The sequence below is a fragment of the Aquibium microcysteis genome (assembly GCF_014495845.1).
Lineage (GTDB): Bacteria > Pseudomonadota > Alphaproteobacteria > Rhizobiales > Rhizobiaceae > Aquibium > Aquibium microcysteis.
The window spans coordinates 3766830-3821794 of record NZ_CP061080.1 but is presented as its reverse complement, the minus strand read 5'-3'; the positions used below and the strand labels follow the sequence as shown (position 1 = coordinate 3821794).

At 67.7% G+C, this 54965-nt stretch carries 55 protein-coding genes, 1 pseudogene and 1 CRISPR repeat array (2 of these 57 cut by a window edge); of the genes and pseudogenes, 29 read left to right on the top strand and 27 right to left on the bottom strand.

Going from position 1 to position 54965, the window contains the following annotated elements; genetic code table 11:
* The 14 genes from IAI54_RS17775 to IAI54_RS17710 form a co-directional block, all read left to right on the top strand.
* A protein-coding gene (locus IAI54_RS17775) for an aldehyde dehydrogenase family protein (protein WP_187968459.1) crosses the window boundary here: on the top strand, positions 1 to 1423 show its 3' portion. The gene continues 14 nt to the left of window position 1, outside the view; only the last 1423 of its 1437 coding nucleotides appear in the window; its start codon lies off the left edge, out of view; its stop codon occupies positions 1421 to 1423.
* Positions 1424 to 1472: 49 nt separating this feature from the next.
* On the top strand, positions 1473 to 2141 hold the full coding sequence (locus IAI54_RS17770) for a flavin reductase family protein (RefSeq protein WP_187968458.1): 669 nt from the start codon (positions 1473 to 1475) through the stop codon (positions 2139 to 2141).
* Positions 2142 to 2266: 125 nt separating this feature from the next.
* Positions 2267 to 3019: an SDR family NAD(P)-dependent oxidoreductase gene (locus tag IAI54_RS17765; RefSeq protein WP_187968457.1), complete on the top strand. Its 753-nt coding sequence runs from the start codon at positions 2267 to 2269 to the stop codon at positions 3017 to 3019.
* A gap of 57 nt (positions 3020 to 3076) precedes the next feature.
* Positions 3077 to 3883, top strand: coding sequence for an alpha/beta fold hydrolase (locus IAI54_RS17760; protein WP_187968456.1), 807 nt, complete (start codon positions 3077 to 3079; stop codon positions 3881 to 3883).
* Positions 3884 to 4017: 134 nt separating this feature from the next.
* Complete coding sequence (locus IAI54_RS17755) at positions 4018 to 4869, top strand: p-hydroxycinnamoyl CoA hydratase/lyase (RefSeq protein ID WP_187968455.1); 852 nt, start codon at positions 4018 to 4020, stop codon at positions 4867 to 4869.
* A 1-nt stretch (position 4870) separates the two neighbouring features.
* The gene (locus IAI54_RS17750) at positions 4871 to 6073 is read left to right on the top strand and encodes a CaiB/BaiF CoA transferase family protein (protein WP_235679087.1); all 1203 of its coding nucleotides are present in this window, start codon (positions 4871 to 4873) and stop codon (positions 6071 to 6073) included.
* 120 nt (positions 6074 to 6193) lie between these two features.
* Positions 6194 to 7201 carry a TRAP transporter substrate-binding protein gene (locus tag IAI54_RS17745; RefSeq protein WP_187968454.1) on the top strand — a complete coding sequence of 336 codons (1008 nt, stop codon included), beginning with the start codon at positions 6194 to 6196 and terminating at the stop codon, positions 7199 to 7201.
* A gap of 23 nt (positions 7202 to 7224) precedes the next feature.
* On the top strand, positions 7225 to 7758 hold the full coding sequence (locus IAI54_RS17740; protein ID WP_187968453.1) for a TRAP transporter small permease: 534 nt from the start codon (positions 7225 to 7227) through the stop codon (positions 7756 to 7758).
* A complete protein-coding gene (locus IAI54_RS17735; protein ID WP_187968452.1) occupies positions 7755 to 9026 on the top strand; it encodes a TRAP transporter large permease in 1272 nt (423 codons plus the stop codon). Before IAI54_RS17740 ends, IAI54_RS17735 begins: the two co-directional genes overlap by 4 nt.
* Before the next feature lie 233 nt (positions 9027 to 9259).
* Entirely contained in the window at positions 9260 to 10432 is a 1173-nt protein-coding gene (locus IAI54_RS17730; RefSeq protein WP_187968451.1) for an ABC transporter substrate-binding protein, read from the top strand.
* Between the two features lie 325 nt (positions 10433 to 10757).
* On the top strand, positions 10758 to 11651 hold the full coding sequence (locus IAI54_RS17725) for a branched-chain amino acid ABC transporter permease (protein WP_187968450.1): 894 nt from the start codon (positions 10758 to 10760) through the stop codon (positions 11649 to 11651).
* Between the two features lie 4 nt (positions 11652 to 11655).
* Entirely contained in the window at positions 11656 to 12657 is a 1002-nt protein-coding gene (locus IAI54_RS17720; RefSeq protein ID WP_187968449.1) for a branched-chain amino acid ABC transporter permease, read from the top strand.
* Positions 12657 to 13433: an ABC transporter ATP-binding protein gene (locus IAI54_RS17715; protein ID WP_187968448.1), complete on the top strand. Its 777-nt coding sequence runs from the start codon at positions 12657 to 12659 to the stop codon at positions 13431 to 13433. Before IAI54_RS17720 ends, IAI54_RS17715 begins: the two co-directional genes overlap by 1 nt.
* Entirely contained in the window at positions 13426 to 14127 is a 702-nt protein-coding gene (locus IAI54_RS17710; protein WP_187968447.1) for an ABC transporter ATP-binding protein, read from the top strand. Before IAI54_RS17715 ends, IAI54_RS17710 begins: the two co-directional genes overlap by 8 nt.
* A 58-nt stretch (positions 14128 to 14185) precedes the next feature.
* On the opposite strand, the gene IAI54_RS17705 is transcribed toward IAI54_RS17710, so the two are convergent.
* Positions 14186 to 14764, bottom strand: a complete 579-nt coding sequence (locus IAI54_RS17705) for a UbiX family flavin prenyltransferase (RefSeq protein ID WP_187968446.1) — start codon at positions 14762 to 14764, stop codon at positions 14186 to 14188.
* Positions 14765 to 14963: 199 nt separating this feature from the next.
* Between IAI54_RS17705 and IAI54_RS17700 the strand changes: the two genes are divergently transcribed.
* Both IAI54_RS17700 and IAI54_RS17695 read left to right on the top strand, forming a co-directional pair.
* The gene (locus IAI54_RS17700; protein ID WP_187968445.1) at positions 14964 to 16469 is read left to right on the top strand and encodes a 4-hydroxyphenylacetate 3-hydroxylase family protein; all 1506 of its coding nucleotides are present in this window, start codon (positions 14964 to 14966) and stop codon (positions 16467 to 16469) included.
* A 453-nt stretch (positions 16470 to 16922) separates the two neighbouring features.
* Positions 16923 to 18356 (top strand): UbiD family decarboxylase, encoded by a 1434-nt coding sequence (locus IAI54_RS17695; protein ID WP_187968444.1) that lies wholly within the window; start codon positions 16923 to 16925, stop codon positions 18354 to 18356.
* Positions 18357 to 18482: 126 nt separating this feature from the next.
* Here the strand turns inward: IAI54_RS17695 and IAI54_RS17690 are convergent, their stop codons facing one another.
* Both IAI54_RS17690 and csx16 read right to left on the bottom strand, forming a co-directional pair.
* Positions 18483 to 19511: a LacI family DNA-binding transcriptional regulator gene (locus IAI54_RS17690; protein WP_187968443.1), complete on the bottom strand. Its 1029-nt coding sequence runs from the start codon at positions 19509 to 19511 to the stop codon at positions 18483 to 18485.
* Positions 19512 to 19659: 148 nt separating this feature from the next.
* Positions 19660 to 20337: a CRISPR-associated protein Csx16 gene (csx16, locus tag IAI54_RS28840; protein WP_210321142.1), complete on the bottom strand. Its 678-nt coding sequence runs from the start codon at positions 20335 to 20337 to the stop codon at positions 19660 to 19662.
* A gap of 108 nt (positions 20338 to 20445) precedes the next feature.
* On the opposite strand from csx16, the gene IAI54_RS17680 reads away from it, so the two are divergent.
* From IAI54_RS17680 to csm6, 4 genes are all read left to right on the top strand, one after another.
* Positions 20446 to 21186, top strand: coding sequence for a hypothetical protein (locus tag IAI54_RS17680; RefSeq protein ID WP_187968442.1), 741 nt, complete (start codon positions 20446 to 20448; stop codon positions 21184 to 21186).
* 99 nt (positions 21187 to 21285) lie between these two features.
* A CRISPR array of direct repeats spans positions 21286 to 22152; the repeat unit is 36 nt; unit sequence GTCCGGGCTTTTCCCCGTTTGAGAGGGGATTGAAAC.
* 90 nt (positions 22153 to 22242) lie between these two features.
* A complete protein-coding gene (locus IAI54_RS29165; RefSeq protein ID WP_275403580.1) occupies positions 22243 to 22368 on the top strand; it encodes a hypothetical protein in 126 nt (41 codons plus the stop codon).
* Between the two features lie 138 nt (positions 22369 to 22506).
* Positions 22507 to 23502 (top strand): CRISPR system precrRNA processing endoribonuclease RAMP protein Cas6, encoded by a 996-nt coding sequence (gene cas6 / locus IAI54_RS17675; RefSeq protein ID WP_187968441.1) that lies wholly within the window; start codon positions 22507 to 22509, stop codon positions 23500 to 23502.
* A 3-nt stretch (positions 23503 to 23505) separates the two neighbouring features.
* The gene (csm6, locus tag IAI54_RS17670) at positions 23506 to 24735 is read left to right on the top strand and encodes a CRISPR-associated ring nuclease Csm6 (RefSeq protein ID WP_187968440.1); all 1230 of its coding nucleotides are present in this window, start codon (positions 23506 to 23508) and stop codon (positions 24733 to 24735) included.
* A 256-nt stretch (positions 24736 to 24991) separates the two neighbouring features.
* Here the strand turns inward: csm6 and IAI54_RS17665 are convergent, their stop codons facing one another.
* From IAI54_RS17665 to IAI54_RS17635, 7 genes are all read right to left on the bottom strand, one after another.
* On the bottom strand, positions 24992 to 26629 hold the full coding sequence (locus IAI54_RS17665; RefSeq protein ID WP_187968439.1) for a dihydroxyacetone kinase subunit DhaK: 1638 nt from the start codon (positions 26627 to 26629) through the stop codon (positions 24992 to 24994).
* A complete protein-coding gene (locus IAI54_RS17660; protein WP_187968438.1) occupies positions 26626 to 27642 on the bottom strand; it encodes an ABC transporter ATP-binding protein in 1017 nt (338 codons plus the stop codon). Before IAI54_RS17660 ends, IAI54_RS17665 begins: the two co-directional genes overlap by 4 nt.
* Positions 27635 to 28750 (bottom strand): ABC transporter ATP-binding protein, encoded by a 1116-nt coding sequence (locus tag IAI54_RS17655; protein WP_187968437.1) that lies wholly within the window; start codon positions 28748 to 28750, stop codon positions 27635 to 27637. Before IAI54_RS17655 ends, IAI54_RS17660 begins: the two co-directional genes overlap by 8 nt.
* A gap of 4 nt (positions 28751 to 28754) precedes the next feature.
* Positions 28755 to 28943, bottom strand: a complete 189-nt coding sequence (locus tag IAI54_RS17650) for a hypothetical protein (protein ID WP_187968436.1) — start codon at positions 28941 to 28943, stop codon at positions 28755 to 28757.
* Positions 28940 to 29875 (bottom strand): carbohydrate ABC transporter permease, encoded by a 936-nt coding sequence (locus IAI54_RS17645; RefSeq protein WP_187968435.1) that lies wholly within the window; start codon positions 29873 to 29875, stop codon positions 28940 to 28942. The genes IAI54_RS17650 and IAI54_RS17645 overlap by 4 nt, the downstream gene beginning before the upstream one ends.
* On the bottom strand, positions 29872 to 30819 hold the full coding sequence (locus tag IAI54_RS17640; protein WP_187968434.1) for a carbohydrate ABC transporter permease: 948 nt from the start codon (positions 30817 to 30819) through the stop codon (positions 29872 to 29874). Before IAI54_RS17640 ends, IAI54_RS17645 begins: the two co-directional genes overlap by 4 nt.
* Positions 30820 to 30906: 87 nt before the next feature.
* Positions 30907 to 32232: an ABC transporter substrate-binding protein gene (locus tag IAI54_RS17635; RefSeq protein ID WP_187968433.1), complete on the bottom strand. Its 1326-nt coding sequence runs from the start codon at positions 32230 to 32232 to the stop codon at positions 30907 to 30909.
* Positions 32233 to 32535: 303 nt separating this feature from the next.
* Here IAI54_RS17635 and IAI54_RS17630 point away from each other — a divergent pair, with 303 nt between their 5' ends.
* Together IAI54_RS17630 and IAI54_RS17625 are read left to right on the top strand one after the other, a co-directional pair.
* The gene (locus IAI54_RS17630) at positions 32536 to 33522 is read left to right on the top strand and encodes a type 2 periplasmic-binding domain-containing protein (protein ID WP_187968432.1); all 987 of its coding nucleotides are present in this window, start codon (positions 32536 to 32538) and stop codon (positions 33520 to 33522) included.
* Between the two features lie 18 nt (positions 33523 to 33540).
* Positions 33541 to 35484: a tripartite tricarboxylate transporter permease gene (locus IAI54_RS17625; RefSeq protein WP_235679086.1), complete on the top strand. Its 1944-nt coding sequence runs from the start codon at positions 33541 to 33543 to the stop codon at positions 35482 to 35484.
* Here the strand turns inward: IAI54_RS17625 and IAI54_RS29320 are convergent.
* Positions 35470 to 35769, bottom strand: a complete 300-nt coding sequence (locus tag IAI54_RS29320; protein ID WP_420838308.1) for an AMP-binding enzyme — start codon at positions 35767 to 35769, stop codon at positions 35470 to 35472. The genes IAI54_RS17625 and IAI54_RS29320 overlap by 15 nt on opposite strands.
* A 145-nt stretch (positions 35770 to 35914) precedes the next feature.
* Positions 35915 to 36943 (bottom strand): annotated as a pseudogene (locus IAI54_RS17620) (AMP-binding protein); the annotation flags it as partial.
* A 254-nt stretch (positions 36944 to 37197) separates the two neighbouring features.
* Here IAI54_RS17620 and IAI54_RS17615 point away from each other — a divergent pair.
* The 3 genes from IAI54_RS17615 (at position 37198) to IAI54_RS17605 (ending at position 39405) form a co-directional block, all read left to right on the top strand.
* Positions 37198 to 38145 (top strand): 3-hydroxyacyl-CoA dehydrogenase, encoded by a 948-nt coding sequence (locus IAI54_RS17615; protein ID WP_187968430.1) that lies wholly within the window; start codon positions 37198 to 37200, stop codon positions 38143 to 38145.
* A 176-nt stretch (positions 38146 to 38321) separates the two neighbouring features.
* Complete coding sequence (locus tag IAI54_RS17610; RefSeq protein WP_187968429.1) at positions 38322 to 38474, top strand: hypothetical protein; 153 nt, start codon at positions 38322 to 38324, stop codon at positions 38472 to 38474.
* Between the two features lie 94 nt (positions 38475 to 38568).
* Positions 38569 to 39405 carry an extensin-like domain-containing protein gene (locus IAI54_RS17605; protein WP_187968428.1) on the top strand — a complete coding sequence of 279 codons (837 nt, stop codon included), beginning with the start codon at positions 38569 to 38571 and terminating at the stop codon, positions 39403 to 39405.
* Positions 39406 to 39471: 66 nt separating this feature from the next.
* Here the strand turns inward: IAI54_RS17605 and IAI54_RS17600 are convergent, their stop codons facing one another.
* From IAI54_RS17600 to IAI54_RS17595, 3 genes are all read right to left on the bottom strand, one after another.
* Positions 39472 to 40506, bottom strand: coding sequence for an aspartate-semialdehyde dehydrogenase (locus IAI54_RS17600; RefSeq protein ID WP_187968427.1), 1035 nt, complete (start codon positions 40504 to 40506; stop codon positions 39472 to 39474).
* A gap of 107 nt (positions 40507 to 40613) precedes the next feature.
* Positions 40614 to 40739: a hypothetical protein gene (locus IAI54_RS29160; RefSeq protein WP_275403579.1), complete on the bottom strand. Its 126-nt coding sequence runs from the start codon at positions 40737 to 40739 to the stop codon at positions 40614 to 40616.
* Between the two features lie 53 nt (positions 40740 to 40792).
* Positions 40793 to 41710 carry a phosphatase PAP2 family protein gene (locus IAI54_RS17595; protein ID WP_187968426.1) on the bottom strand — a complete coding sequence of 306 codons (918 nt, stop codon included), beginning with the start codon at positions 41708 to 41710 and terminating at the stop codon, positions 40793 to 40795.
* A 234-nt stretch (positions 41711 to 41944) separates the two neighbouring features.
* Between IAI54_RS17595 and IAI54_RS17590 the strand changes: the two genes are divergently transcribed.
* The 3 genes from IAI54_RS17590 to IAI54_RS17580 all read left to right on the top strand — a co-directional run bounded on the left by IAI54_RS17590 (position 41945) and on the right by IAI54_RS17580 (position 43651).
* Positions 41945 to 42289: a DUF6152 family protein gene (locus IAI54_RS17590; protein WP_235679419.1), complete on the top strand. Its 345-nt coding sequence runs from the start codon at positions 41945 to 41947 to the stop codon at positions 42287 to 42289.
* 31 nt (positions 42290 to 42320) lie between these two features.
* Positions 42321 to 42809 (top strand): hypothetical protein, encoded by a 489-nt coding sequence (locus tag IAI54_RS17585; protein ID WP_235679085.1) that lies wholly within the window; start codon positions 42321 to 42323, stop codon positions 42807 to 42809.
* A gap of 74 nt (positions 42810 to 42883) precedes the next feature.
* Positions 42884 to 43651 (top strand): DUF805 domain-containing protein, encoded by a 768-nt coding sequence (locus IAI54_RS17580; RefSeq protein WP_187968425.1) that lies wholly within the window; start codon positions 42884 to 42886, stop codon positions 43649 to 43651.
* 93 nt (positions 43652 to 43744) lie between these two features.
* Here IAI54_RS17580 and leuB read toward each other — a convergent pair whose 3' ends face one another.
* The 6 genes from leuB to IAI54_RS17550 all read right to left on the bottom strand — a co-directional run bounded on the left by leuB (position 43745) and on the right by IAI54_RS17550 (position 48032).
* Entirely contained in the window at positions 43745 to 44857 is a 1113-nt protein-coding gene (gene leuB / locus IAI54_RS17575) for a 3-isopropylmalate dehydrogenase (RefSeq protein WP_187968424.1), read from the bottom strand.
* 108 nt (positions 44858 to 44965) lie between these two features.
* Positions 44966 to 45199, bottom strand: a complete 234-nt coding sequence (locus IAI54_RS17570; RefSeq protein ID WP_235679084.1) for a DUF2798 domain-containing protein — start codon at positions 45197 to 45199, stop codon at positions 44966 to 44968.
* A gap of 11 nt (positions 45200 to 45210) precedes the next feature.
* Positions 45211 to 45816 carry a 3-isopropylmalate dehydratase small subunit gene (leuD, locus tag IAI54_RS17565; protein WP_187968423.1) on the bottom strand — a complete coding sequence of 202 codons (606 nt, stop codon included), beginning with the start codon at positions 45814 to 45816 and terminating at the stop codon, positions 45211 to 45213.
* A 67-nt stretch (positions 45817 to 45883) separates the two neighbouring features.
* Positions 45884 to 46483 (bottom strand): GNAT family N-acetyltransferase, encoded by a 600-nt coding sequence (locus IAI54_RS17560; protein ID WP_187968422.1) that lies wholly within the window; start codon positions 46481 to 46483, stop codon positions 45884 to 45886.
* Positions 46480 to 46788 carry a type II toxin-antitoxin system TacA family antitoxin gene (locus tag IAI54_RS17555; protein WP_187968421.1) on the bottom strand — a complete coding sequence of 103 codons (309 nt, stop codon included), beginning with the start codon at positions 46786 to 46788 and terminating at the stop codon, positions 46480 to 46482. Before IAI54_RS17555 ends, IAI54_RS17560 begins: the two co-directional genes overlap by 4 nt.
* Positions 46789 to 46862: 74 nt before the next feature.
* A complete protein-coding gene (locus IAI54_RS17550; protein WP_187973213.1) occupies positions 46863 to 48032 on the bottom strand; it encodes an NAD(P)/FAD-dependent oxidoreductase in 1170 nt (389 codons plus the stop codon).
* Positions 48033 to 48127: 95 nt separating this feature from the next.
* On the opposite strand from IAI54_RS17550, the gene IAI54_RS17545 reads away from it, so the two are divergent.
* Positions 48128 to 48991, top strand: coding sequence for an HpcH/HpaI aldolase/citrate lyase family protein (locus tag IAI54_RS17545; protein WP_187968420.1), 864 nt, complete (start codon positions 48128 to 48130; stop codon positions 48989 to 48991).
* 15 nt (positions 48992 to 49006) lie between these two features.
* Here IAI54_RS17545 and IAI54_RS17540 read toward each other — a convergent pair whose 3' ends face one another.
* The 6 genes from IAI54_RS17540 to IAI54_RS17515 all read right to left on the bottom strand — a co-directional run.
* Positions 49007 to 49483 (bottom strand): type III secretion system chaperone, encoded by a 477-nt coding sequence (locus tag IAI54_RS17540; protein WP_187968419.1) that lies wholly within the window; start codon positions 49481 to 49483, stop codon positions 49007 to 49009.
* Between the two features lie 83 nt (positions 49484 to 49566).
* Positions 49567 to 50070, bottom strand: coding sequence for a type III secretion system chaperone (locus tag IAI54_RS17535; protein ID WP_187968418.1), 504 nt, complete (start codon positions 50068 to 50070; stop codon positions 49567 to 49569).
* A gap of 34 nt (positions 50071 to 50104) precedes the next feature.
* The gene (locus IAI54_RS17530; protein WP_187968417.1) at positions 50105 to 51544 is read right to left on the bottom strand and encodes a hypothetical protein; all 1440 of its coding nucleotides are present in this window, start codon (positions 51542 to 51544) and stop codon (positions 50105 to 50107) included.
* A gap of 163 nt (positions 51545 to 51707) precedes the next feature.
* Entirely contained in the window at positions 51708 to 52991 is a 1284-nt protein-coding gene (locus IAI54_RS17525) for a hypothetical protein (protein WP_187968416.1), read from the bottom strand.
* A 207-nt stretch (positions 52992 to 53198) separates the two neighbouring features.
* Complete coding sequence (locus IAI54_RS17520) at positions 53199 to 54659, bottom strand: hypothetical protein (RefSeq protein ID WP_187968415.1); 1461 nt, start codon at positions 54657 to 54659, stop codon at positions 53199 to 53201.
* Between the two features lie 130 nt (positions 54660 to 54789).
* Positions 54790 to 54965, bottom strand: partial view of a type III secretion system chaperone gene (locus tag IAI54_RS17515; protein ID WP_187968414.1) — the 3' portion only. It continues 298 nt past the right edge of the window; the window shows 176 of its 474 coding nt (coding positions 299–474); its start codon lies off the right edge, out of view; it ends in the stop codon at positions 54790 to 54792.

Genomic DNA, 54965 nt, shown 5'->3' with positions numbered 1-54965 from the left:
GAACTTCTACATCGACGGACGGTGGGTCGCGCCTTCGAACGCCGTCCCGTTCGACGTCGTCAATCCCGCCACCGAGGAAGTGGTCGCGCAGACGAGCATGGGCAGCGCCGAGGATGTCGACCGTGCGGTCAGGGCGGCGCGCACGGCGTTCGAGACCTTCTCCACCTGGAGCGTGGGGCAGCGTATCGAACTGCTGGAGCGGATCATCGTCGAGTACGAGCGTCGGTTCGACGACATCGCCTGGGCGATCACGACGGAGATGGGCTCGCCCATCGGTTTCTCCCGCGGCCTGCAGACCCCCGCGACGCTGGGGCACCTCCGGGAGGCAATCGCGGTCCTGAAGGATTTCAAGTTCGAGTACATGCTCGGAAAGACGCGCATCCTGCGCGAACCGATCGGGGTATGCGGGTTCATCACGCCATGGAACTGGCCGATCAACCAGATTACGGCCAAGCTCGGCAGCGCCATCGGGGCGGGCTGCACCATGGTCGTCAAGCCGAGCGAGTACGCGCCGCTCAGTCCCATCATCCTGGCCGAAGTGCTGCACGAGGCAGGAGTGCCGCGGGGCGTGTTCAACCTCGTCAACGGCGACGGTCCCACGGTGGGCAGTGCCATCTCCAAGCATCCCGGAATAGACATGGTGTCGTTCACCGGCTCGACCGCAGCCGGCATCGCGGTGGCCCGCGACGCTGCCGGGACGGTCAAGCGGGTCCATCAGGAACTCGGCGGGAAATCAGCCAACATCATGCTGCCCGGCAGCCACATCGACGGGTCGGTTCCATACGGCATGGTTCGCGCCTTCACCAACAGCGGGCAGTCCTGCATCGCTCCGTCGCGCATGCTGGTGCCCGAGAGCGACATGGAACGGGTCGTCGAACTCGTCAGGATGGCCGCGTCGGCGCTGGTCGTCGGCGATCCCCGGCGGGAGGAAACCACGCACGGTCCCGTGGTCAACGCCCGGCAGTTCGAGCGGGTCCAGGGCTTCATCCGGGCGGGCATCGACGAGGGTGCGCGGCTGGTCGTCGGCGGCGAGGGCCGGCCAGCCGGCATGAACAAGGGCTATTTCGTCCGGCCGACGATCTTCGCGGACGTGACGCCCGACATGCGGATCGCGCGGGAAGAGATCTTCGGACCGGTGCTGGCCATCATGCCGTACCGCGACGTGGAACACGCCATCGAAATCGCCAACGACACCGAGTACGGCCTGGCGGGCTTCGTATCCGCAGACAGCATGGAAGAAGCGGATGCTGTCGGCAGGCGCATCAGGGCTGGTCGAATCTATCTCAACGACCGGCCACAGGACGTGACGCCCAACTACGAATTCGAAGCCCCGTTCGGCGGCTACAAGCAGTCCGGCAACGGGCGCGAGGTCGGATTGTTCGGCTTCGAGGAGTTCCACGAGGTCAAGGCGGTCATCGCCTGATCCGTCCGATCGAGATGTTTCCGAGTTTTTCCAACCCGCGAGTCTGTTGATGTTCTACCAGCCGGAAAAAAACGACCATGGATTGCCGTTCAATCCATTCAAGTCCCTTGTCGTGCCGCGGCCGATCGCCTGGATATCCACCGTCAGCGCCGACGGCATCGTCAACCTCGCGCCGTTCAGCCAGAGCAACATCCTGGGCTGGGACCCTCCCTACGTCATGTTCTCGGCACAGAACCGCGCGAGCGGAACGCGCCCGGACAGCGTCACCAACGCGGAGACCACGGGCGAGTTCGTGTTCAACATGGCCACCTATGATCAGCGCGAGGCGATCGTCGAAACGAGCATGATCATGGATCCGGCGGTCGACGAGCTCGCTGCGACGGGGCTCACGCCGGTCGAATCGAGACTGGTCAGGCCGCCGAGGGTCAAGGAAAGTCCGGTCAGCCTCGAGTGCAGGCACTACCAGACGCTCGTCCTCGCGAACCGCATCCCGGGGCTGTTCAATTCCGTCGTCATCGGACAGGTCGTCGGCATCCACATCGACGACGACTACATCACGCCGGAAGGCCGGTTCGACGTGCTGAAGGCGCGTCCGCTCGCCCGTATGGGCTATCTCGACTACACCTCGGTCACCGACGTGTTCGAGATCCGGCCGCAGGGCATCTCCGAGGACACGATCATCGGCATGGCAGGCGGCGGAACGCAGCGCGCCGGCTAGGCACGCGCGGCGCATCTGCCGCGCACCCCATCAATCCTCGGGCGCCCGGACGATACCGCCGACGGGGCGCCCGGGCGAACGACACGTCACGCGCGGGGCAGCGGGCCACCGGTCGAAGGGATGTCATGACGAATTTTTCCGAAAAGGTCGTACTCGTAACGGGCGCTGCGCGGGGCATCGGGCTTTCCCTCGCGACGCATTTCTCGAAACTGGGTGCTGCCGTGGCCCTGGCCGACCTGTCGGCGGACGATCTCGCGACGGCGACCGCGGGCATACGCGCCGACGATCCGTCCGCGCGCTGCATGGCGGTGGAGGTCGACGTCGCCGACCGCGCCTCCGTCGAAGCCATGGTCGCCGCCGTGATCGACACGTATGGACGCATCGACGTTCTCGTCAGCAATGCCGGCGTCTGGAAGAACCTGACGCGCGGGCCCTTCTGGCAGCTCTCCAATGCCGAGTGGAGCAACACCTTCAAGGTCAACACCGAGGGGGCCTTCAACTGCGCTTCGGCTGTGGCGCCGCACATGATCGCCCGCAAGTCCGGCCACATCGTCTTCATCGGCTCCGCGGCCATCGGCGAGGCGCTGGCCCACATCCCGCACTATACCGCGTCCAAGTCGGCGCTGACCGGCCTGATGCGCTGTGCTGCCAAGGAACTCGGCAAGGACGGCATCAACGTCAACATGGTCAATCCCGGACAGGTCGACACCGGCGCCTTCAGCCGCGAGCAGATGGAGAGCCGTGCGCTGACCAAGTTCATCCACCGTGTCGGCCAGCCCCGCGATCTCGAAGGGATCGTCACGCTGCTGGCCAGCGACGAGGGCAGTTTCATCACGGCGCAGCAGATCTACGTGGACGGCGGCGGCGTCCTCAACTGAAGGGGCGGCTGACCGCCCGTCGGCCCGATCCGGTCTCAGTGATGCGAGGAGCAGCGAATGGTTGAGATGCGTGGCGCTCACTGCCTGTCGAACGGGATCCGACTACACTATCTCGACTTCAATCCGCGGGGGACGCTGCAGCCGATCCTGCTGCTCCCCGGGATCACCAGCCCCGCAGCAACCTGGGCCTTCGTCGCGGAGCGTCTCGCTGCCGATCGCCGCGTCATCGTCCCCGACATTCGCGGCCGAGGGCTTTCGGAAAACGGTCCCGGCCTCCGCTACGGTCTCGACGACTACGCCGCCGATGCGCGCGGCCTCATCGAGGCGACCGGCCTGGCGGCGCCCGTCGTGATCGGTCATTCGATGGGGGCGCGGATCGGCGCGCGCCTGGCCGTTACCGCGCCCGAAGTCGTGTCCCGGCTCGTGCTCGCCGATCCGCCGCTGTCCGGTCCTGGGCGCGAACCTTACCCCACGCCTCTTTCGTCCTACCTCGACGCCCGCGATGCGGCCTCGCGCGGGGCCACGGTCGAGGAGTTCCGTGCCTTCACCCCGACCTGGACCGACGAGCAGGTCGCGCTGCGGCTGCAATGGCTGCCGACCTGCAGCACGGAAGCCATCATCGCCAGTCACCGGAACTTCCACGAGGAGGACTTCCACGGCGACGTTCCGCGGATCGCCTGTCCCACGCTGCTCGTCTACGCCACCCGGGCGAAGGTCGTCAGAGCCGAGGACGCGGCCTGGATCGCACGGACGCTGCCGCTCGGCCTGGCCATCGGCGTCGACGCAGGACACATGATTCCCTGGGACAACCTCGACGCCTTCCTCGCGGCCATCGACGCGTTTTTACATACAGACTTTATATAAATTGAGGTTCCGAACCCTTGCGGTGCGAATGCCTCTTGACAGCCGAACCGGAACGCAGAAATATACATTATTAATGTAATTTCGTGGCGAGAGCGCTGGCAGAACCCGCTTTCGAATGCAGCAGAGAGGTATGAATGTCGTTCCAGCCAACCTACAAGAACGTGCTCGTCCGGAAGGAGGACGGCATCACGACCGTCACCCTCAATCGGCCCGAAAAGCGGAACGCGATGAGCCCTGAACTCGAGGAGGAGATGCTCGACTGCATTCTCAATCTCGAGGCCGACGACGAGACGCTCGTGCTGGTCCTGACGGGTGCCGGGAAAGCCTGGTGCGCCGGCATGGATCTCGATCTCTTCTTCCGGGAGCTCGAAGGCAATCCGGCCAACGCGGCAAAGCACGTCCGTGCGGAATGGGCCGGGCACCAGTGGAAATGGCACCGCCTCTACAATTTCCCCAAGCCGACCATCGCCATGGTGAACGGCTACTGCTTCGGCGGTGCCTTCACGCAGCTCGTCGCCTGCGACTTCGCCATCGCCGCCGACAGCGCCGTCTTCGGACTGTCCGAGGTGAACTGGGGCGTCATTCCCGGCGGTCTGGTCAGCAAGGCCATGAACATCGCCGTGAACTACCGCGACGCGCTCTACTATTCGATCACCGGCAAGCCCTTCAAGGGGCCGGAAGCGGCGCGGATGGGGCTGATCAACGAGTCGGTTCCGGACGAGCGGCTCCATGACGAGGTCATGAATCTGGCGCGGCATCTGGCGGCGATGAACCCGGAGACGCTGAGGGCCACCAAGCAGGCGGTCAAGGCGACCCGCGACATGACCGTCGACCAGGCCCACGAGTATCTGATCGCCAAGAACGGACAGCTCGCCTTCCGCGATCCGGAGGGTGGCTACAAGCAGGGCATCTCCAAGTTCATCGACGCGAAGGCCTATCGTCCCGGCTACGAGCCCTATCCGCGCGAGAAGGCCGAGGGCGCCTGACATGCAATCGATGCGTCCGCTCGCCGGCATAAAGGTCGTTGAGATCGGCACCATGGTGACGGCGCCGCTCGCCGCCATGCTGCTCGCCCAGATGGGGGCGGACGTCATCAAGGTCGAAAACCCTGCGGGAGGCGACCCCTTCCGCAGGGCCACGAGCGGCGGTTACAGCCCCAACTTCATCGCGTACAACCAGAACAAGCGGAGCATCCAGCTGGATCTGGCGTCGGGATCGGGACGGGCCGAACTGCTGGAACTGGTCGCCGATGCCGACATCCTGATCGAGAACTTCCGTCCGGGGGTGATGGACCGTCTCGGCCTGACCCGCGAGGTCCTGAACGCGGTCAATCCGGCGCTCGTCTACTGCTCCATCACCGGCTTCGGCGCGGACGGTCCCTATGCCGAGCGCCCGGCCTACGACACGGTCGGCATCGCGCTGTCCGGGATCCTGCATATGTATCTCGATCGCGACCAGCCCGATGTGCGGGGACCGACGCTCGCCGACAACGTCACCGGGCTCTATGCGGTCGGCGGCGTGCTCGCCGCGCTGCATGCCCGCCGCCGGACGGGCGAGGGCCAGCGGGTCGAGATCAACATGCTGGAAAGCGCGATCGCGTTCGCGCCGGACGCCTTCGCCTATCTGTCCCAGAGAGGCGAGGCCTACGGCCCGCACTCGCGCGTCGCCTCCTCGCAGAGTTTCGTCTGGAAATGCGCCGACGGCGGCATGATCGCCATCCATCTGTCCGTTCCCGAGAAATTCTGGCTCGGGCTGCTCGATGCCCTCGGCGCGCGCGACTCCCTCGGCCGCGATCCTCGGTTCCTCACGGCCGAGCTGCGGATCGCCAATTATCAGCTGCTCTCGGCCGAGCTCGCCGCGGTCGGGATCACGCGCAGCCGCGATGAATGGGCGGCGTTGCTGCGCGCCCATGACGTTCCGTTCGCGCCCGTCAACTCGATCGGCGAGGTGCTGGACGATCCGCAGGTGAGACATCTCGGCACCTTCGCGGAAGTCGATCACGTGCTGGCCGGCAAGGTCGTCGGGATCCGCAATCCGCTTCGCATCAACGGCGAACGGAGCAGCGTCCAGGCGCCGCCGACGCTGGGCGAGCATGCCGGCGCCCGCTTCGGTGCGGACCGCGATGCGGTGAAGCCCGCAACTCGAACCGTCAGGGAAGGATACTGCGGACAGCCCGACACGAAGGGCTGAGGCGGTCGCCACGGGCCGAGACGATTGCCACGGGCGCCGCACCATCAACACAGGGGAACGACAACGAGGGCATACCCTCGGGAAGAACTCACGCATTCAAACGGCTAAGGAGAGGCCAACATGAATCGCATCGGTTTCAGGAATTTCATCTCGGCGTTCGCACTGGGCGTGGCGCTGTATTCGGGTAGCGCTGCCGCCGAGGAGACCTGGCGGATCGGCACCGTCGTCGCGCCGCCTTCCACCCTCGGCGTCATCGTCGACGAGATGGCCCAGTCCATCACCACCGCCACGAACGGAGCCATCAAGGGCGAGCGCCTGCAGCAGCCGAACGAGCAGGAGATCGCCCAGAACGTGATCCGCGGCCGCTACGAGATGGCGTACATCTCCTCGATCGGCCTGGCCCCGGCGATACCCGAACTGGCCGTCCTCAACATCGCCTATCTCTGGTCGAGCGCCGAGGAGCGCGACTACGTCACCGACAAGTACATCGTCCCGATGGTGCAAGAGACCCTCGCCAAGAACGGCCTGACGCTGGTCCGCTACGGCGAGGGCGGCTGGATGAACCTGTTCTGCCGGATCGCCTGCGTCGATCCCGAACAGATCAAGGGCATGAAGGTCCGGATCTCGCCGACCGCCAGCGACCAGATGATGTTCACGCGGCTCGGGGCCAACCACGTCACCATGACGCTCGCCGATTTCTTCCCGTCCCTTCAGCAGGGCCTGGTCGATGCGGGATCGCTCACCTTCGGCTTCTACGCGGTCGGACCCGCCGCGTCGGCGGCGCCGCACTACGTCTTCACCCGGCACGGACATCAGTCGATGTTTCTCGTGGCGCACACCGCCTACTGGGACAAGCTGACCGAGGAACAGCGCAAGGCCATCGAGGCCGCCGTGCTTCCGACCACCGAGATCCGCCAGAGGGTCGCAAACGAGGACAAGCCGTCGGCCGAGCGTCATCTGAAGCAGGGCGGTTTCGTTCACGACCTGACGCCCGAGCAGCGCGCCAAGTGGGAAGCGGTGGTGACCCCCGGCCATCCCGAGCTGATCGCAGCCCTCGGCCCGCGCGCCAAGGAGATCTACGACGCGGTCGCCAAGGGCAAAGAGGAATTCAAGGCCATGGCCAAGTAGACGCGCGCAACCGGGACGAAGCCATGCAAGCCGACGCTGACACCGCCGCCCGACCGGTGGTCGAAACCTTGCTGCGCGGCCTCAGCCGCGCGGAAACCTGGGTCGCCATCGCCGCCATCTCGATCTCGGGCACGCTGCTCATGGCGGACGTGCTGGGACGCGAGGTCATGGGGCAGGGAATTCCCTGGGCCCAGCGTGTCGCGGTCTACTGTGCCACCATCGCCGGAATGCTCGGCTTCGTGATCGCCATCCAGAGCGGGGAGCATCTGCGGCCCCGTGTCCTGGACGGCGTCTTTCCTCCCGCGATGCGGCCTGCAGTGGGCCGCATCGGTTACTTCGTCTCGGCGGCCATCTTCGCCTTCCTGGCCTACCATTCCTACCTCTTCGTCCAGGCCTCGGCCATCGACGGCCACCGGGGCGTCGGCCTCGACCTTCCCGTCTGGCCGATGCAGGTCATCCTTCCCTACGCTTTCGTCTCGGCGGCGCTGCGATACCTGGCGTACGCTGCCTACCCGCAGATTGCCCCGTCCAAGGATGAAGCGGAGATCCCGCAATGACCGCTCTGGCACTCGTCGCGCTGGTCGTGCTGTTGCTCGTCCTGCGGCAGAACGTCATCGTGATCCTGATCGTGGTCGCGGCCGTCATCCACACCTTCTTCGTGAGCCGGTCGTCGATCGAGTTCCTGATCCAGGATATCTGGTTCGCGGTCGACCGTGAGACGCTCCTGGCGATCCCGATGTTCATCCTGGCCGGCGCGGTCATGACGCGGGGGACGATCGCCCAGCGAATCATCCGGATCGTCGTCGCCATCACGCGGCCGATCCGTGGCGGCCTCGCCCTCGCCTGCATCCTGTCCTGCGCGGTCTTCGCGGCGATTTCCGGCTCGTCCGTCGTCACGATGCTGGCGATCGGCGCGATCATGTATCCGGCGCTGCTGAAGGAAGGCTATGATCGCAAGCTTTCGCTTGGCGCGATCGCGTCAGCGGGCACCCTCGGCATCATCATTCCTCCGTCCATACCGCTGCTGCTCTACGGGATGAGCACGGAGACGTCGGTCGTCGATCTCTTTCTCGCCGGGATAGGCCCCGGCATTCTCCTGACCCTCGTCTTCGCGATCTATGTGGTCTTCATGAACCGACACCGGGCGCCGGACGCCTTCGACGCGGCCGAGGTCCTTTCGGCCCTGCGGCGTGGCGGATGGGCGCTCATGATGCCGGTCATCCTGCTCGGCGGCATCTACTCCGGCAAGTTCACCCCGACCGAGGCGGCAGCCGTGGCGCTGTTCTATTCGCTGATCGTCGAGCTCTTCATCCACCGCGAGATGAAGCCATCCGACTACGGGACTGTGGCGCTGTCGACGGTGTCGATGCTGGGCGTCATTCTGCCGATCTTCGCAGTGGCATCCAGTCTCAACAACGTCGTGGCCATCGAGGGCATGCCGCAGCAGTTCGTGAGCTTCATCACGCAGTACGTCCACAGCGGATGGGCGATGATGCTGGCCATCAACATCACCCTGCTGCTGGTGGGCTGCATCATGGAAGCCTTTTCGGCGATCGTGATCTTCGCGCCGCTGTTCCTTCCGCTGGTCAACGAGTACGGCTTCGATCCGGTCCACTTCGGGATCATCATGATCGTGAACCTGGAGATCGGCTACCTGACGCCGCCCTTCGGCCTGAACATCATCGTGGGTTCCGTGGCGTTCAAGGAGTCCTTCCCGTTCATGATACGGGCCGTCCTCCCGTACGTCATCCTGATGATCCTGTCGCTCGCAGCCATCGTCACCATCGCGCCCATTTCCCTCGGGCTCGTCGAACTGTTCCGGTAAATGCGTTCTTGACAGCTACATTAATAACATAAAGAATGTATCTATACCGTCGACGTCCCTGAAAAGAGCCGATCCGGATCGACCCGTGGGAATGCCCATGGGGACGGCCGACGTGTGCGTGCGGAAGGGCAGGCGCCGCCGCGGCTGCCGGGAGTGCCTGCGGGCATTTCGGGCGGCGATGAGGCAGGCCCGTCCGCTTTGAACCGACACAACGACATAAAAGGGGAATACAGATGAAATCGAAGTCAGTGTTTCGCGCTCTGGGAGTGGCCATTTTCGCCGCTGCCGTCCCGTCCGCCGCCATGGCGGAAGATCCGGGCATCACCGACACGTCGATCAAGATCGGCATGTTCGGCTCCCTGACCGGTCCGGCTGCTGCGTGGGGTTGGCCGACGATCAACGGCGCCAAGATGATCTATGACGCGGTCAACGCCGAGGGCGGCATCCATGGCCGCAAGATCGAGGTTGTCGTGGAGGACGACCAGTGCCAGGCGCCGCTGGCGCTGGCCGCAGCCAAGAAGCTCGTGCATCGCGACGGCGTCTTCATGCTTCACGGCGGCAGCTGCTCCGGCGCGACCCTGCCGGTTCGCGAGATGGTGCTTTCGGACGAGGTTCCGCTGATGGTGCTCGTCGCCACCGCCGACGAGATCGTGCAGCAGCCCAACGACCAGATCGGCCGGGCCTTCCTGCCCGGCAGCTACGACGGCGAGATCATCGCGAACTTCCTGGCCACGATGCCGAACATCAAGAAGGTCGCGGCCGTGGGCAACACCGACGCGATCGCCAATGTTCGCTATCCGAAGCTCGAGGAAAGCCTGAAGGCGCGCGGCATCGAGTATCTCGGGCTCGAGCCGATCGAGGTCGAGGCGACGGACGCGACGGCACAGGTTCTCAAGGTGAAGTCGATGAACCCCGACGCGGTCGTCCTTGTCGCCCGTCCGGCTCCTGCCTCCGTCTACCTGAAGGACGCGGCACGGCTCGGTCTCACGGTGCCCACCATGGGCGCCACCGTGGTGGACCTGCAGGACCTCGTGGACCGGGTCGGAGACACCAAGCCGCTCGAGAACACCTATGTGGTCTCGTTCTACAAGTCGCCGCTGACCGAAGCGCCGATGGCGCCGTGGATCGACATGCTGAAGACGTATTATCCCGACGACAAGGTCCAGGCCTCGGCCTTCTACGGCACGTCGGGTGCCATCGCGGTGGTGGAGGCGCTGAAGCGGGCCGGTCCGGACCTCACCCGCGACTCGTTCATGGCGGCGCTGGCGGAGATCCAGAATCTCGACGGCGGACCGATGGCCTGCACCCTGAACTTCGCCGCCACCGACCTCGAAGGCTGCAAGACGGGCTCCGTGTGGGGCATGCGCGACGGCAAGGTCACCGCGATCGGCGACACCTGGAAGTAGGGCGGCGTCCGGCGGTCCGGTCGCATCCGTGCGGCCGGATCGCGTCGCGCCGAAACGACACGCGGGTTTGCGCGGCTACCCGCTGACATGGCCGTTCGTGTGCGATGCGCCGCTGCGGCGGCGCCGCGAGTGCTTGCGGCGCAATACCGCGGTCCACGCTCCGGGAACGCGCAGCCCAGCCTCGGAAATCGTCCCGCTTCGGGACGCCCGGCGGCTGTCCCGCCGTGCGCTGCGGCCCGCGACGCCATCCGACCGGAGCGCCGGCCGGGTCTCTCAGAACCGCGACCCGGCATGCGGCCGCCTAGGGAATGACTGGAGACTGCACATGGAATTCGCTGCCCTGCTCTCGGTGGGGGTCTCGACCGGCTGTCTCTACGGTCTGGTCGGTCTCGGCCTCGTGCTCGTCTACAACGCGCAGGGGATTCCCAACTTCGCGCATGGCGAGTTCTTCATGGCCGGCGCCTTCGCCGTCTACGTGGCCAACGTCCTGCTTGGAATTCCCTTCGCCTGGTCGCTGCTGATCGCCGTGGCCTTCGGCGGGCTCCTGGGTGCGGCGGTGGAAGTGCTGGCCATCCGGCCGATCGCCATGAACCGCTCGCTCGGGAAGGCTTCCACCGAGGTCGCGATCGTCCTGGCGACCGTGGGGCTCATGATAGTCCTGAAGGGGCTGGCGCGCATCCCCTGGGGCGACAGCATGCGCAACCTGCCGCCGGTGTTCGCCACGGAAACGATCTCGGTCGGCGGGCTGGAGCTTTCCACCCAGCGCCTGCTGATCGTCATCGTCGCCGTCGCGCTGACGGCGGCGCTCTCCGTGTTCTTCGCATCCACCGCCCTCGGCAAGGAGATGCGCGCCACTTCGCAGAACACGGTGGGCGCCAAGCTGATCGGCATCAACACCAGCAGCATCTACTCGGCGACCTGGGGGCTCGCGGCGATCTGCGGTGCAGTGGCCGGCATCCTGGCGGCGCCGCTGATCTTCCTGCATCCCGACATGGGCACCCGCATGCTGCTCAAGGGGTTCGCCGCCGCGTGCCTGGGCGGGTTCGGCAGTGTGTCCGGGGTCCTTGCCGGCGGCGTCCTCATGGGCGTCGTGGAGATTTTCTTCGGGCGGTACTTCGCAACCTCGATGATGGATATCTTCGCGCCGATCATCATCATCGTCGTGCTGCTGTTCCGGCCGCAGGGCCTGTTCGGCTCGCGCCGCGCGGTCAGGGTCTGAACCGATGCGCGGCTTTCTGCAGAACAACGTCTATGCGATCTTCTTCGTCGCGCTCGCGGCGATGGCCTTCGTGACCGATGCGTATTCGCAGTACCTCATCAACCTGATGCTGGTCTACGTGATCATCGCCCAGGGCCTGAACCTGATCCTCGGCTTCGCGGGCATGTTCGCCTTCGCACACGGGGCCTTCATGGCCATCGGCGCCTACGTCTCGGCGCTGCTGGCCACCAAACTGGGCGTGCCGTACCTGCTGGCCCTGCCGGCCGCGGGCATCGCGGCCGCTGCCGTGGGATGTGTCATCGGCATCCCCGCCATCCGCGTCAGCGGTCTGTACCTCGCCATGGTCACGGTCGGCTTCTCGGAGATCATGCAGTGGATCCTTCGGCACTGGAAACCGGTGACCGGCGGTACCGACGGCATGAGCGTGGCCGCGCCGCGGATCTTCGGCGTGGCGTTCCGGAGCGACATCCACACGTTCAGCATCATCCTCGCGGTTGCCGTGCTGATGACGATCCTGGCGCAGTCCATCGTCCGGTCGCGCCTCGGCCGGGCCTTCGTCGCGATCCGCGACGGCGAGATCGCCGCGCAGTCGAGCGGCATCGACGTCGCGCGCACGAAGGTCCTCGCCTTCGCGATCAGCGCCTTCTACGCCGGCATCGGCGGTTCCCTGTTCTCGCTGACGCAGCACTACATCACGCCCGAGAACTTCAACCTCTACCAGACCATCATGCATTTCTGCATGGTCATCGTCGGTGGCGCGGCAAGTCTGATCGGGCCCTTCATCGGCGCGGCAGTGCTGACCTGGCTGCCGGAGATCCTGCGCAACGCCCAGGCCCTCCAGGAGATCGGCTTCGGCCTCCTGCTGATCGTCTTCGTCATCTTCCTCCCGCGCGGACTGGCGGGCTTTCTCTTCGACCGGGGGATACTCCCTCGGGAGCGATTCTCGCCGCTCCGCCGACCTCCCTCCGGAGCCGACGAGCGTCGCGATGCGGAGGCGCGCACCTGATGGAACCCCTGCTCGAGATCCGGAACCTCACCATCCGCTTCGATGGCCTGACCGCGGTCGATTCGGTCAATCTCAGGGTGCAGCCAGGCGAGATCCGCGGCCTCATCGGACCCAACGGCGCCGGCAAGACGACGCTGTTCAACGCCATTTCGGGGCTTGCCGCGGCGAGCGACGGCACGATCCTGCTCGGGGGTGAGGACGTCACGGCGCTAGCCGCACCGCAGCGTGCTGCCCGCGGCATCCGCCGCACCTTCCAGACGGTCCAGCTGGTCCAGAGCTTCACCGTCTACGAGAACCTGCTCGTCGGACTGCATGCCGCGGTCGGCAACCCGCTGACCGCCTTCATCGTCGGTCATCGCATGGCAGCCGCCGGCGGCGATCGGCAGGGCGATGCGGCGATCGACGCGGTTCTGTCCTACCTGGGCATGGACGACCTGCGGGACCGCGTCGTCGATACCCTCACCATCGCGCAGCAGCGCTACGTGGAGATCGGACGCGCCCTGGTCGCCCGGCCGCGGCTGCTGATGCTCGACGAACCGACGGCCGGCCTTTCGCCGGCCCAGGTAGAGAAGCTGGACGCCCTCATCGCCCGGCTTCCCGGCGACTGGGGGGTGTCGATCGTGCTGATCGAGCACGTCATCCCCCTCGTCATCCGGCTGTGCGACCGCATCACCGTCCTCGATCGCGGCAGGGTGATAGCGGAAGGGAAGGGAGAGGAGATATCGGGCAGCCGCGCCGTGCAGCAGGCCTACCTCGGGGGCACGATCGATGCTTGAAGTCTCTGAACTGGAAGCGGGTTACGGCGCGCACAAGGTGCTGAACGGCCTGTCGATGCGGATCGCGAAGGGCCAGGTCGTGGCCCTGCTCGGCGGCAACGGCGCCGGGAAGACGACCACGCTCAGCGCGATCATGGGGCTGATCCCGGCCTGGGCCGGCAGGGTCTCGGTCGACGGTCAGGCGGTCCAGTCGCTGCCCGCGCATCGTGTGTTCCGCGCTGGCGTGGCTCTCGTCCCGCAGTGGCGCGAGCTGTTCACCGAGATGTCGGTCAGCGAGCATCTCGAACTGGGTGCGATCAAGTGCGCGCCGCGCCGCGAGATTCGCGAGCGCATGGAGAGCGTGCTCGACTATCTGCCGGAACTGCGGTCGCATCTGCACCGGCGCGCCGGCACGCTGTCGGGGGGGCAGCAGCAGATGGTGGCGATCGCCCGCGCGCTGACCTCGCGCCCGAAGCTGCTGATGCTCGACGAACCGTCGATGGGCCTGGCGCCGATGGTGGTCGGCGAACTCGGGCGTACGATCCGGCGGCTGAACGAGGCCGGTGCCTCCATCCTGCTGGTCGAGCAGAACGTCCACCTCGCCCTCGAAGTCGCCAGCTACGTCTACGTCATCCGCGGCGGAGCGATCGTGGCGGAGGGCGACCGGGCCCGCTTCGACGACGAGGCCGAACTCTTCCAGTCCTATATCGGCTGATCGATCCGCCGGCTCCGGACCCGCGGCGGCTTCCCCCCGCGGGCGGAACATCCGCGCCCTATGCCGGTGAAGCGTCGCTCTTCCACCGGTTGATGCCGGGAAAGGAGAGGTCGAAGAGGTCGAGTGCCCGCGCACAGGTGTAGGTCACGATGTCCTCGACCGACCCCGGCCTGGCATAGAAGGCCGGGACCGGCGGCATGATGATGGCGCCCGCTTCGGTCGCCTGGGTCATCGCGCGGAGATGGCCGAGATGCAGCGGGGTCTCGCGGACCATCAGCACGAGCCGCCGGCGTTCCTTGAGCGCCACGTCGGCCGCGCGCGTCAGCAAGGTCGAGGTGTTGCCGTAGGCGATCTCGGAGAGGCTGCGGACCGAGCAGGGCGCGACGATCATGCCGAGGGTGCGGAACGAGCCGCTCGAAATGCTGGCCGCGATGTCGTCGGTCTGGTGGACGACGCTGGCGAGTGCCTCGATCTCCCTGACCTTGAGCGAACCCTCGTAGGCGGCCGCCACCTTGGCCGACCGGCTCATCACGAGGTGGCTTTCGAGGTCGAGTTCGCGTGTCATCTCGAGCAGGCGCACCCCGTAGGCGAGCCCCGATGCACCGCTGATTCCGATGATCAACCGCCGTCTGTCCATTGTCTCTCCTGCGCTCCCGTCCGCGTAGCCGAAAATCACGACGCCGCAAGCTCCATGTTCCCACGTCCCGCGCCCGTCGCCCAGCGCCGCGCCCGCGCGCGCCTGGAGTTGCGATCTTGACAGGTCCTGCGAAATATACAACATGAAGCTACTTGTTGTAGCTAAATGTCGGCCAGCCGACCAGGTCAGGGAGCAGATAATGAACGCGAACATCCGCGCCGTCAGGGTTGCCGCCGAGGCGCCCGCCGCCGCGCCGGCCTCCATGCGCACCGGCGAAGAATACCTCCGCTCCCTGCGCGACGGGCGCGCCGTCTTCGTCGACGGCGAGCGCGTCGCCGACGTCACCACCCATCCCGCCTTCGCGGCGGCCGCCCGCTCGGCGGCGAAGCTGTTCGACATCGCCGCCGATCCGGCCAATGCCGAGCGCATGACCTTCACCTCGCCCAGTTCCGGCAAGCCCGTCCTGCGCGCCTACCAGATCCCCCGCACCCATGCCGACCTGCGCGCCCGGCGCCTCGCCTCCGAGATGTGGTCGGAGGCCTCCTTCGGCATGATGGGCCGGACGCCGGACCACGTCTCGTCCTTCTTCTGCGGCTTCGCGGCCGTGCCCGAGGTCTTTTCCGCCGGCGGTGCCGAATATGGCGAGCGGGTCGTCTCCTTCCACGAGAAGCTGCGCGAGAACCATCTGTGGGCCACCTATGCCATCGTGCCGCCGCAGATCGACCGCTCGAAGCCGGCCCACCGGCAGTCCGATCCGGAGCTCTATGCCGGCGTGGTCAAGGAGACCGATGGCGGCATCATCGTGTCGGGCGCCCAGCAGCTGGCGACCGCGGGGCTCTATTCCGACTATCTCTACCTGTCCTGCATCCATCCGCTGCAGCCGGGCGACGAGAACTACGCCATCGGCGTCGCCATCCCCATGAACGCGCCCGGCCTCAAGCTCTATCCGCGCCGCCCCTTCGCGCTGCAGGCGTCGAACGTCTTCGACCACCCGCTGAGCAGCCGCTTCGACGAGTCCGACTGCTTCGTGGTGCTCGACAAGGTGTTCGTGCCCTGGGAGGAGGTGTTCATCTACCGCAACCTCGAGGTCTGCCGCGACCAGTGGTGGAAGACGCCGTCGCATCTCTACGGCAATCTCCAGGCCCAGGCGCGCTACGCCACCAAGCTGCGCTTCCTCATCGGGCTGGCGGCGAAGATGAACGAGACGACCGGCAACGCCGCGCTGCCGCCGGTGATGGGGCAGATGGGCGAGCTGGCCGCGCTGATCTCGATCGTGGAGACCATGCTGGAGGCGCAGGAGACCGTCGCCACCGTCGATGCCAACGGCGTGCTGTGGCCCAGCCGGCAGGCGCTCTACGCGGTCATGGCGCTGCAGTCCGAGATCAACCCGCGCATGATCGAGATCGTGCGCGAACTCACGGGCGCCGCCATGATCAGCCTGCCCTCCTCGCAGAAGGACCTCGACAGCCCGCTCACCGCGCCCGACATCGAACGCTACATGGCGTCCGGCACCGGCTCGGCCCGCGACCGCATCAAGCTCATGCGGCTGGCCTGGGACTTCATCGGCTCGGAGTTCGGAAACCGCCACCAGCAGTACGAGAAGTTCTACGGCGGCGCCTCCTTCATCGTGAAGCAGAACATGTTCCGCAACTACGACATGAAGCGCGCAAAGGCCCTCGTCGACGGCGCCCTCGACATCGCCTGAAACGCCATGACCTCATCAGCGAAACCGAAAAGCCAAACAGGCGGCGGCGTCGCGAACTGTTGGCGTGCGGCCGGACGGCCGTCCCGCCATCGGGGAGACGGCTGACCGTCGGCTGCGGCTCGCGCGAGCGGCGGCGGGGCCGTCCGGGCATCGCGGGACACGGGGCGCATGGGCCGGCGGGCGGGAGCGTCCTTCCGGCGCCGGCGGCAATGGCGCCGGAACGATCCTGCGCAGCTGCGGCGAGGCTCGGCGCGCGGGCGCCGGTTGCGGTCTCGGGCGACCTGCCATGGGCGCGCCGCTGCCGGAGGGGTTCGTCGCCCCGCGCTCGTCGCCTCCACCCCGGCCGGATCGGGCCGGAAGCCCGCGGGTGACGATCCGAGAATGCTGTTTCCCTCGCGGGGTTTCCCAGTTATATTCAGAATGTAGCAAAATCGCTCGATACGGAGGCTCCCATTGAACGTCGGCTATCGTGACCTGCGCGGGTTCATCGACCTGGTCGAGGGAATCGGCGACCTCCGCCGCGTCTCCGGCGCGTCCCTCGACCGGGAGATCGGAGCGATCACCGAGGTGGCCGCGGGCGACCCCCACTGTCCGGCCTTGCTGTTTTCCGACATTCCGGGCCAGCCGGCGGGCAACCGCGTGTTCACCAACGCGACGGTGAGCGCGCGGCGCGCCGCGCTCGCCCTGGGGCTCGACCACGATCTTCCCGCCCTGGAGGCGCTGAAGGCGTGGAAGCAGCGGCGCACCGCGCTGAAGCCGATGGCGCCGGAGACGACCACCGACGTCCCGGTCATGCAGAACACGATGTCGGCCAAGGATGTCGACCTGTCGCGCTTCCCGAGCCCCATCTGGCACCAGCACGACGGCGGTGCCTATATCGGCTCCGGCAGCATCGTGCTGACGCGCGATCCCGACTCGGGCTGGGTCAACTCGTCGATCTACCGCGTTCAGGTGCACGACCGGAACGTGGTGACCGTGCAGTTCGATCACAACGGACGCCACGGCGCCATGATCTCGAAGAAGTACTGGGACCGGGGCGAGGCCTGCCCGATCGCCATCGTCAACGGCCAGGATCCTTCCCTCTTCATCGCCGGCTTCGAATATCTGCCGGAGGGCGCGTCGGAGCTCGACTTCGCCGGCGCCATCCGCGGCGCTCCGGTGGAAGTCTTCGCCGGGCCGCTGACCGGGCTGCCCATCCCCGCACGCGCCGAGATCGTGCTGGAAGGCCGGCTCCTTCCGATGAGCGAGAGGAGCCTGCCCGAGGGTCCCTTCGGCGAGTTCACCGGCTACTACGCGGCCGACCGCAGGCCGGGTCCGGTCATGGAAATCGACGCCGCCTACTACCGCACCGACCCCATCCTGTTCGGGTCGCCGCCGCTGAAGCCGCCACGCTTCCATTTCGGGCTTTCCTTCAGGGCGGCGAGCATCTGGTCCAATCTCGAGGCCGCCGGCGTCGGCGACATCGTCGGCGCGTGGCAGCACGTGTCCCAGCTCATGACGGTGGTGTCGCTCAGGCAGCGCTATGCCGGCCATGCCAAGCGTGCCGGCCTGATCGCCGCGGCGAACAGCTACATGGGCAGGATCGTCGTGCTCGTCGACGAGGACGTCGACCCTTCCAATCTCGCCGACGTCATGTGGGCCGTGACGACGCGTGCGGAGCCCTCGGAAGACGTCGACATCGTCCGCAACGCGTGGAGTTCCTCGCTCGATCCGCGGATCCCGGCCGAACAGCGTGCGGCCGGCCTGACGTCGAACTCCAAGATGATCATCGACGCCTGCGTGCCCTACCACCTGCGCGACAGCTATCCCCGCACCACCGCGCTCGGGATTGCCGAGAGCAACGAGATCCGCCGGCGCTGGTCGGGGATCTTCGGGCCCCGGACCTGAGCCGCCGGCGGCGGGGCGGCCGGTCCGCAACCCGCCGGGCGGCGACGCTCGCGCCGCGAGGCCGGCGCCGGCTTCCGTTCCGGTTCGAACCCCAGCCCTGACCGCCCGCGCGACGCGGCCGGCCGGTCAGGGCAGGTTTTCCCGCACGACGATCTCGATGCGGATGCGCTCCTGCGAGGCCACGATGCCGAGGCCGTCGCTCTTGGCGCGCAGCACGCGGATGGCGCTGCGGACGATGTGGCCGACGTTCTGGCTGATCACGGCGTCGAACATTCCCGACGTCAGCGCCTGGCGCGTCACCTTCGTCAGTTCGTGCGCCACGACGGACAGCGTGCCGGGCGCGACGCGGGGGGCGAGCACGTCGAGCAGCGCACGGCTGCCGTGGCCGACCGAGTAGATGCCGGTGACGTCCGGGCGGCCGTCGAGCACCGCGCTCACCGCGCGCGCGGTGACGGCGTCGTCGTCATGGCCCTCCACCGAGGGCAGCACCTCGATCAGGGGAAACCGCTCGGCCATCACGTGGTCGAAGCCGAGGCGGCGCTCGACGTTGTCGCGGGCCTGCATGGAACTCACCAGCACCATCACGGAGCCGGGCCTGCCGCCGTGGAACTTGCCCATCAGCACGCCCGCGGTGCGGCCGGCGGCGACGTTGTCGATACCCACGAAATGGTCGCGGTCGGTGTTGGGCAGGTCCGAGACCAGCGCCACGATCGGCACGCCGTCTGCCTTCAGCCGGGCGATCGCGTCGCGCACGTGCGGCGTCTCGGGCGCGAAGATCGCCAGGCCGTCGGTGTCGGCGCGCGAGATGGTGCGCAGCGACCGCACCAGCGCGTGCGGATTGCCGGCCGGGAAGCTCACGATGCGCACGTCCGTCCGGTCGTCCGCCGAACCGCGCACCGCCTCCGCGATCGCCTCGCGCAGCGTGCCGACGAAGAGCACCGGCGTCTCGGGCAGCACGAAGGTCATCCGGTAGCGCCGCTGCCGCGCCAGGTTCGCCGCCGTCACGTCGCGGACGTAGCCGAGCGCGTCGATCGCCGCATTGACACGGCCGACGGTCTTGTCCGTCACCCCCGGCCGCTGGTTGAGCACGCGGTCGACCGTTGCGAGGCTGACGCCCGCCGCCCTCGCGATGTCGTTGACCGTCGGTCGAGCCATCCGCACCTCCCGCCGCACTCTATCGGCAAAACCCTGAGGTACGTCAATCAGCGGGGCGAAGGGCGCGACGCCGGCACGGGTGTCGGTGGTGGGGACAGGGACGGAAGCCATGTTCGGCGTCCGCGAACCTTGCCCCGTCGCCTCCGGCTCAGCCGATCCGCCGGACCGCATACTCCTCGAGGCGTGCACCGGCGGCATCCATGTCGTCTGCCGTGAGTTCCTTTCCGCGCAGCGCGGGAGGCAGGTCCAGCGTCAGGTGCAGGTAGCGGACGCCCCTGGCGTTGAGCCGGGCGACGACGTTCACCGCAAGCGTTCCGGCGACGACGTCTCCTGCGGAGAAGCTCTCGATCTCCGCGTCGCCGACATGGTCGAGGCGGCGCAGGCGCCAGAGCGTCGCCAGCCCCGCGGCGTGCTCCACCGACAGCCCCTTGCGGTAGGCGAAGGAGCCCGACGACATGCCAGCGTCGAACTGGCGGTCGAGCGCTTCGGCGAGCGCCGTCTGCACGATGCGGTCGCGCACGCAGGGCACGGCCAGTTCGCGCCGGCGTCCGTCCGGCTTGGCGATGTCGAAGCGCCGCAGGCCTCCCGGCCGGTAGGCGCCGGAGATCAGGCCGCCGCTCAGCCGGGCCAGCGCCGCCGGTCCGCCGCGCGCGAAGCCGCCGGCCGTCTGGCCGTCGCCGCCCGCCCCGCCGGCGGCGCGGACGACGCGCTTCAGCGCCGCCGCCAGTGCGTCCGGTGCCGCGACGTCGGCGAGCCGCGCCGCGCAGCCGCCGGGGCAGCCCGACTTGCGGCAGATCTCGCTCCTGTCGTCGCCGGCACGCGTCATCGCCGGCCAGTCTAGCCGGGCCGGCCGCCGTGCGCGCCAGGCACAAGCTTGTTGCGGTTGCAGCCGCCCCCCGGCCATCGGACTCTGGTGCGCAAGCGGAGCGGCACCATGGAAAAGGACAGGCTGGTCGAAGACATCGAGCGGAGCCTCACCGCGCCGCTGCCCGGCGATCGGCCGGCGCAGCCGGGCGACCCGCCCGATCCCTACGAGGCGGCTCTCGCCGATCTCGACGAGGCCGCCCGTGCCTTCGAGCGCGCCGGCCAGGCGGCTTCCGCGGCGGAGCGGCAGCGCGCGCAGTTTCCGGCTCCCGTGCTGCGGCCCGCGCTTCGCCTGGCGCAGTTCGCCTGCGTGACCGCCTGCGCCGCCGCGCACCCGCTGGCGCAGGCCGGCGACTGGCGCCTGGCGTCGCTGCCGTTCCTGGCAGCCTTCGCGGCGGCCGCGGCCGGCGATCTGGCGGGAACCGGCCTCGCCGGACCGTTCCGCGGGCGCGGTCCCGCCGGGGTGGCGGCCTCCCTCGCGGTCGCGCTCGTCGGCATCGCGGCCGCCGCTTCCGCGGTTGCGGCGGCGCTCTTCCTGCCGCCGCTCGCGCAGGCGCCCTGGTTCGCGCCGGCCGTGCTCGCGCTGGCACTGGCCTCCGCCGCCACCTTGCCCTTCGTGCCTGCAGGCGGTGCCGACCTAACGCGGCTCGAGGAGAAGGCCCGGCAGGCGCGCCTGCGCCAGGCCGCCGCCTTCCGCGCCGCGCGCGAGGCCTCGCAACGGCTCGAACGCATCCACGCCGACCACCTCGCCCCCCTCGCGCGCCTCTCCGGCCGCCCCGCCGGCTGGCGGCGAAACGCGAACGGAGAGTGAACAGATGATGGCTTTTCTTCACAAAAATCGTAACGAAAAAAATCTTTGGAATCACCTCTTGCAAGCCGCTGAAAACATGAGGATAAATCGAGGGGGTCAGTCCGGGCTTTTCCCCGTTTGAGAGGGGATTGAAACGCGAGGACGATGTCGTCCTGCCCCTCGACGGTCCGGGCTTTTCCCCGTTTGAGAGGGGATTGAAACAGGCCGATCTCTGGAACATGTACCCACTGATGAGTCCGGGCTTTTCCCCGTTTGAGAGGGGATTGAAACTCCACCGCCAGGCGGTAGAGCATCGCCGCCGTCCGGGCTTTTCCCCGTTTGAGAGGGGATTGAAACGCGCATGCGCGCACAGCTTTAGCACGCTATCCGTCCGGGCTTTTCCCCGTTTGAGAGGGGATTGAAACGGTTATTCTCGAACTCCTTGTGGGCGCGGATTGTCCGGGCTTTTCCCCGTTTGAGAGGGGATTGAAACTGCCCACGCGGGCCACCTGCCCCGACGGGGCGGTCCGGGCTTTTCCCCGTTTGAGAGGGGATTGAAACCGTCCCCGCCCCGCACAAGTGCGGAGGGGACGGGAAGTACTACCGAGCAGTTGTCCGGGCTTTTCCCCGTTTGAGAGGGGATTGAAACCATCGCAGGAGCGGCCTGTTCGTAACCCATGGTCCGGGCTTTTCCCCGTTTGAGAGGGGATTGAAACGGCGCCCGCGAGCTTGTCGAAGCCGATCTCCTGTCCGGGCTTTTCCCCGTTTGGGAGGGGATTGAAACACCGCAACGCGCGGAAAAGGCAATCAGTGCCGTCCGGGCTTTTCCCCGTTTGAGAGGGGATTGAAACTGCACGGGATCATCTACGACACGATCGGGAAGGTCCGGGCTTTTCCCCGTTTGAGAGGGGATTGAAACGCGGCCGAGGAGTTCGTTCAGCCGCTTCACACGTCCCGGCCTTTCCCCGTTCGAGAGGGGCCTGCAACCTTGTGCCTCTTGTCCTTCCGGTCATCCGCGGTCCAGGCTTTCTCCCGTTCGAGACGGAAGCGACGTCACTTTCCGGGAGATTGCGTCCGATGATCTGGCTCCTTGGCGGGATGGCCCTCCTGTTCTTTCTCTTCTCGGAGGGACTGCAGGGAAACCACGCCGCCATGATCATCTTGCTGGTCATCGTGCTCTTCCTGCTCGTCATCGTGATCTGATCGCACGGGGAAGCGGACATGGAGAGCCCGGCCTGGCTTCTCCGTCCGGCGGACGACTTCTCCCGCCGCCGCTCCCGTGCCCCGCGGCCGGGCTTGCGGCGGTTGCATGCGGGCTGTGCCACGTGGCATGGTGGCGCCATGGACAAACTCCTGGCGGAAGACTGGCAGCCCTGGCAGCCCGGTTCGAGCGTGCGGCCGTTCCTGCCGCTCACCGTTGTTTCGCTCGACGTCCGCTTCGACGAGGTGGCCGATCTGCCGGCCTTCCGCGGGGCGCTGTGGCGGTCGGTGCTCGGGCCGCAGCTCAAGCTCTTCGATGCCGAAGGCGGCTGGCGGCCGGACGCGCCGGCGCCGCTGCCGGCCTCGCTGTTCGACTGGTTCTTCCGGCCGGACGCCGCCGCCGCCATGATCGCGCCGGACCTCGGAGAGGCGCTGTCGCCGCTCGTCATCGACGCGCCGCCCGATCCGTCCTCGGGCATGGTCCGCCGCGGCGACCGCACCGGTTTCCGGGTGGTGCTGGCCGGTCGCGCCGGACATGCCGCCCAGGCCGTCGTGCTGGCCTTCGCCCGCGCCGCCCGCGCGGGCCTCGGCGATGCGGTGGCGCTCGACGGGCGGCGCGGCCGGGCCCGGCTGGTCGAGGCCGCCGCCGACGGCGAGACGATCTTCGGCGACGGCCGGGGCTGGCTGCGGCCGCCGCCGCCGCCGCGCATCCATCCGGCGCCGGAATGCCCGTCCGTCCTGCGCGTCGTGCTGCGTACGCCGCTTCGTCTCACCCGTGGCGGGCGCGAGATCGAGCCCGCCGCCTTCGTGCCGGCCGATCTCCTCGGCGCGCTGATCCGGCGCGTCTCCTCGCTGATGCGCAGCGAGGCGGGCGTCGTCCTCGACGCCGACTTCCGCGAACTCACCGCGAAGGCGAGGGCCCTGCGCTGGCAGCCGGAACGGCTGGAGAAGGTGCATCTGTCGCGCTGGTCGTCGCGGCAGGAGCAGCGCATTCCCGCAAACGGCCTCGTCGGCTCCTTCCTGCTCGACATGGACGGCTGCGAGGACCTGTTCGACTTCCTGTGGCTCGGCCTGTTCCTGCATGCCGGCAAGGGGGCGATGGCCGGGATGGGCGGACTGGCCATGGAGGCGCTCTGAACGATGACGGAGACCGGGCCGGATCCGATTGCCGCCGCCTCCGACGCACCGGCGCCCCCGGCCAGGCCGGCGGCTGCGCGCGATCCGTCCGATCCGTCGAGCTTTCCGCGCCGCGTGGTGGTGGCGACCCTCGGCCTCGCGCCGCAGGTGCTGACGGAGACGCTCTGGTGCCTTGCCACGCGCCAGTCGCCGCCCTTTGTTCCGACCGAGATCCACGTGCTGACGACCCGCGAGGGCGCGCGCCGGGCGCGGGAGACGCTCACTGCGCCCGACGGCGGCCAGCTCGCCGCGCTGGCGCGCGAGACCGGCCATCCGGCGCTCGCCGCGGCGCTGGCGCCGGAGCGGATCCACGTCATCGCGACGCCGGACGGCGAGGAACTCAACGACATCGATTCGCCGCAGCACAATGCGGCCGCGGCCGATCTCATCACACAGACCATGCGCGGCCTCGCGGCCGATGCCGACGCCGCCCTCCACGTCTCGATCGCCGGCGGCCGCAAGACCATGGGCTTCCTGCTCGGCTATGCCCTGTCCCTCTACGGCCGGCCCCAGGACCGTCTCTCGCACGTGCTGGTTTCGCCGCCCTTCGAGGGCCATCCGGACTTCTTCTTTCCGCCGGCCGTCCCGGTCCTGCTGCAGCGCCGCGGCCAGGATGCCGTCTCCACGGAGGGAGCGGAGGTGACGCTCGCCGAAATCCCCTTCGTCGGCCTGCGGGCGCAGCTGCCGCCCGAAGTGCTGGACGGAAAATGGAGCTACTCCGAGACCGTCGCCCTGGCGCGCGGCGCGCTCGCCCCCGGCCGCATGGTGTTCGATCCCCGCCGCGGAACGCTCGAATGCCAGGGGGTCGACGTTCCGCTGGCGCCGCAGACTTTCGCGCTGGCCGCGCTGCTGGCGCGGCGCATCGTGGCGATGGGCGTCGAGAGAGCCGCGCTGACCTGGAGGGACGTCGACTGGCCTGCCTACCTCGCGGAGTACGAGGCCCTGGAGACCGTCTCGCTGGCGCAGAGGGAAGCGTTGAGCAAGCGCCTCTCCATCCTCGACGGCGAGGCCGAGCGGGTTCGCTTCCAGGAACATGCGTCGCGGCTGCGCAAGGCCATCCGGGAGGCGCTGGGGCCGGCTGCCGATCCCTATCTGCCCGTCACCTTCGGCAGCCGCCCCAGCACGCGCGTCGGCTTCCGGCTCGACCCTTCCCGCATCGTCTTTGCCGGGGACGAGCGCGCGCCGGCCGGATGAGGCGGCTTGCGGGGTGCCGAGCGAAGCGGAGGCATCCGGGTCCGTCCGGCTCGGTCCCCACTCTGGATGTCGGGTGCCGCTGCGCGGCCCCGGAATGACGCCGATGCGGGGGACCGTGCGGGTCGGCTTCGATGCCCGCCCGACGATGCTCCAGTGCAGCAGAGGCGATGACGCGGAGGTAGACCAGCGGCTCGACGCATGCTGCGCCGTCCCCTGCCGCGGCGGGCAGGCGACGGCGGCGCCGCGCGGTCCGCCGCTAGGCCGTGGCGCCGGTCGCGTCGCGCAGCTTTTCCAGCAGCCGCGCGACGGCTTCGGCGCCGGGATCGTTGATGCCCTTCAGCCGATCCTCCGAGATGTAGCTGGCGCGGCCGGCCTTGGCGCGGCGCATGCCGCCGGTGGCATCGGCGCCGGTGCGCGCGGCGGCGGCAGCGGCCGCGATGCCTTGCGGCAGGGTGTCGAGCGCCGGCACCAGCGCGTCGATCATGGTGCGGTCGCCGGGTTCGGCGCCGCCGACCTGCCGGATCCGTTCAAGCCCGGCCTTCAGCGCGGCGATCCAGTCCCTGCCGCCGGCCGAAGCGTCGCCCGCCGCGGTGAAGAAGATCGCGAGCAGCACGCCCGACGACCCGCCCATGGTCTGCGACAGTTCCATGCCGATCGCCCGGTAGAGCTGGGTCAGGTCGGCGAGCGGCAGCCGGTCCAGCGCCGCAGCCAGCGCGCGCGCGGCGGTGGCGAGCGTGGTGCCGGTGTCGCCGTCGCCAGCGCGGGCGTCGAGCGCGTTGAGGTCCGCTTCGGCGCCGATCAGGATGGCGCAGCAGGTCTCGAGCAGCGCGCGCCGTCCGGGATGCGGCGAGGGCATCGGCTGGATCGGCGTCAGCCCGTCGGGCAGCGGCATCACCTCCACCTTGCCGAAGGGTGAGAGGCCAGGCCAGGCCCAAGGGGCCACGGGCGCCCGGAGGGCGGCCTCGGCCTCCTTCGTCAGCGGCATCAGCGAGAGCGAGAAGCCCTGCATGTCGAGCGAGGTCATCATCGCCGCGGGGCCGACGATGAAGCGGATCCGGTCGGCAATGGGCGAGCGGGCGAGCTCCTCGGCGAGCACCGACATCTCGAGCTGGGTGGCGCCGCCTAGATTGTTGAGCAGCGCCACATGCGGGCCGGGCTTCAGCCGGGCGGCGAGCCGGTCGATCACCAGTGCCATGGCCTGGCGCGCGTTCTCGAACGCCACCTGCTCGGCGCCGGCCTCGCCATGGATGCCGAGGCCGAGTTCGGCGAAGCCGGCCGCGATGCGGTCGTGCTTGGGCGAGCCGGGGATGGTGCAGGTGTCGAGCGACATGCCGATCGAGATGACGCCGTCGATGGCGCGCCGGGCCGCCGCGGCGACTGTCTCGAGGCTCTCGCCGGCCTCGGCCAGCGCACCGGCGATCTTGTGCACGAACAGCGTGCCGGCCACGCCGCGGGCCTGCGGCAGGTCGGGCAGCGCCACGTCGTCGTCGACGATCACCATGTCGACCGCCAGGCCGAAGCTGCGCGCCCGCTCGGCCGCCAGGCCGAAGTTCAGCCGGTCGCCGGTGTAGTTCTTGACGATCAGCAGGCAGCCGGCCTTGCCCGTCACCGTCAGGATGGCGGCGAGCACGGCGTCGACCGAGGGCGAGGCGAAGACGTCGCCGCAGACGGCGGCCGTCAGCATGCCCTGGCCGACGAAGCCTGCATGCGCCGGCTCGTGCCCCGATCCGCCGCCCGAGACGATCGCGACCTTCGAGCGGTCCCAGTCGGTGCGCACGGCGACCTTGATGTGCGGATAGCCGTCGAGCCGGGCGATGCGCCCGCCCGCGCCGCGCAGGAAGCCGTCGAGGGCCTCCACCACGACCGTATCCTTGGCGTTGAAAAACTGGGTCATTGGTCGTCTCCTGAAGCAATGCGGGCGCCGTCGGCGGCGAAGTAGAGCGGGTCATGCGGCGCGATGCGCAGCGTGGCACCGGGGGAAAGCGGCGTGTGCGGGTCGGCGAGCGTCACCAGCGGGTGGCCGTCGACGACGAGGTGCAGGCGCGTCTGGTCGCCGAGATGCTCGACGCGCGTGACGGTCGCCTCGCGACCGTCCGCCGCGTCCGGGCGGATGTGCTCCGGCCGCAGGCCGATGAAGGCCGCACCCGCGGGGGCGGCGCCGAACAAGCTGGCCGGCAGCGCGTTGATGCGCGGCTGGCCGAGCCGGGCGGCGACGGTCAGGCTGACCGGGGCCTCATAGATCGCGCGCGGCGTGCCGAACTGCACCAGCCGGCCCGCATCGAGCACGCCGACATGGGTGGCCATGGTCATCGCCTCGATCTGGTCGTGGGTCACGTAGACCAGCGTCGCGCCGAGATCGGCCTGGATGCGCTTCAGCTCGATGCGCAGGTCGGCGCGCAGCTTGGCATCGAGCGACGACAGCGGCTCGTCCATCAGGAAGACCTGCGGCTTGCGCACCAGTGCGCGGCCGATCGAGACGCGCTGCATCTCGCCGCCCGAGAGCGCGGTGGCCTTGTTGTCGAGCTTGTGGGCGATGCGCAGCACCTCCGCCACCTCACCGATGCGCCGTTCGATCACGTCCGGCGGGGTGCGCAGCAGCGGCGACTGCAGCGGGAAGGCGAGGTTCTGGCGCACCGTCAGATGCGGGTAGAGCGAATACTGCTGGAACACCATGGCCACGTTGCGCTCGGCCGGCGTGTCGGCCAGGACGCTGCGCCCGCCGATCAGGACATCGCCCGCGTCCGGCTTTTCCAGGCCGGCGATCAGCCGCAGCGTCGTCGTCTTGCCGGCGCCCGTCGGGCCGAGCAGCACAACGAAGGCGCCGTCGGGGACGGAGAGATCCATGGCGTCGACGGCGAGCGTGGCGCCGAAGGCCTTGGAGACGCCTTTCAGCACGACGTCAGCCATGGGCGTTCTCCCGGCGCGTGTCCCGACGCATCGGCCGCTCGACCGACAGCGCCCGGCCGGTGCCGGCGTCGAAGAGCGACAGCGTCTGCGTGTTGAAGGACAGGCCGACCGGTTCGCCCACGCGCACGCTCAGGGAGGACGGGATGCGCGCCTTGACGATGCCGTTGGCGGTGTCGAGGGTGACGATCTGGGTCGTGCCGAGATATTCCGCCGCAATGACCGATCCGCGATAGGGTGCCGCATCGTCGAGCCGGACGTGTTCGGGCCGGACGCCGAGCACGGCCTTCGCGCCGCCCGTCGCCTCCTTCGTCGCAGGCACGGCGATCTCGACGCCCGACAGCCGCACGCTGGTCGCGCCTGCGGGCACGGCGGCGTCGAAGCGCAGGAAATTCATCGGCGGCGAGCCGATGAATTCCGCCACGAACAGCGTCGCCGGCTCGTCGTAGATGTCCTGCGGCGTGCCCCACTGCTCGACGACGCCATGGTTCATGACGACGATCTTGTCGCCCATCTGCATGGCTTCGAGCTGGTCGTGGGTGACGTAGACCGTGGTGGCGCCCATGCGGTCGTGCAGGGCGCGCAGTTCCTCGGCCATGCGCTCGCGGAACTCGGCGTCGAGCGCGCCGAGCGGCTCGTCCATCAGGAAGGCCTTGGGCCTGCGCACGATGGCACGTCCGAGCGCGACGCGCTGGCGGTCGCCGGCCGACAGCCCGCCGACGGGCCGGTCGAGGATCGCCTCGATGCCGAGGATGCGCGCGATCTCGGCCACCCGCGTCTTCACCTCGGCGCGCGGCACGCCCTGGCTGACCAGCGGATAGGAGATGTTGCGGCGCACGTTCATGTGCGGGTAGAGCGCGAACATCTGGAAGACGAATGCGATGTCGCGGGCGCTGGCGCGCATGTTGGCGACGTCCTGGCCGTCGAGCAGGATCTGGCCCGAGGTTGGCAGTTCGAGCCCGGCGATCATGCGCAGCGTCGTCGTCTTGCCGCATCCCGAGGGGCCGAGCAGCATGAAGAACTCGCCGTCGGCGATGGTGAAGCTCGATCCTTTCACGGCGGTGAAGCTGCCGAATTCCTTGCGCAGGTTGCGGATCACGATCTCGGCCAACGCGCTACTCCGGAAAATGGCTGACGACGATGAACATCACCGTGCCGGTCAGCGTCACAGCGAAGGACCAGGTGAAGGCCGCAAGCGCGAAGGGCTGCATCAGCATGACGACTCCGGCCGCGATCAGCACGGTTGCGACCGTTTCCCACGGACCCCGCCGCAGGCGGAGCAGGCCCCCCAGGAAGCGTCTCATTTGCGCACCGCGCCGAAGGTGATGCCGCGCAGGAGGTGCTTGCGCAGGAGGATGGTGAAGACCATGACCGGCACCAGGAACAGCGTCGCGCCCGCCGCCACCGCCGGCCAGTCCTTGCCGACGCCGATGATGGTGGGGATGAAGGGCGGCGCGGTCTGCGCCGTTCCCGAGGTCAGGAGCACGGCGAAGGCGTATTCGTTCCAGGCGAAGATCAGGCAGAAGATGGCGGTCGAGGCGATGCCGGTCGTCGCCTGCGGCAGCACCACCTTGGAGAAGGCCTGGAAGCGCGTGTAGCCGTCGATCAGCGCCGCCTCCTCGTACTCGACGGGAATCTCGTCGATGAAGCCCTTCAGCAGCCAGACCGAGAGCGACAGGTTCACGGCCGTGTAGAGCAGGATCATGCCGAGATGCGTGTCCGACAGGCCGAGCTGGCGGTACATCAGGAAGATCGGGATCGCGACCGCGATCGGCGGCATCATGCGCGTCGACAGGATGAAGAACATCAGATCGTCCTTCAGAGGCACCCTGAAGCGCGAGAAGGCATAGGCCGCGAGCGTGCCGAGGAAGATCGACAGGAAGGTCGAGCCGAAACCGATGATCACCGAATTGAGGAAGCGCTCGCCGTAGCGGCTGGGACCCGAGATCACCATGTCGTACTGGCGCACGATGGCGTCGTACCAGGTCTGAGGCGGGCCGAGCTGGGCCAGCGTCTCCGGCGTCGCCCGCGAGCGGGTGGTGAACAGGTTGACGTAGCCTTCCAGCGTCGGCTCGTAGATCAGCTTCGGCGGGTAGGCGATGGCGTCGCCGGGCGACTTGAAGCCGGTGGCGATGATCCAGGCCAGCGGCATGATCGTGACCAGCGCATAACCCACGACCAGGATGCCGGCGACCCACTTTTGCAGCCGGGACGGTTCGGTGACGGAATGGTTCATCGTTCCTTCACCTTGTTCAGGGCCTTCACGTAGATCGAGGCGAGGCCGAAGACCGTCACGAACAGGATGATGGCATAGGCGGAGGAGTAGCCCGTGCGCCACTTCTCGAAGGCCTCGCGCTTGAGGTTTATCGAGGTCAGTTCCGTGACGCTGCCCGGGCCGCCGCCGGTGAGCTGCACCACGAGGTCGAACATCTTGAAGTTCTCGATGCCGCGGAACAGCACGGCCAGCATCAGGAACGGCAGCACCATCGGGATGGTGATGGTCCAGAACTGGCGCCAGCGCGAGGCCCGGTCCACCTCCGCCGCCTCGTAGATGTAGTCGGGGATCGAGCGCAGGCCGGCGAGGCAGATCAGCATCACGAAGGGCGTCCACATCCAGGTGTCGACGATGACGATCGACCAGGGAGCGAGCCTGACGTCGCCGATCATCGAGAAGGAGGCCGGGTCGACGCCCGAGACGAAGGCCACCACGTAGTTGAACAGCCCGATCTGCGGCTGGTAGAGGAAGGTCCAGAAATTGCCCACCACGGCGGGCGAGAGCATCATGGGCAGGACGATGATCGTCGTCCACAGGTCGTTGCCCCTGAACTTCTTGTTGATCAGGTAGGCGAGTGAGAAGCCGATCAGCACCTGCAGCACGAGCGTCCAGATCAGGAAATGCGCCGTCGCCTGCATCGAGTTCCAGATGTCGGGATCGGTGAGGATGCGCTCGTAGTTGCGCAGCCCCACCCATTCGATCGCCTCGTTGGCCCGGTTGGCGCGGTAGTTCGTCAGGCTCAGCCGGATTGTCCAGATCAGCGGGAAGATGTTGATGGCGAGCAGCAGCAGGATGGTCGGGACGATGAAGACGAAGGCCAGCGTCCGGTCGGAGAGGCCGGCGATCCGGCGCCGCAACCTGGCGGGCGCCGTCGCCGTTCCGCGGCTGGTGTTGTCGTCCGTCATGGCGCCGGGCCTGCGAGGTGAGATGTCGGTCGGCCCGGGCGGAGCCTTTCGGATCCCGCCCGGGAACTGTCCTGCGGACGAGCGTCTCTAGAGCTTGCCGTCGTCCTCGAAGGTCTCGGTCCAGTCGGCCACGAGCCCGTCGAGCGCCTCCTTGGCCGTGCCGTTGCCGGCGACGACATAGTCGTGGAAGCGGCGCTGGCTGGCCTGCAGCAGCGTGGCGTAGCTCGGCTCGGCCCAGAAGTCCTTCACGATCGCCATGGAGTCGAGGAAGGTCTGCGCGTAGGGCTGGCTCTGCGGGAATTCGGGCGCCAGCGTCACCGCCTTGAGGCACGAGAAGCCGCCCATCTCCCACCACTTGGCCTGCACGGCGGGCTGGGCGAACCACTTGATGTATTCCAGCGCCGCCTCCTGCTTCTCCGAATAGGAGACGACCGAGATGCCCTGGCCGCCGAGTTGTGCGAACTGCTCGCCATCGGGACCTGCCGGATTGACGAAGTAACCGGTCTTGCCGCCGCCGACACTGGCGTCGCTCTCGAAGCCCGGCCAGGTGAAGGCGAAGTTCATCTGCAGCGCGACCTGGCCCGACTTGAAGGCGTCGATGCCTTCCGACATGTAGCCGTTGGACGAGCCGGGCGGCGTGCAGCAGTCGTAGAGCGCCTTGTAGTATTCGAGGCCCGCCACCGCGCCCGGCCCGTTGACGAAGCCTTCCATGTCGTAGGGCTTGTCCGGGTTCTCGTACTTGAAGCCGAAGGAGTAGAGCACGTCCATGGCGCCCATGGTGATGCCTTCGGAGCCGCGCTCGGTGTAGATCGATGCGCCGTAGACGGTCTTGCCGTCGACCTCCCGGCCCTGGAAGAACTCGGCGATGTCCTTCAGCTCGGCGAAGGTCTTCGGCACCCCGAGGTCGCGGCCGTACTTCTCCTTGAACGCCGCCTGGAGTTCCGGCTTCTCGAACCAGTCCTTGCGGTAGGTCCAGCCGACGACGTCGCCGAAGGCGGGCAGGGCCCAGTAATTGGGCGTGTTCTTCGGCCATTCCGAATAGCCGGTCACGGTGGCGTCGATGAAGTCGCTCATCTTGATGCCGTTGGCATCGAAGAAGTCGTTGAGCTTGACGTAATGGCCGTTCTCGGCGGAGCCGCCGATCCACTGGCTGTCGCCGATCATCAGGTCGCAGAGCTTGCCGCCGGAGTTCAGCTCGTTGAGCATGCGGTCGGCGAAATTGGGCCACGGCACGAATTCGAACTTCATCGTGTGGCCCGACTGCGCCTCGAACTCCTTCGACAGTTCCACCAGTGCGTTCGCCGGGTCCCAGGCGGCCCAGCACAGGGTGAGGTCGGCGGCCTGCGCGTTCGTCGCAGTCAGGGCAGCCGTAATCGACAAGGCGGCTGTGGCCGCCAGATGGGCACGTCTCATGATGATCCTCCCGTATGGGCGCCGAGCGCCGACGTAAGGGAAGCTAGATGAGGTACGTACCTCATGTCAATCGTCCTCCGAGACGATCCCTCGGGCGCGCAGCCGGAAGAAGGCATGGAACCTGCCCGGCCGCGGCACGGATGCTCCGTCACCGGCGCCGCCGCGTTCCTTCGGTCCCTGTGCTTGCGGCGCGTGGGAAGGACGGTCTAGGGTGTCACGGGGTCGTGCGCCATCAAACGAGGCGTGGCGTGGCCGTCGCGGCCTGACGCCCGCCGCGGCAGAGGGCGTGGGGAGGGAACGACGATGCTGCGACGGTTTGCGCGCATGATGGGCACGATGGCTCTCGCCGCGGTGCTCGCGGCGCCGGTCCTTGCCGGCGAGACCATGACGCTGAAGATCGGCTATCCGCCCGGCGGAGGCTTCGACCTCTCCGGCCGGCTGTTCGCGCGCCATTTCGGCCGGTTCATCGAAGGGAATCCGACGGTCGTCGTGCAGAACGTTCCGGGCGGGGGCAGTCTCAAGCTGACGGAGATGATGCTGGAGTCCGAGCCCGGCGACGGCACGGTCGTCGGCATGATCAGCCCTACCATGGCCACGGCGCCGCTTCTCGACCCCGGCCTGCAGCATCTGAGAGCCTCCGAGATCCGCTGGATCGGCGGGCTCAGGAACGAGGCCTCTGTCTGTTTCACCGGGAAGAACAGCGGTATCGAGACCGTGGACGATTTCCGCACGAAGGACATCCTGATCGGCGCGTCCGGCAAGGCCAGCACCACCTACATGCACGCGGCGCTCGTCAAGACCCTGCTCGGCGCGAACTTCACCATCGTCACGGGCTTCCAAGGCATAAGCGACATCGATGCGGCGATCCAGCGGGGCGAGATCGCGGGCCGCTGCAGCGCGTCCTACTCCTCGCTGCCGGCGCTGGGACTGACGGACATCGTCAACGTCATCGTCTCGGTCGTCTCGGACGATGCGACGAAGGCGGCAGGCATACCGGAGTTGTCGGACTTCGCGGCATCGCAGCTCGATCGCGATGCCGCGGATATCGTCACCGGGACGCTGAGGTTCCATCAGCCGGTCATGCTACCGTTCTCCGCCGCGCCGGAGATCGTCGATGACTACCGCGCCGCCTTCGACAGGATGGTGGCCGATCCGGAGTTTCTGGCCGATGCCGAGAGGACGAAGGCGGAGATCGCGCCCACGTCGGGCAGGCGGATCGACGAGATCGTCGCGACGTTCTACGCCCAGCCGCCCGAAACGGTTGCAAGAGCCCGCGACATGATCCGCTAGCGGCCACGGAAAGGCCCCGTGGTGGACGTCGTCATGATGGCGCTCGCCGAGATGCTGGAGCCCCTGCGGCTGGCGATGCTGCTCGTCGGCGTCTGCGCGGGGCTCGTCATCGGCGTGATTCCAGGCATCGGCGGTCTGTTCGGCCTGGCCCTGCTGATCCCGCTGTCCTTCGGTCTCGATTCCTATTCGGCGATCGCGCTGCTGCTCGGCATGTCCTCGGTGACGACGACGTCGGATACGATCCCGGCCGTGCTGATCGGCGTGCCGGGAACGGTCGGATCGATGGCGACGGTCGTCGACGGGCACGCGCTGGCGAAACGCAACGAGGCTGGGCGCGCGCTCGGCGCCGCCTATTCGGCATCCCTCCTCGGCGGCCTGTTCGGCGCGTTCGTCCTGGCGGTCAGCCTGCCGCTCCTTCAGCCGCTGCTGCTCATGCTGCGCACACCCGACTTCCTGGCGATCACCTTGCTCGGCCTCTCGCTCGTCGCCCTGCTGGTCGGCCGCGATCCGCTCAAGGGCTTCGCGGCGGCCGGCGGCGGTCTCATCCTCTCCTTCGTCGGCGTGGACGACCAGACCGCCGCGCACCGCTGGACCTTCGGACAGGTCTACCTCTGGGACGGCCTGCCGCTCGGTGCGCTTTTCCTCGGGCTCTTCGGCATTCCCGAGGTGGCATCGCTGATGTCGAGACAGGCCATCGCCGACCGCGGTGCCGCGGTCGGCGGCGGCGTCACCGACGGCATCCTGAACACACTGCGCGAGTGGCGGCTGGTGCTGCAATGCAGCGGCATCGGCGCGCTCCTGGGCGCTCTTCCGGGTGTCGGCCTCTCGGTCGTGAGCTGGATTGCCTACGGCTTCGCCAGGCGCCACCGCGGCGACGGCCCGGCGTTCGGCGAAGGCAACATCCGCGGCGTCATCGGCCCCGAGAGCGCCAACAATGCCAACGAAGGCGGCTCCCTCATCCCGACCATCGCGCTCGGCATTCCGGGCGGCGCTGGCACGGCGCTGCTGCTCGGCGCGCTCATCGTGCATGGCGTCGTACCCGGCCCACACATGCTGGAGGCCAATGCCTCGGTCACGGTCGCCATGATCTTCAGCCTCGCGATGGCCAACGTCATCGGGGCGGGAATCTGCCTCGCGCTCTCCAATCCTCTTTCCAGAATTGCCACGGTCGGCTCGCACATCATCGGGCCGATCGCCCTCGTCTTCGTCATCCTGGGCGCCTTCCAGTCCTCCGCCGGCGTCGGAGACGTGGTGGTGCTGGCATGCTTCGGCGTCGTGGGCATCCTGATGAAGGCCCGCGGCTGGCCGCGGCCGGCGCTCGCGCTGGGATTCGTGCTCGGCGAACTGGTCGAGCGCAACTTCTTCCTGTCCTGGCAGATCTTCGGCTGGTCGACCTTCCTGCGGCCGAGCTTCGTGCTCGTCGCCCTGCTTCTCGCCGGCCAGATCCTCTGGCATCTCCTCGGCCGCGGCAGGCGGGGGGACATCCGGCCGTCATCGCCGCCGGCGAGCATCCCGAACGCCGCCGTGGTGTTCTCGGTCGCGGGCTTCGTGCTCGTGACGGCGCGCGACCTGCCGGCCGAAGCGGCCCTGTTCCCGTCGGCCACGGCGGTCTTCCTTCTCTTCGTGGGCGTGGTCATGCTGGTCGGGGCGCTGGTCCGGCACCGTGCACGCGCCGATGGCGGCGCCCCGGCACCAGAGCCGCCGGATCCGGTCCTGACGCGGGAGGGTGTCGCGGTCGTGATGGGCGTGCCGATCTTCCTCGCCGGATTGTTTGTCGTCGGGCCGCTGGTTTCGAGCGGTCTGCTCGTAGCCGCGACGATGCGGCGAGGAGGCGAGAGCCTCGCGCGCGCCACCGTGGGCGGCCTCATGGTCGCGCTCGTCGTCCACCTGATCTTCGACCGGCTGATCTCGACGCCCTGGCCGCGCAGCCTGCTCGGAGCGGTCTCCTCAGGCGTCTTCTGAGAACATCGCCGCCACCGCCGAGCGCATCAGCTTGCCGCCGGCATTGTATGGCAGACTCCTGACGATCCGGATGATGCGCGGTCGCCTTTCGGGGGCGAGGTTGTTGATGCAGAAGGCGCGGATCTCCTGCTCTCCGACGCCGCTGCACACGATCGCGGCGACGATCTCCTGGCCGTAGATCGCATGGTCGATCCCGGCCACGGCGACCTCCGTCACCGCGGGGTGCCGCGCGAGGACGGCCTCGATCTCCTGCGGCGCGACGTTGACGCCGCCACGGATGATCATGTCCGCGTCCCGGCCGACGATCGTCAGGAAGCCGTCGTCGTCGAGGATGCCGATGTCCGGCGATCCCCCAGTCCGCACCACGCTGCTCGCGGCCCCCGGGCGGAGCGTCCGCAGGTTCGATCGTCTCGTCGCTGATGTTGGGCGTGATGACCTTGATAAGCCCGGCCTGCCGGCCCGGCAGTCGCCTGCCCGTCGCAGTGTCGACGATCTCGACCCGCACCCCGCTGATCGGGCGCCCGACGGTCTCCGGCCGCTTCAGGACGTCTTCGCCCGACAGCATCGTCACCGTCCCGGTCAGATTGGACGAGTAGGCCATCCGGTAACCGCGCGTGAGGTAGCGGTAGGCGGCGATCTTGTCCTCCGGCAGGGCCGGACCGCCGGTGCTGCGCAGCGTCCTGAGATGCGGGAAATACGGTTGCGGGCGCACGCCGATCGCCCGAACCATCGTGGCAATGATGCTCGGCGGCAGCGCCGTTCCAGAGGCGCGGGTCGCCGACAGCGTTTCGATGAGTTCCCCTGCCGAAGCCATCGGCGGCGTGAAGTGGATACGCCCGCCGCCGATCAGGTAGTTCAGCACCCGCACGCGTGTCGCCGAGATCGAGAGGCTCATCGGCGCGAGGAGCAGATCCTCCGGCCATCTGAGCGGCTCTATCCCGTGTCCCATCCGTCCCATGACCATCGCATGGCTCTGCAGGTAGATCTTCGGCGATCCGGTCGTCCCCGACGAGAGTGCGCAAAGCGCGAACGAGTTCTGCGGGTTCACGACGGCGGCGAAGTCCATCCAGGGTGCGGGTCGGCGCCACGTCTCGTCGAAGGGGACCCACGGATAATCATCGGGCGTCTTCGGCATGCGCCGTCCCTCGACGGAGAGCGTCGCGCCGATCCGCCTGGCGACGGCCGATCGCTGGGTACCGGGCGTCCGGAAGTCCATCATCAGCACGCAGGCGCCGACCATCCAGCTGCCGATCAGTCCGGCGAGCAGGTCGACATTCGACTGCAGGTAGAGAACGACACGGCTGTCCTGTCCGCAGCCGTGAGCCTTCAGAGCGTTGGCGAAGCCGGCCGACCCGGCCAGCAGCCCGCCTGCGCTCAGTTCCGCCTCGCCGGAGACGACCGGGCGATCGGGATCTGCGGCCAGTGCATCGACGACTGCCTTCGCGACGGCGCCCAGCATCGGAAACTCCTGCGAACGGGTCCTGAACGGTCGGTTCCGGCGCACCCATATCGCCATGGTTGCCGCAAGGCAACGAAAGGGGCGGCAGACGTCGACCGCGTGCAGCGACCGCAGCCTTGCGACGCTCGCGCCGCGATCCCTCCGGCCGCCGCCCGGGCGCTTCCATCACGACCATGGATTCGCCGCGCCCTTGCCGTTCCCCGTCGACAGCACCGCTCGCCTGCGATAACCGGAGGCTCCTCAGGAGGACATTCATGGCAAAGGTTGCAATCATCGGCAGCGGCTTCATCGGGCGCGCATGGGCGATCAGTTTCGCGCGGGCGGGCAACGAGGTGGCGATGTGGGATCAGGTCGCGGCGGCGACGGAGGGCGCCCGCGGCTTCATCGAGGGCGTGCTCGGCGACCTCGAGGCCAACGACCTCCTGCGCGGGCAGTCGCCCGAGGCGGTGCTGGCACGGATCTCCGTCACCGCAGACATCGGCGAGGCCTTGGCCGGCGCCGTCCATGTCCAGGAGAACACGCCCGAAAAACGGGACGTCAAGCGCGAGGTGTTCTCGCTGATCGACGGCCTGGCAGGCGCGGATGCCGTGATTGCGAGTTCCACCTCCGCGCTTCTCCCCTCGAGCTTCACCGAGCATCTCGCCGGGCGCCACCGCTGCCTCGTCGTCCATCCGCTCAACCCGCCCTATCTCATCCCGGCGGCGGAGGTGGTGCCTGCACCCTGGACCTCGCCCGAGACGGTCGAGCGCACGCGCGCGCTGCTCGTGGCCGCCGGACACGCGCCTCTGGTGATGAAGCGCGAGCTCGACGGCTTCATCATGAACCGGCTGCAGGGCGCGCTGCTCGAAGAGGCCTTCCGGCTCGTCGCCGACGGTTACGCCAGCATCGAGGACGTCGATATCGGTATCCGCGACGGGCTCGCCCTGCGCTGGTCCTTCATGGGACCCTTCGAGACCATCGACCTCAACGCGCCGGCCGGCGTCCGCGACTATGTCGCGCGCTACCAGGGCATCTACGAGACCATGTTCCACCAGATGCAGCGCCGGGTGGACTGGGCCGGTCCCGTGCTGGAGACGGTCGAGGCCGATCGTCGCGCGAAGCTGCCGGCCGACCGGCTGGCGGAGCGCCAGGTCTGGCGTGACCGCCGGCTGATGGCGCTGGCAGCCCACAAGCGCCGCTCGGACGACGACATCGGCACCTGAGCGGCGGAGAGGGAAGGCGGGCAGCCCGGCCGCGCCCGCCAGTCCGCACAATGCCCGCTCCCCGGCGGAAATAGTGACGCGATCCCGAGACTTCCGGCCCTTTGCGACAAGCAATGGTTAATCCTCATGCCGCAAGGTCGGCGGTCAGGCCGGGGATCGTCGGAGGAGACCGTCGCATGACCAAGAACATCGGCTGGGAACCCGCAAGGTCGGCCCCGCCGCCGGAAAGGCCGCTGAAGGGTTTCGGTCGCAGGATCGTCGACCTGTCGCTGCCGCTGCTGCTCGTGATCGCGTCCTACTGGATCGGCAGCACCTTCTTCGGCTTCTGAGCTCCGCACGCGCTGTCCTCGGCCGGGCGCCCAGGGGGGAGCCAATGTCGGCGCCGCGCGTTAGGGTCGTCCAGCAGTTCGAGGGGCGACGGCCATGAGGTTTCCGCGACGGCTCATCCTTCTTCCCGCCGTCGTCCTGCTGGCGGCCGCGGTCGATCTGCCGGACGAAGCGCCGCTGCCGGTCGCGCCGCCGCGGACGGATGCTGCGGCATCGCCGGCAGAGCCGGACGGGAGCGCCGACCCGCGCCCATCGGGCCGGAGCGACGGCTCGGGCGCTCCGGCCGATCCGGATCGTGCGAAGGACGACGAGGCGCCGGCCCCTCCCGAAAAAAAGCCCGACCCGATCGCCGATGCGCCACCGCCGGAGCCGTTGCCGGAGGCCGAGATCGCCGCCTGCGAGGCCGAACTCACCCGGCTGGGCGCCGTCTTCATGCGGCTCGATCCCGTGGAGGGGGAGGGCGGCTGCGGCGTGCCGCAGCCCTACGACTTGCCCGAACCGGCGCCGGGTGTGACGCTCGAGCCCGACACGCAGCTCACATGTCCCGCTGCCCTCGCCACCGCGCGCTGGGTGCGTGACGTCGTCCAGCCTTCCGCCCGCGCGCTCGGTGACGAAGTGACGCTATCGGGCATCACGCATGCCTCGACCTATGTCTGCCGCGGCCGCAACGGTCAGCCGGGCGCGAAGATTTCGGAGCACGCGAAAGGAAACGCCGTCGATATCGCGCGCTTCACGTTCGAGGGCCACGAACCGCTCGCGATCGTGCCCCGCCAGGGCAAGGGCGACATCGAGGAGGCGTTCCAGCGCGCGGTGCAGGCCGGCGCCTGCCTGCACTTCACCACCGTGCTCGGACCCGGGTCGGACGCCTTCCACGACGACCACCTGCATCTCGACATGGCCGGGCGCCGCGGGGGCTACCGTCTGTGCCAATAGCGTCCGCCGTACGCCCTCCCCCTCGCGAACGACGGGGGAGAGGCATTCCTGCGGGGGGCTGGCGGCTCAGGCCGCCTTCTTCTTCGGCTGGATCAGGCCGCGCGCGACCAGCAGTTCGGCGATCTGGACCGCGTTGAGGGCAGCACCCTTGCGCAGATTGTCGGAGACGATCCACAGCGACAAGCCGTTCTCGACGGTGATGTCCTCGCGGATGCGCGAGATGTATGTCGCGTCCTCGCCGGCCGATTCGAGCGGGGTGATGTAGCCGCCGTCCTCATGCTTGTCGATCACCTGGCAGCCGGGCGCCTCGCGCAGGATGTCACGCGCCTGATCGGCGGAGATCGGCTTCTCGAACTCGACGTTGACGGCCTCCGAGTGGCCGATGAACACCGGCACGCGCACGCAGGTCGCGGTGAGCTTGATCTTCGGGTCGAGCATCTTCTTCGTCTCGGCCATCATCTTCCACTCTTCCTTGGTGTAGCCGTCCTCCATGAAGACGTCGATGTGGGGGATGACGTTGAACGCGATGCGCTTGGTGAACTTCTTGTTTTCCACCGGGTCGGCCACGTAGACCGCTCGGGTCTGCGTGAACAGTTCGTCCATGCCGTCCTTGCCCGCGCCCGAGACCGACTGGTAGGTGGCCACGACGACGCGGGTGATGGTGGCGGCGTCGTGCAGCGGCTTCAGCGCGACGAGCATCTGGGCGGTCGAGCAGTTCGGATTGGCGATGATGTTCTTCCGGGTGAAGCCGGTGATGGCGTCCGGGTTCACTTCCGGCACGATCAGCGGCACGTCCTGATCGTATCGCCAGGCACTGGAGTTATCGATAACGACGCAGCCCTGGCGGCCGATCTTCGGCGAATACTCCTTCGAGACCGCGCCGCCGGCCGACATCAGGCAGATGTCGGTGTCGGAGAAGTCGTAGGTGGCGAGGTCCTTCACCTTCAGCGTCCTGTCGCCGTAGGACACCTCCGTGCCGACCGAACGGCGGGAGGCCAGCGCGACGATCTCGTCCGCTGGAAAGCCGCGCTCGTCGAGAATGTTGAGCATCTCGCGCCCGACATTGCCGGTCGCACCGGCGACTGCGATCTTGAAACCCATCTTGGAAACTCCTGTCCCTCTCCTCTCGCCTGGATTGGTGAACCCGCTGGCCGCGGCGGGTTTCTCCCCGGGCCGGACCCGGGAGAGGGGCGAGCAGGCCGAGGTGGTCAGACCGTGGCGGTCGTCGTTTTGGCCGGGGTTTTCGGGGAGGAGACGCGCGCGCCCATGCGGCCGAAGCCGGCGAGGAAGCCGGTCGTGCCGAAGGAAAGGAAAGCCATGGTCAGGCCGCGCATGTCATGCTCCGCAGAACGTGCCGCTCATAGCCACAACCGTACCGCAAAGTCAATCAGACCATGTCGTATCGCTTGCCTGCGATGCGATGCGCCTGCATCTCGGTCCGGTGGACGATGTGCCGGAAGGCGCGGTGTGCGGCCAGGGGCAGGAGGTGGAACGAACGTCGCCGCAGCGGCAGCCTCCCCTCGGGCAGGAGGAACACCAGACCCGCCTTGCCGAAGCGGATCGCCACCCAGTAGGAAAACCAGCCGCCGATCAGGAGGCCGGCCACCACGTCGCTCGGATGGTGCGCGCCGACGACGATGCGCGAAAAGCCGAACCACAGGGCGGCCAGGATCGCGGCCAGCCGCAGGCGCGGAAACAGGATCGCCGCGCAGAAGCAGACCGCCCCCACGGTGGTGGCATGGCCCGACGGGAAGCTGAGATAGGCTGCGTCGAGGGTGAAGGGATCGAAGTGGAAGGCGCCGAGTTCGCCGGCGAGCTTCGGCCTTGCGCGGCCGAACATCTGTTTCAGCACCGTCGTCAGCAGGCCGGACCCGGCGATCGAGAGAAACGCATACCAGGCGGCGGCCGTGGCGTTGAACAGATGGAGGCGCGCGCGGCGGGAAAAGGCCGGCCAGTCCACCGTCGCGGTCCACACCAGGAAGAGTGCGAGCGGGATCAGATAGGGCCCGGACAGCCCGAAATCGGTGATCATGCGGCCAAACCCGTAGGCGGGGCTGCGCCACTCGCGCGGCAGCGCAGCGAAGACGGGATCGAAATAGGCGGCCGCCAGCGCGATGAGGGCGATCGATACCACCGCGAAGCGCCGCCAGGGCTCGTGACGGCCCCGCAGTGCGGTGCGGGCATCCAGACGGCGGCGGGCGAAGCGAAAGGCCGATGGCGCGTTGAAGGCCAGCAGCGTCAGGCGCTCCGAGGTCGCCTGCCTCAGCCGCTCTATCCGTGCCGAGGCCGACTCACGTGAAATCATGTCTGAAGGCTCCCTGCCGCCGCCCGAGCGCATCGCACCCGAATCCGGCCGATCTAGCGATGCCACGGGCGAGTTGCAAACCGGCGGCCGCGGCGGGTGGTCGATCCCATCATCAACCCGGCGTGATTTGACGCTGCGGACGAGCGCCCCATGTTCAGGATCGACGGAGACCAGCTGGAAGGAACGCCGATGATCGGGATGTCGTCTCGACGCTTTCGCGGCTTCGCGGCCGCCATGACGGTCGCGCTGCTCACGCCCGCGGTCGCGCTGGCCCATCACGGCTGGTCGTGGACGCAGGACGGCTTGTTCCAGCTGAAAGGCGTCATCGCCGGGATCTCCATCGGCAATCCGCACGCCACGATCGATGTCGACGTCGACGGCACGATCTGGCGCGTGGAACTGGCGCCGCCGTCGCGTACCACCGCCGCCGGCTTCACCGAAGAGGTCGCGCACGTGGGCGACGAGGTCACCGCGATCGGCAACCGTTCGCAGGACGCGGGCGAGAACCGCATGAAGGCGGTGCGCGTCATCGTCGGAGGACGGACCTTCGACGTCTACCCCTCCCGCGCGCCGTCCTGACGGCGGCTCGGCCGACGCTGCGCCGGCCGCCGTGGACACCACGCCGCTCCTGGACCTGCTCCGAGCGATCGAAGTGCTCGCGCCTGCCGCCGCATTGCGCGCCTCCTTCGTCGCCTACCCGCTGGTGAACGCGCTGCATATCCTGTCGCTCGGCGTTCTCGTGTCGACAGCAGGGCTGATGGATCTGCGCATTTTAGGCTTCTTCTCCCGCTTCGACGGCCGGCTCTTCGTCGCCGCGCTGCGGCCGCTGGCGCTCGCAGCCTTTGCCGGCGCGGTCGCGACGGGGCTGGCGCTGTTTTCGATCCGGGCCAGCGAATACGCCTTCAACCCCGCCTTCCAGGTCAAGCTCGCGCTGATCGCCCTGCCCGGGCTCAACCTCGCGATGATCCTGCGCGCCGGTCGCCGCCGCGCCGCGACACAGCGCGAGGGCTTCTCCGGCGCCGAGCGTCTGTCGGCGGCCCTCTCGCTGATGCTGTGGCCGGCCATTCTCGTCGCCGGGCGCTTCATCGGCTTCGTCTGAACGGCGGCCGCGATTGACAGGACCCGCCTCGCGCCCGATCCTCGCCCGAGGATCAGGCAGCGGACGAGGGGCCGGTGAAGGGGGACGTTCTCTATTTCGACGCCGAGCGCGGCATCGGCTTCGCAAGCGGCGACGACGGCAACCGCTACCATTTCGACCGCGCCGACCTGCCGGCAGGCTTTTCGCCGCAGAAGGGCATGCGCATCGCCTTCACGCCATCGGGCAACCGCGCCGGCGCCATCGTGCCGCAGGGCGGCATCGCCGCCGCGCCGCAGACCGCCGTACCGGCGGCCCCCGCTGCCGCGGGGCCGACACAGGCGGTCGCCGGGCGTCAGGCACGGCCGGCCGGCGCCGTTCCTCCGGTCGAAGCCGCGCCGACCCGCGCAGTGCCGTCGGTCGCGGCCGCGCCGGCTCCCGGAGCGCCTCTCGCCGGTGCCCGGCCGCTCTCGCTCTTCGGCCATTTCCGGTCCTGCGTGACCGCCGGCTACGTCCGCTTCCGGGGCCGCGCGACCCGAAGGGAATACTGGGGCTTCGTGCTCTTTTCCGTGCTTGCCGTGCTGGCCGTCGCGCTCGCCGCCCTCATCCTCGACGCCTCCGTCGGGAATCTGGACCGCGACGAGCCGATCGCGCTTGCGATCCTGGCGCCGCTCGCCGTGCTGGCGCTGGTCCTGCCGTCGGTCGCCGTCACGGTGCGGCGCATCCATGATGTCGGCCTTTCGGGCTGGTTCGTGCTGCTCGGGCTGATCCCGAGCGTCGGCAGCCTGATCATCCTGGTCTTTGCGCTGATCCCATCGCAGAAGCGTCCGAACCGGTGGGGAGAGGTGCCGGCCGACGTTCTCTGAGGCACGGACGCACCCGTTCGGCCGCTCCCGGGAAAGCAAAAGGCCGGCGCGTCGCCGCACCGGCCTTCGATGACGTGCCGCCGGGAGGCGGTGTCAGGCCGAAAGCGCCAGGAACTTCGCCAGGATCGCGTCGCCCATCTCGACGGTGCCCACCTTGGTCATGCCGTCGGACATGATGTCGGCGGTGCGCAAGCCGTCTTCCAGCACGGCGGCGATCGCCGTCTCCAGCCGGTCGGCTTCGGTGACCATGTTGAACGAGTAGCGCAGGCACATCGCGAAGGAGGCGATCATGGCGATGGGGTTGGCGATGCCCTGGCCGGCGATGTCGGGGGCCGAGCCGTGCACGGGCTCGTAGAGCGCCTTGCGCTTGCCCGTCAGGGCGTCCGGTGCGCCGAGCGAGGCCGAAGGCAGCATGCCGAGCGAGCCGGTCAGCATCGCGGCTACGTCCGACAGCATGTCGCCGAACAGGTTGTCGGTCACGATGACGTCGAACTGCTTGGGCCAGCGCACGAGCTGCATGCCGCCCGCATCGGCCAGCATGTGAGACAGCTCGACGTCGGAATACTTCGCCTTGTGGGTGGCGGTCACCACCTCGTTCCACAGCACGCCCGACTTCATGACGTTGCGCTTCTCCATCGAGCAGACCTTGTTCCGGCGCGTGCGCGCCAGTTCGAAGGCGACGCCCGCGATGCGCTCGATCTCGAAGGTGTCGTAGACCTGCGTGTCGATCGCCCGCTTCTGGCCGTTGCCGAGGTCGGTGATCGTCTTCGGCTCGCCGAAATAGACGCCGCCGGTCAGTTCCCGGATGATCAGGATGTCGAGGCCCTCGACCACTTCCGGCTTCAGCGACGAGGACTGCGCCAGCGCGGGATAGCAGATCGCCGGGCGCAGATTGGCGAAGAGTTCCATGTCCTTGCGCAGGCGCAGCAGGCCTGCCTCGGGCCGCACCTCGTAGGGAACGCCGTCCCACTTCGGCCCGCCGACGGCGCCGAACAGCGTCGCGTCCGCCGCCATGGCCTTCGCCATGTCGGCGTCCGAGATCGCCTGGCCGTGCGCGTCGTAGGCACAGCCGCCGACCAGACCTTCCTCGGTCTCGAAGCCGGCACCCATTCTGTCGTTCATGGCCGCGATCAGCTTCTTCACCTCCGCCATGGCCTCGGGGCCGATGCCGTCGCCGGGAAGGAGCAGGAGTTTGCGCGTCGCCATGGATCAGGACCTCTCGATGAGCGTGGAATTCGGGGCTTTGCTAGCGGCAGGTCGGCGTGCGCGCAAGCGCAAACGGCTGCGCCAGCGCGGCGGCGGCGGGCAGGCTTTTCAGGCGGCCACGATGCGCTTGAGGATGCGCCGCACCAGCGGTGCCACCACCAGCACGACGGGGAAGGCGACGGCCCAGGACGGTGCCCAAGCCGACATCCAGCGCAGAAAGAACCCGCCGTGGACGCCCGAGGCGATGGCGGTCGAAATGCCGGAGACGACGCAGGACATCATTCCGGTCAGCAGCAGCCCGTAAGCCACCGGCTCCAGCCGCCGCGGCACGAAAGGCTTCACCGGCGCCCGACTCACGCCCAGGGGCGGGTTTCGGCGAGCGTCTTCTCGTAGCTCGCGATCGCCGGCGCCTTCTCCATGGTCAGGCCGATGTCGTCGAGGCCGTTCAGCATGCAGTGGCGGCGGAAGGAGTCGAGGTCGAACCTGATCACGCCGCCGTCCGGTCCGCGGATCTCCATGGCTTCGAGGTCCACCGTCAGCGTGGCATTGGCGCCGCGCGAGGCGTCGTCCATCAGCTTGTCGAGGTCCTCGGGGCTGACCATGATCGGCAGGATGCCGTTCTTGAAGCAGTTGTTGTAGAAGATGTCGGCGAAGGACGTCGAGATCACGCAGCGGATGCCGAAGTCGAGCAGCGCCCAGGGCGCGTGCTCGCGCGAGGAGCCGCAACCGAAGTTGTCGCCGGCCACCAGGATCTGGGCGTTGCGGTAGGCGGGCTTGTTCAGCACGAAGTCGGGGTTCTCGGTGCCGTCCTCGTTGTAGCGCATCTCCGAGAACAGGCCGGTGCCGAGCCCGGTGCGCTTGATCGTCTTGAGGTAATCCTTCGGGATGATCATGTCCGTGTCGATGTTGATGATCGGCAGCGGCGCGGCGACGCCCGTGAGCTTGGTGAACTTGTCCATCGTTTTCGGCCCGTGGTCTGGTGCGGCTTTATGGCTGGGATCGCTTTATACGCCTTGTCCGCACAAATCAAAGGGGCGTTGGGCGCGTCTCGGTCCGCTCCGTGTCCGGCTCCCGTTCCTGCTCCTCAAGCAATGTCCTGATCGTGGCGATCGGCAGGAACAGTCGCAGAGGGTCCGACGCCAACGCGGTGAAGCCGAAGCCCATGTACATCCGCTTTCGCATGGCGACCTTCTCGGGGTTCCCGCAGTCGAGCACATCAAGCATGACGATGGCGAGGCCGAGCGCATCGGCCGCCATCGCTATTCGCTTCAGGGCATCGACCAGCAGGTGCGCGCCATGCCCGGCGCCTCGATAGCGTTTGTCGCGGCCGATCATGGAGATGTAGGCTGCGGGGATCTGGCCATGGCCGGGCCGAGTCCGGGCGTAGGATTTCGGCAGGTCGGCATAGTGAACAGCATGGGCGTTGATCGCGTAGAAACCGATGACGGTGCCGTCCGATGCAGTCATCACGTAGAGCCGGATGTTCCCCGCCTTCGCGAGCTTGTTCGCCGTCTTCCTGAAGTAGTTGTCGACCTGTTCTATTCCGCAGGAGAAACCGGTCCGATCATGCCGGTCCGGATCGAAGGGCTCGATCCGGAAGCGGCCGGCGGTCCCGATCGGACTCATTTGGCATCGATGGATTCGCCATGCCGACGAAATGCCGCCCGCAGTGCATCGGTCGGCGCCGGCGGCGTGTCGAGGGCCGCGAAGAAGGCGGCGTGATCGACCGGCTTCAGCGTCGTCCGCTCATGGGCGGCGATCGTGTCGAGCGCTGCACGATAGGCCGCATTCATGGTAAAGACGGAATCGTCGACCCCCGACAGGGCGGCCGCCTGCTGGATGGCATGCTTGATGCGAGGCTTGGTCCGGAAATTCATTCGGGCCTCGTTCCGCTCGTCGATGGGGCCGGTGGTTTCCTCGATGGCGCGCATGCCCGTTCCCCGCGATCAATACGCCGGAATGTACGTCACGACGGCGTACGACGCAAGGTGGACGCGAGCGTCCCTCAGATCACGTTCAGCTCGCGATAGGCCCGGCCCTCCGCGACGCGCTCGTAGCCGAACACGGAGCAGTCGATCGTCCGGTAGCCGCCGTGCACGATCAGTTCCGCCAGCGCCTTGCCGACGGCCGGCGCCTGCTGCAGGCCGTGGCCGGAAAAGCCGTTGGCGAAGAGGAGGTTGCCCACTTCCGGATGCGGGCCGATCACGGCGTTCTGGTCGAGCGTGTTGTAGTCGTAGTGGCCGGCCCAGGCGCGGGTGGCCTTGATCGCCTCGAAGGCGGGGATGCGGGTGGCCAGCACCGGCCAGATCGTCTCCTCGAACAGCGGCCAGTCCGGCTCGAAGTCGGTCGGGTCGGCCGCCGCGTCGGTCTCGTAGGGCTCTGCACCGCCGGTGATGTAGACCGAGCCTTCCGGGCGCACATACACCCCGGAGGGGTCGACCAGCAGCGGCATGTCGTTGAAACGCTCCCGCGCCTCGAACACGAACACCGAGCGCTTGCGCGGCTCCACGGGGAGCGCGAGGCCGGCCATCGCCGCCACCTTGCCGGCATTCGGTCCGGCCGCATTGACGACGATGCCTGCGGCCAGCGTCTCGCCACTGTCCAGCGTCACCGCGGTCACCCGGTTGCCTTCGCGGGAAATCGCCGTCGCGGACGCCTCGATCATGTCGACGGACCGCGTCTTCAGCGCCTTGCGCAACAGTGACAGCAGCGCATGCGCGTCGAACCAGCCTTCGCCGGTGCGGCCGAAGGCGCCGGCGGCGATGCCTTCGGTCGACAGCCAGGAAAAGCGTTTCTGCAGCGCGCCTGCATCCTCCAGCAGGATGTCGGCGCCCTCGGCCGCCTGCACCCGGTGGTTCGCCTCCAGCACCGGCCGGCCTTCCTCGGACGCGAGGATCAGGTAGCCCTTCTCGCGGAAGCCGATGTCGGCGTCGCTGCCGAACTCGTCCTTCAGCCGCCGGAACAGGTCGAGCGTGTAGCGCGACAGGCGGATGTTCTCGGGAATCGAGAACTGCTGCCGGATCGAGGCGCAGGACAGGGTCGTGGCGGCATGCTCGAAGCGCGGGTCGCGCTCGACGAGCGCGATCGTGCCGCCGAACCCCTCTTCGCGCAGCTGCCAGGCCAGCGAGGCGCCGACGATGGCGCCGCCGATGATGACGATGTCGTAGCCGGGCACGGCGATCTCCTGGCGGTTGGCGATGCGGATCGCGCAGGCTCTGCCGGAACCCCGGCGCTCTTGCAAGGGGCCTTTCGCCTTGCCATGACTGGTCCATGAGCAAGTCCTTCCGCCCGCGCCGTTCCGTCCTCTACGTCCCCGCCGCCAACGAGAAGGCGCTCGCCAAGGCGCCTTCGCTCGCCTGCGACGTCGTGGTGATCGACCTCGAGGACGCGGTCGCGCCTTCCGCCAAGGAGGAGGCGCGCGCCCGCCTCGCGGGCGTTTTCGCCGGCCGGGGCGAGGGCGGTCCGGATCTCGTGATCCGCGTGAACGCTCTGTCGAGCCCCTGGGGAGTGGACGACCTCGCCGCGGCCGCCGCCTGCGCGCCCAATGCAATCCTGCTGCCCAAGGTGGACGGGCCGAAGGACGTGCTGGCGGCCGACGATCTCCTCGATTCGCTCGACGCGGATCCCGCCATCCGGCTCTGGACGATGATCGAGACGCCGAAGGGAATGCTCAATCTCGGCCCCATCGCCGAACTCGGCCGCGACCGCGCCGCGCGGCTCGCCTGTCTCGTCGCCGGCACCAACGATCTCGCCAAGGAGACCGGGGTGCGGATGACGCCGGACCGGCGATGGCTGATCGCCTGGCTGCAGCAGATCGTGCTCGCCGCGCGGGCCGGTGGGCTCGACGCGCTCGACGGCGTCTGCAACGACTTCCGCGACCTCGACGCCTTCGCCCGCGAATGCGACGACGGCCGCGCCATGGGCTTCGACGGCAAGACGCTGATCCATCCTGCACAGATCGAGCCCGCCAACCGGGCCTTCTCGCCGTCGCCGGACGAGATCGCCGAGGCCCGCGCCATCGTCGACGCCTTCGCGCTGCCGGAGAACGTCGGCAAGGGCGTCATCCAGATCGGTGGCCGCATGGTCGAGCGGCTGCACCTGGCGCAGGCCGAGCGGCTGCTTTCGCGGGCGTAGGATCGCCGGCAGCGCTCAGACGCGCATCACCACCACGTCGCCGCCCATCCGCTGCAGGTCGGCGCCGGAGACGTCGCTGCGCGGCGCGGCCGCGGCGGCCCGCTCCAGCAACTGGTCGCATCCGACGGCCAGCCAGTAGCCCGCATATTCCACGAACGACTCGAAGCGTCCGGCCGCGCTTTCAGGGGTGACCGTGTCGGCGTGCCAGCGTTCGCGCAGCGAGACGCGGCCGTCGGCGAGCGCCAGCGCGCCGCAGCCGGTTGCGGCGCCGAGGGCGTTGGACTGGAGCATCAGCGTGAGCATCTCCTCGTTGGGGTAGTCGAGGTCGGGCAGGGCGACGGCGAGTTCCAGGGTCTCTTCGTCGATGCGCCTCGCCTCGACGGGCCGTCCGCCGAGCAGCGTCAGTGTCGCAGTGCCGTCTTCGCCGAGCGCCAGCCCGGGCTGGTCGAGCAGGATCCCGACGGCCTGCAGGAGCGTGTCGATCTTCGTCATGTGTCTTCGTCCTTCTGCTTCTGCGGCACGGCGCGCGTCCGCCCGTCCGTTGCGGCGACAGGGCCACGGTACCGTCCGTCGGGTCAGATCCGGATCATCACCGGTTCGGCGTTCACCGGCTCCCCGTCCTCGTCGAGCGGCGGTTCCTCGCTCCAGGCGGGCGGGCGGGCGTCCGCCTCCCGGCGCCGGCGCGCCCGTTCGAGCAGATCTGCCGCGCCGCCGCCGCGCCACCGGCGGGCGAGCGCCATAAGCGCGTCGTAGCGCCTCCCGGCGACGTCCGGCCGCATGTCGCCGGCGATCCAGCGCTCGCGGTAGATGACCTCGTGACCGTCGAGCGCCAGCGATCCCGCCTCACGGGGGGAGGCCGCGGCGTTGACTTCCAGAATCTCGATCATGGCGGCGCGGTCCGGCCGGTCGAGCTGCGGGATCCGGACGCTCAGTTCCAGCGCCCGGTCGTCGACCTGCGTCACGTGGACGGTCAGGTCGCGCCCGATCGGGATCGAGGCCTGTCCGTCCCGGCCGAGCGACAGCGACCTGTCGCCGGCGGCCTCGGCCAGGATGGAGAAGAGATGATGTGCGTTGCTCACGATGTCGTCCCCTCGTCGTCAGGCTTCGCGCGTTTCATTTGCCGCGGAACTCAATGCCTTCCGGCAGCATGCCGGCGGCCTTGTAGAACTCGTCGATATTGGCCTTCAGCGGGATCAGAATCTCGTTCTTGAACTTGATCTGGACCGGATCGCTGACCTTGCCCGTGCCGTTGAAAGCCGACGTGACGGTCGCCTGCAGAAGCGTCGCAATTGCGATGGCGAGTCTGTCCGCTTCGTTTTTGTCCTTGATGTCGGACCCGGGATGAAGACCCTTATCATCGAGTATGATGGGCGTCAGGTTCTTTAGGATGGCGTTGACGAAGAGATTGGCGATCTTCGCGCCGACGTCTTTGTCTCCCTTCTTGATGGCTTCCTGCAACTCGCCGAGGACGGCCTTGAGTTCCTTCGGTACGCCCTTCTCGATCGCCTTCGCGATGAAGGTGGTGGTGAGCTTCCCGAGCGCCTCGACGCCTTCCTTTGAGAGCTTCTGGAGGTTCTGCTGGTTCGGCTTGCCTCCCTCCTTCAGCAAATTGGAAATTGCTTCCTGTAGGGTCTTGTACTCCTTGCTTGCCTTCATGTCGGTCCAGACCGGGACCATGTTGTCGGCGAGCGTTTCGGAGTTGCCGGCCATCTTGAGATACTTCTGTACGGTTCCGTCACTGCCGCCGGCCAGGCGCAGAAAATCTCTATCGCCGGCATCCTTTGCATGGTCGAGGGAAGCCTGCTTGTAGTTCGACACCGCGTTCTTCGGGTCCCGCGCCTCCTCGAACTTGCCGATGATGACGTTGAGGAGTTCGGCCTTCTCGGTCCGTCCGTCCTCGGCCCAGACCTTTGCAATCATGCGCATCGCTTTGGGACTGAAGTTGTCGAGTTCTTTCGGCGAGCAGCCGAGAGCGAGATTCTTGCCAATGACCTCGAAGGCATCTTTCTTGGTGAAGATCTTGCCCTCGTTCTTGCCGGTCGTGTTGTCCCTTATGATCTGTTCGACCTCCGTGAGCTTGGTCTCCTTGTTCGTCTGGGTCAGTAGGGCTTCGAGCAGGAAGTTCGCCGAGGCGCCAAGGTCTTTGCCCTTGTCCTTGGCGGGGTCGAATACGAGCAAGCTTGCCGCATTTCCCACCTTCGAGGAGGTCGGCGCCGTCGCGTTTCGCATCGCCTCCGCGTCCTTGCGGTCGAGCGATCCCATGTAAGCCTTCTTCTCGAGGGAGAGGTTGTAGTCGGCCACCGCCTCCTTGAACGACGCCTTCTGCTCCTTGCGCATTTCGATGCGCTCGCCGATGAACTGGATCTTCTCGGAGAAGGACTTGCCCTTCAGGCCGCTCATGGTTTCCTTGAAGAACTCGAAGCCCGACTTCATGAAGGAGGACTTGCTGGGCGGCGTCGTCGTGTCGCCCTTGTCCATCGTCTTGTCGTCGATGTTTCTCCTGTCGACGAATCCGGTCTTGGTGCCGCCGGTGATTGTCGGGCCGTCGCCCATGGCGCTTCTCCTGTTGTCGGGTCGTTGAGACTTTGGCTCGCCACGACGATGATGCGGGTGACGGGCGATACCGAGGGGGTGTGACGGACGACAAGCCGGCGGCTTCGTGGACCGGCTGGACGTTCGGCCCGCAGCGTCGGGAACCGCGGTGCCCCCCGCACCCTCACCGGCGCCCGTACTCCGGCATGCCGAAACGGATCAGCACGTCTTCCATCCGGGCGCCGAACTTCTCGCGGAAGGCGGACGTCTCGCGCTCGAAATGTGTTTCCGCTTTTTGCTCCGGGTTGAGTGCATCGTTCGCCATCTTCAAAGCAAGCTGGAAGGTCGGGCTGCCGGCCTGGGAAGACGCGATGCCTTTCAGCAAGACGGCGTTCTGGAAGAACTGACGCGTCATCACGTTCTTGTCCTGCGGGCGAAGCGTGGCGATGTCGTCCTTGACGAGTTCCATCGTCGTCTTCATCCGGTCGCTGACCGGGATGAACTCCAGCTTTTCAAGGATTTTTTCCGCCAGGCGCCCGACGGCTTTGGCCTCCGTTTCGGTCAAACTGAATACGGTGGGCGATCCGTCGTCTATCGATCGTATCTCCGAAGATTGCAGCATCGGCTTCATTTCCTTGCCGATCTGATTGCCGAGTTCGTTGATGAAGCCGTGCGTCACCAGCGACTTCAGCGCCTTCTCGCCCTCGCTGTTGTTGTTGCGCCAGAACATCTTCGTCTCGCCCTGGAAGTCGCTGATATAGGTCCTGGCCGTGGCGTGGAACTTTTCGACGGCCTTGTCCTGCGTGACGACCTCGCTGAAGGCTCCGACGATCTCCTCCAGCATGTCCGCCTTCTCGTGGCGGAACTCGCCGCGCAGCTGCGCGGCGATGTCCCGCAGCTGCGGCAGGTGCAGAATCTTGAAATCCTCGTCACCGATCTTCGAGGCGAGCGAGGCCGCGATCTGCTTCATCTCCGTCTTCAGGTCGGTGCCGTTTTCCTTGGCCCTGGCCTCGGCCTCTCCCACCCATTTGCCGAGCGAGACGGTGAGCTGCGCGGCGAGCCGCTCGTTGCCGCTGCCCCGATCCTTCAGCATCCCCAGGGCCTTGGCCGTGTCGTTCGAACTCGGCGGTTCGAACCTGATGGTCTTCCCCTGCACCAGCGCGAGATCCCGGCGGTCCGATCGTCCGGCCTCAGCGACCTCGTTCTTCTGGATCGAGCGGAGTTCGATGCGGTCCTTCAGGAACTCGATCTTCTTGCCGAGGGGCGTTTCGAAGAACCCCTTGAAGCTTTCCCCGAAGAAGGAGAGGCTGCTCTTGAAGGCGCCGCGCGTGCCGGTCTCGACGTTCTGGTTCGGCGCCTTGGCCAGCTTCTCGCCGTCGTGCTTGCTGGCATGTTTCACGTCGGCCCGCTCGACGTTGCGCGTGTAGGTCTGGGTGACGCTGTAGTTGCTGCCAATTCCGCCGACCATCGATGTTCTCCCGTCCGGTCTCGTCGGGCACATCCTGTCGCGGAATGCGGGCGTGCCGCGTGCCGGGCGTCACCTCCCGCGTGCAGCGCCCGAGCGCGGGTGACGACCGGCACAGGTGTCGGTGCCGCCGGCACGAGCAGGCTCGAATGCGGAACGCCACGCCGGGTGGCGTGGCGTTCGGACGTCGCCGCGCTGCGGACGGGCGCCTCAGAGCTTGAACTTGTCGAGGATCTGGCGGTTGCGCTGCTGGATCTTCTCCAGGTCGACGGGCTTCCGCTCCGGTTCGATCTTCGGCTCTTCGATCGGGTTCTCGGCGAGGAAGAGATCGACCTCCTTGAGCTGTCCCGCGATCGTGTCGATCTGCTTCTCCTTCCTGGATATGCCCTCCAGTACCACGGCCTCGGTCCGCCCGCTGGCGGGCATGCCGAAACGCTGCAGCATGTCGTCGACCCTCCCGCCGATCCGCTCCTTGAGCGCCAGCATCTCCTTGCCGTAGGGGGAGGTCGTGTCGGAGCGGGATCCGACGACGGCGTCGTATAGCAGAGCGACCGTCAGTTTTCCCAGCGAACCACTCTGGAGGGAGAACTCCGGAGCCAGCGCCTTGAGGAGGATGCCGTTGACGAAGAACTTCTGCGTCACGCTGTTCTTGTCGTCGGTACGGAGTGTCTGGATGTCCTTGGCGATCTTTTCCAGCGGGCTCTTCATGGTATCCGTGATCTCGATCTTCTCGAGAACGCCGAAAAGCTGCTCGGCGAGCTTGCCCAGGGTCGCCGCCTGGTCCTTGGTCAAGCTCTCCGTGCCTCCCAGATCCTTCATCGACTTGATCTGGGCAGCCTTGTCGAGAAGCGGCTTCATGCTGCCATAGGCTTCGTGCTTGAGCGGGTTCTTGAAGCTCTGCGCCACCAGCGACGACATCGCGTTCGATCCCTCGGTCGCATTGCGCCAGAACGAATGGACTTCTCCCGCATACTCGGAAACGTAGCTGCGCGCCTTTCCGCCGAACAGGGCATCGGCCTTCTCGGGCGTGAACTCCTTCTCGAGATTTCCGATGATCGCCTTCAGAAGGTCTGCCTTGGCGACCCGTCCCTCGAAGCGGAGCTGGCCTTCGAGCTTCTTCAGCCCCGGCACGTCGACATGCGCCCAGTCCTGATCGGTCAGGTTGGCAGTCACGTGGCCGGCCGCGCGTTCCAGTTCGACGCCGAACGACGTGCCGTTGGTCTTGACGTTGGCGTCGATCTCCTTCAGCCAGTCGCCGAGGGAAATGCTCAGCTGGGCGATCTCCGTGTCGCTGCTGCTTCTCAGCATCGAACTCGCCGATCCGTTCTGCAGTGCGTGGTGCGCGATCTTCATGCCGCTCAACATGGCGACGTCCTTGCGGTCCAGCGGCGCGATCTGCCCCGCCTCGTTCTTCTGGATCGACCGCAGTTCGATGCGGTCCTTCAGGAAATCGATCTTCTTGCCCAGCGGCGCTTCGAAGAAACCCTTGAGGCTGTCCTTGAAGTAGGACAGGCTGCTCTTGAACGTGCCGAAACTCCCCTCCTGGACGTTCTGGTTCGGAGCTTTCGGCAGGGCGAACCCGGTCTTCCGCGCGTTCTTGAAGTCTGCGTCTTCGACGTTGCGCGTATAGGTCTGCGTGACGCTGATACCGCTGCTGACTGTACCGACCATCGATCTTCTCCGTTGGCTGCCTGTTTCCGCATCCTGCGTCCGACGCGGGGTAGGCCGCGTGCCGGACGTCACCTCCCTTTCGCCGCGCATGCGTGCGGGTGACGTCCGACACAGGGCCGCGAGGTCCGCTTCAGGCGCGCATCACCAGCATCTCCTCGCCGGCGGCGGGCGGCGCCGCGTCGCGGGCGCCGCGCAGGCGCCTCTGCTCCGCCTTCTCCATCAGAAGGTCCGCACCCTCGCCGAGCCAGTAGGCGGCGACTGCGGCCATCTCGTCGAAGCGGCGTTCGGTCTCCTTCTCGTCCATGC

What these genes read in the sequence shown, in the direction of transcription:
- IAI54_RS17770 (WP_187968458.1), top strand. Translation starts at nt 1,473, where the DNA reads ATGTTCTACCAGCCGGAAAAAAACGACCATGGATTGCCGTTCAATCCA.
- IAI54_RS17765 (WP_187968457.1), top strand. Translation starts at nt 2,267, where the DNA reads ATGACGAATTTTTCCGAAAAGGTCGTACTCGTAACGGGCGCTGCGCGG.
- IAI54_RS17760 (WP_187968456.1), top strand. Translation starts at nt 3,077, where the DNA reads ATGGTTGAGATGCGTGGCGCTCACTGCCTGTCGAACGGGATCCGACTA.
- IAI54_RS17755 (WP_187968455.1), top strand. Translation starts at nt 4,018, where the DNA reads ATGTCGTTCCAGCCAACCTACAAGAACGTGCTCGTCCGGAAGGAGGAC.
- IAI54_RS17750 (WP_235679087.1), top strand. Translation starts at nt 4,871, where the DNA reads ATGCAATCGATGCGTCCGCTCGCCGGCATAAAGGTCGTTGAGATCGGC.
- IAI54_RS17745 (WP_187968454.1), top strand. Translation starts at nt 6,194, where the DNA reads ATGAATCGCATCGGTTTCAGGAATTTCATCTCGGCGTTCGCACTGGGC.
- IAI54_RS17740 (WP_187968453.1), top strand. Translation starts at nt 7,225, where the DNA reads ATGCAAGCCGACGCTGACACCGCCGCCCGACCGGTGGTCGAAACCTTG.
- IAI54_RS17735 (WP_187968452.1), top strand. Translation starts at nt 7,755, where the DNA reads ATGACCGCTCTGGCACTCGTCGCGCTGGTCGTGCTGTTGCTCGTCCTG.
- IAI54_RS17730 (WP_187968451.1), top strand. Translation starts at nt 9,260, where the DNA reads ATGAAATCGAAGTCAGTGTTTCGCGCTCTGGGAGTGGCCATTTTCGCC.
- IAI54_RS17725 (WP_187968450.1), top strand. Translation starts at nt 10,758, where the DNA reads ATGGAATTCGCTGCCCTGCTCTCGGTGGGGGTCTCGACCGGCTGTCTC.
- IAI54_RS17720 (WP_187968449.1), top strand. Translation starts at nt 11,656, where the DNA reads ATGCGCGGCTTTCTGCAGAACAACGTCTATGCGATCTTCTTCGTCGCG.
- IAI54_RS17715 (WP_187968448.1), top strand. Translation starts at nt 12,657, where the DNA reads ATGGAACCCCTGCTCGAGATCCGGAACCTCACCATCCGCTTCGATGGC.
- IAI54_RS17710 (WP_187968447.1), top strand. Translation starts at nt 13,426, where the DNA reads ATGCTTGAAGTCTCTGAACTGGAAGCGGGTTACGGCGCGCACAAGGTG.
- IAI54_RS17705 (WP_187968446.1), bottom strand. Translation starts at nt 14,764, where the DNA reads ATGGACAGACGGCGGTTGATCATCGGAATCAGCGGTGCATCGGGGCTC.
- IAI54_RS17700 (WP_187968445.1), top strand. Translation starts at nt 14,964, where the DNA reads ATGAACGCGAACATCCGCGCCGTCAGGGTTGCCGCCGAGGCGCCCGCC.
- IAI54_RS17690 (WP_187968443.1), bottom strand. Translation starts at nt 19,511, where the DNA reads ATGGCTCGACCGACGGTCAACGACATCGCGAGGGCGGCGGGCGTCAGC.
- csx16 (WP_210321142.1), bottom strand. Translation starts at nt 20,337, where the DNA reads ATGACGCGTGCCGGCGACGACAGGAGCGAGATCTGCCGCAAGTCGGGC.
- IAI54_RS17680 (WP_187968442.1), top strand. Translation starts at nt 20,446, where the DNA reads ATGGAAAAGGACAGGCTGGTCGAAGACATCGAGCGGAGCCTCACCGCG.
- IAI54_RS29165 (WP_275403580.1), top strand. Translation starts at nt 22,243, where the DNA reads ATGATCTGGCTCCTTGGCGGGATGGCCCTCCTGTTCTTTCTCTTCTCG.
- cas6 (WP_187968441.1), top strand. Translation starts at nt 22,507, where the DNA reads ATGGACAAACTCCTGGCGGAAGACTGGCAGCCCTGGCAGCCCGGTTCG.
- csm6 (WP_187968440.1), top strand. Translation starts at nt 23,506, where the DNA reads ATGACGGAGACCGGGCCGGATCCGATTGCCGCCGCCTCCGACGCACCG.
- IAI54_RS17665 (WP_187968439.1), bottom strand. Translation starts at nt 26,629, where the DNA reads ATGACCCAGTTTTTCAACGCCAAGGATACGGTCGTGGTGGAGGCCCTC.
- IAI54_RS17660 (WP_187968438.1), bottom strand. Translation starts at nt 27,642, where the DNA reads ATGGCTGACGTCGTGCTGAAAGGCGTCTCCAAGGCCTTCGGCGCCACG.
- IAI54_RS17650 (WP_187968436.1), bottom strand. Translation starts at nt 28,943, where the DNA reads ATGAGACGCTTCCTGGGGGGCCTGCTCCGCCTGCGGCGGGGTCCGTGG.
- IAI54_RS17645 (WP_187968435.1), bottom strand. Translation starts at nt 29,875, where the DNA reads ATGAACCATTCCGTCACCGAACCGTCCCGGCTGCAAAAGTGGGTCGCC.
- IAI54_RS17640 (WP_187968434.1), bottom strand. Translation starts at nt 30,819, where the DNA reads ATGACGGACGACAACACCAGCCGCGGAACGGCGACGGCGCCCGCCAGG.
- IAI54_RS17635 (WP_187968433.1), bottom strand. Translation starts at nt 32,232, where the DNA reads ATGAGACGTGCCCATCTGGCGGCCACAGCCGCCTTGTCGATTACGGCT.
- IAI54_RS17630 (WP_187968432.1), top strand. Translation starts at nt 32,536, where the DNA reads ATGCTGCGACGGTTTGCGCGCATGATGGGCACGATGGCTCTCGCCGCG.
- IAI54_RS29320 (WP_420838308.1), bottom strand. Translation starts at nt 35,769, where the DNA reads ATGATCATCCGTGGCGGCGTCAACGTCGCGCCGCAGGAGATCGAGGCC.
- IAI54_RS17615 (WP_187968430.1), top strand. Translation starts at nt 37,198, where the DNA reads ATGGCAAAGGTTGCAATCATCGGCAGCGGCTTCATCGGGCGCGCATGG.
- IAI54_RS17610 (WP_187968429.1), top strand. Translation starts at nt 38,322, where the DNA reads ATGACCAAGAACATCGGCTGGGAACCCGCAAGGTCGGCCCCGCCGCCG.
- IAI54_RS17605 (WP_187968428.1), top strand. Translation starts at nt 38,569, where the DNA reads ATGAGGTTTCCGCGACGGCTCATCCTTCTTCCCGCCGTCGTCCTGCTG.
- IAI54_RS17600 (WP_187968427.1), bottom strand. Translation starts at nt 40,506, where the DNA reads ATGGGTTTCAAGATCGCAGTCGCCGGTGCGACCGGCAATGTCGGGCGC.
- IAI54_RS29160 (WP_275403579.1), bottom strand. Translation starts at nt 40,739, where the DNA reads ATGCGCGGCCTGACCATGGCTTTCCTTTCCTTCGGCACGACCGGCTTC.
- IAI54_RS17595 (WP_187968426.1), bottom strand. Translation starts at nt 41,710, where the DNA reads ATGATTTCACGTGAGTCGGCCTCGGCACGGATAGAGCGGCTGAGGCAG.
- IAI54_RS17590 (WP_235679419.1), top strand. Translation starts at nt 41,945, where the DNA reads ATGACGGTCGCGCTGCTCACGCCCGCGGTCGCGCTGGCCCATCACGGC.
- leuB (WP_187968424.1), bottom strand. Translation starts at nt 44,857, where the DNA reads ATGGCGACGCGCAAACTCCTGCTCCTTCCCGGCGACGGCATCGGCCCC.
- leuD (WP_187968423.1), bottom strand. Translation starts at nt 45,816, where the DNA reads ATGGACAAGTTCACCAAGCTCACGGGCGTCGCCGCGCCGCTGCCGATC.
- IAI54_RS17560 (WP_187968422.1), bottom strand. Translation starts at nt 46,483, where the DNA reads ATGAGTCCGATCGGGACCGCCGGCCGCTTCCGGATCGAGCCCTTCGAT.
- IAI54_RS17555 (WP_187968421.1), bottom strand. Translation starts at nt 46,788, where the DNA reads ATGCGCGCCATCGAGGAAACCACCGGCCCCATCGACGAGCGGAACGAG.
- IAI54_RS17545 (WP_187968420.1), top strand. Translation starts at nt 48,128, where the DNA reads ATGAGCAAGTCCTTCCGCCCGCGCCGTTCCGTCCTCTACGTCCCCGCC.
- IAI54_RS17540 (WP_187968419.1), bottom strand. Translation starts at nt 49,483, where the DNA reads ATGACGAAGATCGACACGCTCCTGCAGGCCGTCGGGATCCTGCTCGAC.
- IAI54_RS17530 (WP_187968417.1), bottom strand. Translation starts at nt 51,544, where the DNA reads ATGGGCGACGGCCCGACAATCACCGGCGGCACCAAGACCGGATTCGTC.
- IAI54_RS17525 (WP_187968416.1), bottom strand. Translation starts at nt 52,991, where the DNA reads ATGGTCGGCGGAATTGGCAGCAACTACAGCGTCACCCAGACCTACACG.
- IAI54_RS17520 (WP_187968415.1), bottom strand. Translation starts at nt 54,659, where the DNA reads ATGGTCGGTACAGTCAGCAGCGGTATCAGCGTCACGCAGACCTATACG.